Below are 57671 nucleotides of genomic sequence, written 5' to 3' on the forward strand. Positions count from 1 at the left end.
CACCTATGTGCTCGATCTGCTCAACCTGCGTCAGGCGGCAGGTATCATCGATATCAACAGCGTGCGTGACCTCAACGAGAGCCTCAAGGCAGATCGTCAGGTATCCCTGGTGCTGAATGATGAGAGCTCCGACGAGCTGGAAAACGCGACGCCCTGATCGTCCCGCGCTGGCTTACGCCACGTGCTGCATGCACCCCCGCAGGCCCTGCCTGCGGGGGTGCATGCGTTTTGGGGCATGCGTTTGAGGGCATCAGTGGGTCAGGTCACTGATCGTCAGGCATGTGTTCACCAGGCAAGTATTCACCAGGCAAGTGATGGTCAGACAGGAGGCGCCGAAAATGCAGCGCGCAAGGGCAGCGCGGCCTCGAGGCAGGCAGTTTCGTGGTGGTCTTGGTCGAAAATCCTGCATGTGTTTTAACAGGCAGTGGTTTCTGTCAGTGATTTGGGGAAAGTTTGGTGGTTTTCAGCGTGACCTGGCGGCGATGATGGAAAATAATTGAGGGGCTTGCTCTGCTGTCTGTCATTTTCACCGATCACCCTGGAGTCCCCTCATGTCCCGCCCACTGCGCGCTGATATTGATCTCGATGCACTGCGTCACAACTATCAGCTGGCCTGCGAGCTGGCGCCGCATTCGCGCGCCCTGGCCGTGATCAAGGCGGACGCCTACGGGCATGGTGCGGTGGCGTGCGCGCAGGCACTGGCGGACCTCGCCCCCGCCTTTGCGGTGGCCACGATAGAGGAGGCGCTGGCGCTGCGGGCGGGCGGCATCTCTCATCCGATCGTGCTGCTTGAGGGGGTGTTCGAGGCCGCGGAGTACGCCTTGGCGGCCGAGCATGACTTCTGGTGCGCCATCCACAGCGAATGGCAGTTGGCGGCCCTCGAACAGAGTGAGCTTGCGCAGCCCTTGTCCTGCTGGATCAAGTTCGACTCAGGCATGCATCGTCTCGGCTTCACGGCCGAGCAGGTGCTGGACGCCAAGGCGCGCCTCGAGGCGTGTGGCAAGGCGCGTGACCTGCACCTGATGACGCACTTCGCCAGCGCTGACAGCCTGACACCAGACTACTTCCAGCAGCAGATGGCTGCGGTGACAGCCCTGGCGGCCGAGGCGGAGCTGCCGCTGTGTCTGGCCAACTCACCGGCGACGCTTGCCTGGCCAGAGACACATGCGGCCTGGAACCGCCCGGGAATCATGCTCTACGGGGCAGACCCGCTGGAAGGCGCCAATGATGCCAGTCGGCGCCTGAAGCCGGTGATGACGCTGTCTTCGGCCATCATCGCCGTGCGTGAGATCGCCATCGGCGAGCCGGTAGGGTACTCGGGGCGCTTCGTGGCCACGCGTCCGACGCGTATCGGTGTCGTCGCCTGCGGTTATGGTGATGGCTATGATCGCCACGCCGTGGATGGTACGCCAGTGCTGGTGGATGGTCAGGAAACGGTGCTGGCCGGCAAGGTGTCGATGGACATGCTGACGGTGGATATCACGGACCTGCCCGAGGCGGGTGTCGGTTCTCGTGTGGTGCTGTGGGGCGAGGGGCTTGAGGTCAATCGCGTCGCCGCCAGCTGCGACACCATCAGCTATACACTGCTGACGGGGCTGCTGCCGCGCGTACCCAGACACTATCATGGCGGCGTTGGCAGTGTGGCGGACGACAAGGGTGTTGCGCAGTTGGCCAGCGCTCAGCCGCTGGATACGCACGCCTGACCTGACGGCAAGGCTCGCGCGGTCTACAATGGCCGCCGTTGCCCGTCGAACGAGAGAGTCATGGCCAAGAAGAGCTATCCCGAGAGTTTTACACACCCCCGCTACTGGCTGACCTGGCTGGGCATCGGTGCCATGAAGGCTTCGGCCTATCTGCCCTGGTACGCCAAGTTGTGGCTGGGGCGTGGCCTTGGTGAGCTGGCATGGCGCTTCGGCAAGCGTCGTCGTCACATCACCGACACCAATCTCAAGCTGTGCTTTCCCGAGTGGAGTGAGGCGGAGCGCGCGCGTCAGGTGCGCAAGACCTTCCACGCCAACGGCATCGGTATCTTCGAGACGGCCACCGGCTGGTGTCGTGATCCGGAGCATATGCGTGATCGCGTGACCTTCAAGGGGCAGGAACACATGGAGCGCGCCATGGCCCAGGGCAAGGGGGCGCTCATCGTGGGCATCCACTTCTCGACCCTGGATCTGGGCGGCGCACTGCACTCGCTGTTCTTCCCGGCCGATGTCGTCTATCGCCCCCACGACAACCCGCTGTTCGAGCGCTTCATGACCCGTGCGCGCAATGGCATCTTCGGCACCGCCATCGATCGTCACGACCTGCGGGGCGTGGTGCGTCGCATCAAGAGCGGCCATGGCGTGTGGTATTCACCGGATCAGGATTTCGGCCGCGAGGTCAGCGTATTCGCGCCGTTCTTCGGCATCGATGCCGCTTCCATCAAGCTGACGGCCAAGATCGCCCGCATGACGGGCGCGCCGGTGATGCCCTTGATGTTCCACCGCAATCCGGACAATCGTACCTATACGCTGGAGTATCTGCCGGCGCTGGACAACTTCCCGAGCGGCGATGACGTCGCCGATGCCACGCGCATCAACGCCTTCATCGAAGGGGCGATCCGCAAGCATCCCGAGCAGTATCTGTGGCTGCACCGTCGCTTCAAGACACGTCCCGAGAAAACCGATCCGTCCCTGTACTGAGGTGAACCATGAGCAACGACATCTCTACTCACGTCACCCTGGCCGAGGTGGAAGCGCGGCTGGCCGCTGGCGATACCTTCGTGCTCAATCAGGTCGCGGAATGGTGCCCGGATTGCACCGAGCGTCAGCGTCCGGCACTGCCTGCCTTCGAGGCGGCGCTTGCCCGTGGCGGTCTGCCACTGGTGACCCTGTGCGTGCAGCAGACCCGTGGGGTCTATCTCAGCGATGCTCATGCACAGCTGAGTGAGCGTATCGGCGGTGCGGGCTATCCACGCACCTTGCTGGTTCGCCACGGCCAGCCGGCGAGCCTCGACAGTGGATTGAACCGCGTCGAGGTGATGAGCGAGCCCGATCTCGTCGCCTACGCCGAGGCCTTGATCGCCGCGCTGTAGCGACCGATACCCCTGCATCGATCATTCGCCGCTGTCAGGGGGATGACGCGAGTGATGCACACAGCAAAGACCCCCGTTCGGCATCTCGCCGAACGGGGGTCTTTGCTGTGTAAAGCGGCACCCGACAAGCAACATCACCTGCCCGAGCTGCATGCGTGCGGTCAACCGAGTGCCGCCTATCGTGTGCCTATGACAAGACGTGCGGATGACGGAGCAGGCTTTCAACCCATCACAAGGGCTGAGGCAAATTCTTTTACTGAAGTGCGACATCATGTTGACAAAGCTTTAGTTTATTACCATCTTGGCAATAACGAGTCAGGTGGCTGACACGCCTCCTGATCGCCGCTTTCAGCACTCTGGAGTGCGCCTGAGGCGTCATCCGTCAGGGGCTGACTCCGCCGCGACAAATCTCACATGACATAAGGAATTGACATGCTCAACTACGCCATCATCTTTCTGATTGTTGCTGTCATTGCCGCCGTACTGGGCTTCGGCGGCATCGCCGGCACCGCAGCGACCATCGCCAAGGTCCTGTTCGTGATCTTCCTGGTGCTGTTCCTGGTGTCCTTCTTCAAGAGCCGCCGCAAGCCGTGAGGCTCTGATTTCCTGATACTGGTCAGACTGACTGCAACAGGCCGCAAGCCGTCATGTGATCGGATAGACGGCTTTGAGACAGTACGGCTCACAGACAGCAACGCCCGCGACGGTGGTCGACCGTCGCGGGCGTCTTGCGTTCAGGTGCTGGTTTTTTACCACTGAGGGCTGGGCAGGTTCAGGCGATGGTGACCGGCCTGCAAGCCGTGTTCGATGAAACGGCGATCCACCTCGAATTCGGCCTGGGCGAGAATCGCCTCCACCACCTTGTCGGCATGCTGTTGCAGCAGCACCAGATGGCCGTATTGCGCGCCCATCAGGGACAGGGTCTTCAACAGCTCCAGCAGGGCCAGACAGATCGAGAGGTCATCACGGCCATAATGCAGAATCGGCGTGATGGAGCGGTAGAGGAGGCTTGCGAAGGACTCCATCTGCCAGCTGACGCGAACGGCCTTGTGATCATCCACGCAACAATTGCACAGCGGCACCGACATGCGCTCGCTGAGCAGCTCCGTCAGCTGGTGCATGCACAGCCGTGCCGTACCGGGGTCATTGATGCCGGGTGACAGTGCCTTGATGGCGACTTCCATCAGCTGGGTCAGACCATGCTCGTGCAGGTCCTCGACGGACTCCCCATCCAGATAGCCAAGCGCGGCACGCAGGTTCTTGATCAACTCGGCCTGCTGCTCTTCGTCGAGTTCTTCCCCCGCCGTCGCGCCCTCTGGCAGGCCGTTGGGCCACTCGATGCGCATCAAGGGCATGCCGCTGACGATGAAGGCGCCCAGCGCGAAATCCAGATGCACCACCATGTCATGCTTGATGGCCAGCTGGCGCAGCGCCGAGAAATCGACCTGCTGGATGTAGCCACGCCGGCGTGCCCGCAACAGCTGGCACTGGTCGTCGTCACGGCCGACCTCGCGCTCACAGAAGCCATCGTCCCGATTGCGCTGACGCAGGCGCTCCAGCGAGAGGCGGGTGCGTCCGGACAGGCGCCGTGCGACGGCATTGATCTGCACCGACTGCGAGACCTGATGGATGAAGTAGACGAACATCCCCAGGCAATTGACCATCATCAGCACGCCGAGATAGACCGCCAGCGAGCGCCACAGAGTCGGGGAGTCGCCCGTATTGGGCACCATCAGGTTGACCAGCAGGAACAGCAGGCTGCCTAGGTAGTGGCCGAGTACCAGCTGGTGATGACGTTCGGTCACCAGGCCCAGCAGCAGCTTGTGGGAGAACTGCGCGCCGGCCTGGGTGAGCACGCTCATCACCATGGTGAAACTGAAGACCATCAGCGAGATCAGGCCGCCGACCAGCGCCGCCAGCAGGGTGCGCGGGGTGTCATGTTGCTTGAAGGTCAGTGCTTCGAAAAAGTCGCTGTTGGGCAGCGAGGAGGGATCCGGCAGCCCGGAGGGCATCACCGAGATCAGTCCCAGCAGGGTATAGACCATGGCCAGCATGCTGGGGAGATAGGCGATGCTGGTGGTCCAGGTTCGCAGCCACATGAGGGGTTGCTGTAGCCAGCGATTCATAGACGATTCCCGAACGGATGGATTGGCAAGCTCCTGTTATGACGGCTCGCGCCGAGCACTGCAAGTCAGCATGACGTGCTGGCAGGAGGGGAGCAGGAGGTGAGGAGGGGAGGAAAGAAGCAGAACAGGGCAGGCAGAGCGGGCAGAACCGAACAAGGCAGGCAGAGCGGGCAGAACCGAACAGGGCAGACAGAGCGGACGAACTGGAACGGACAGACTGGAACGAACAGCAGGGCCCGATGGCAAGACGCCCCCACCGGATGACCGGTGAGGGCGTCTTGCGGCTTGCGTCGATCAGCGTGGCTGACCCCGCCAGCTCATCAGGCGTCGATACGCTTGTACTTCATGCGCTTGGGTGCATCGTTGCCGACACGCGCGTGATAGTCCGCTTCGTACTCGGTATAGCTGCCTTCGAAGAACACCACGTTGGAGTCACCCTCGTAGGCGAGGATGTGGGTCGCGATGCGATCCAGGAACCAGCGGTCGTGCGAGATGACCATCGCGCAGCCCGGGAAGGCCAGCAGAGCCTCTTCCAGGGCACGCAGGGTCTCGATGTCCAGGTCGTTGGACGGCTCATCCAGCAGCAGCACGTTGGCAGCCTGCTTCAGGGTCTGGGCCAGCTGCAGACGGCCACGCTCACCACCGGACAGATCAGACAGACGCTTCTGCTGGTCAGTGCCCTTGAAGTTGAAGCGGCCGACATAGGCGCGCGACGAGACTTCATGGCCATTGATGTTGAGCATGTCCTGACCGCCGGAGACAGCTTCCCAGACGGTCTGATTGTCTTCCAGGCCATCACGCAGCTGCTCGACGTAGGCGACCTTGACGGTCTCGCCCAGCACGACTTCGCCGCTGTCCGGGGTGTCCTTGCCGGTCACCAGCTTGAACAGCGTGGACTTGCCCGCACCGTTGCCGCCGACGATACCGACGATGGCACCCTGGGGGATGGTGAAGGACAGATCATCGAACAGCAGCTTGTCGTCGAAACGCTTGGTGACGTTGTGCAGCTCGATGACCTTGTCGCCCAGGCGCGGTCCCGGCGGAATGTAGATCTCGTTGGTCTCGTTGCGCTTCTGGAAATCACCGGACTGCATTTCCTCGAAGCGGTTGAGACGCGCCTTGCTCTTGGCCTGACGGCCCTTGGGATTCTGACGAACCCACTCGAGCTCCTGCTGGATGGCCTTGTTGCGTGAGGCTTCCTGCTTGGCTTCCTGCTGCAGGCGAGCGTCCTTCTGCTCGAGCCACGAGGAATAGTTGCCTTCGAAGGGAATGCCCTGGCCACGGTCCAGCTCGAGAATCCAGCCGGCGACGTTGTCGAGGAAGTAGCGGTCGTGGGTGATGGCGACCACGGTGCCGGAGTAGTCGTGCAGGAAGCGTTCCAGCCAGGCGACGGATTCGGCGTCCAGGTGGTTGGTCGGCTCGTCCAGCAGCAGCATGTCCGGGCTCGAGAGCAGCAGACGGCACAGTGCGACACGGCGGCGCTCACCACCGGACAGCACGCCGACATTGGCATCCCACGGCGGCAGGCGCAGCGCTTCGGCGGCCACTTCCAGCTTGCGCTCGAGGTTGTGGGCGTCGGAGGCCTGGATCAGGTCTTCCAGCTTGGCCTGACGCGCGGCGAGGGCGTCGAAATCGGCGTCCGGCTCGGCGTAGGCGGCATAGACTTCATCAAGTTCGGTCTGGGCGTTCTTGATGTGGGCCAGGGATTCTTCCACGCACTCGCGCACGTTCTTGGAATCATCCAGTTCCGGCTCCTGGGGAAGGTAGCCGACATTCAGACCCGGCATGGGACGTGCTTCGCCGTTGTAGTCCTGATCGACGCCGGCCATGATGCGCAGCAGCGAGGACTTGCCCGAGCCGTTGAGACCGAGCACACCGATCTTGGCACCCGGGAAGAAGGACAGCGAGATGTCCTTGAGAATCTCGCGCTTCGGGGGAACGACCTTGCCCACCCGGTTCATGGTATAGACGTATTGCGCCATGGAATCCCAATTTGGTTGGAGAATGGAATGACGCGCAGATGATAGTGCCCGGCGTCACGCTTGGCCAGCCGGGCAGCCTGTGCCAGGCGAGCGCGGCGACTCACTGCATGACATTCCCTGTCCTGACGTCGACCCCTTCCATGGCCTGTCCGCTCCCTGGTATCCCTTCCCCTGCACGCCGCTGAAGGCGAGCTTACTCCTCTTCGCCCCAGTCGCTGGCGTCGATCAGATCATCATCATCGGCTTCATCGTCCCAGCCTTCGCGGATGGAGCGAGCCAGGGCGCGCTCCTCGAGCAGGGCTTCAAGACGTTGGCGGGAGTCATTGCGTTGTGGCTTGGCAGGTGCGCTGGAGGGCGACAGCTCGAAGTCCACATCGGTGGGGCTGTCTTCGGCGAGTGCCGTGGCATCGATATCATCGAGGAATTGTTCACGGGCCATGGGCGGACCTCACGATCTTGGAACGACCTGCCCGATATCCAGCGCCTGGACTGGCCTGTGATACCGGGCACCGCCAGCGGCGATGCGCCGAAGGCTCTCTGGCTATATACCGCCCGTTGACGAGGATGACAAGCCTTTCGCTCAGCTCGTCAGGGCTTTCGCCAACTGCCACTGGCGAGAGGCCCACAACGACAACGCCCACCGGTGGGGTGGGCGTTGATGGTGCCATGCGGCACCTGATCTTCAGTGACTGCTCTTCAGTGACCGTTCTTCACTCAGCGGCCTTGAGCGTCCGGCGCTCAGTTGGACTCGCTGGGATGCTCCGCGCGCAGGCGTTCCAGCTCTTCCTTGGCGGTCATCAGGCCGGTGACATCCTTCTGGACACCAACGAAATACTGCAGGTTGTCATGCTCATCGAAGACCGGTGTCATGGAAAGTTCATTCCAGAACAGGCTGCCATCCTTGCGATAGTTGCGCAGTATCTCGCGGCACGGGCGCTTGTCGCGCAGCGCGGCACGGATGTTGTCCAGTTGCGGCTGATCGCGGTCATCATTCTGCAGGAAGCGGCAATCGCGGTAGAGAATCTCGTCGGCGCTGTAACCGGTGAGGCGCTCGAAGCCCTGATTCACGTAGATCAGGATGTTCTCATCGCCTTCCTGTTCCGCCACCACGATGCCATCGTCCGAGGCATTCACGACTCTCTCGAGCAGCTCGGGGCTGATCATGTGGGGTCTTTTCATCTGACTCTGATCCTTGCGGCTTAAGAACCCGGCCCTGAAGACCGAGCCCGAGAGTACGGGTATAGGGTGCCTGTCCGTGTGCCCGGACATTCCAGCACCATGATCGGTTTCACTATGGCGGGGAGACGCGGCTTATGCAATCGCAGCCGCTAATGTGACAGGGCCCGACATCGTGGTCAGGCCCTGTCAGCGTGAGAGTCGATCAGATAGAGAAGGGGGAGAAAGGGGGGGGGGGAATGGGTAACAGGGGAGCCGTCATGCCTGCCCCGGATGTTCAGTCGTCCTCCACCTCCGGCAGGCGCTGCGCGCAGAGCGCGGCGCAGGCCGCGACGACCGCCAGAATCATCAGCAACCATTCACTGCCCAGCCACTGGGCGAGCCCGCCGATCAATAGCCCCAGTACCAGCATCAGCACGCCGGTCAGGGTGTTGGAGAGTGCGACGTAGAGGGCGCGATTGTCAGAGGTGGCGAGATCGACCACGTAGGTCTTGCGCCCCAGGCGGATACCGGCGTGGGCGATCACCAGCAGTCCGTAGACCAGCGCGTAGCTCCAGATATTGTCGGCCAGCGCCTGCGGCCACCAGGCCATGCTGCCGGCCAGGGCGCAGCAGACGGCAGCGCCGGCCCCTGCGTTGCGCATCACGCGGCGACTGGAGGTATCGGCCAGCCTGCCCCAGATGGGACTGGCCAGCATGCCGGCCAGTCCTGATACCACCACCAGCACGCCCAGTCCGCCCAGGCTTTCACCGCTCTGCTGCTGGCCGAGCAAGGCGATATACGGCAGTGCCAGCGCGCTTGAGAGCAGCAGGGCGCGTGCCAGATTGAAGTTGCGGAAGGCGGCGTCATGCTTGAGCTGGATGACCCCGTCGCGCACCGTTTCCCAGGCATTGGCGCCGCCGCTGGTGGCACCGCTGTCCTCGTGGATCATGGCGGCGCACAGGGCATTGAGTGTCCAGCCCAGCGCCGCGATGGCCATCAGTATCGCCAGCACCTGCTGCCCGGGCTGCTCGCCCAGCAGCATCAAGGCGACGCCGGCCAGCAGGGTCATCGCCCCCGCCACACTGCCGCTCCAGCCCATCAGGCGCCCGCGGCGTTTCTTGGCGATGGTCTTGCCCAGCACGTCCTTGGTGGCGATGGAGGCCACCCCGCGCCCGAGCGACAGCAGGATCAACAGGATCAGTACCAGACTGCCCGCGAGGGTGCCATCGAGTCCGTGACGCGCGGCGAAGTTGCCCTCGGCAAGCAGGCTGATCATCACCAGCCCCAGTGCCATCAAGGCCTGGATGGAGGCCCCGGCGACCCACACCCACTTGCGTTGCGGCAGTGGGCGAATGAAGCCTGCCACCAGCAGCTGAGGCAGCAGGGCGCCCGCCTCGCGAATCGGCACCAGCAGCCCCACCATCCACACCGGCGCCCCGATCAACCCCAATAGCCACGGCAGCACCAGCCGCGCACTGGCCATCTCGTCGGCCAGCTTGGTGCCCAGCGAGGCCAGCAGGTGACGCCAGAAATTGCCGGGTTGCTGGTGGCAGGCATCCTCGGAGATGTCCTTGCACATGCGCGAATCTTCATCGCCGGTCATGCGCTCGAAGAAGCGACTCTGACCGCTGCCCGACGGCCTCTCGTGGGCTTTGTCTGCAGACTCCCGCTCAGTCTCGCGGTCTTGAGCGTCTGACGGTGAGGAGGCCTCGGTAGAGGAAGACAGGGGTGACATGTGGCCAGGGCTCCGCTATCGGCGTCGTGTACGGGAAGTCGTGATGCAGATCACGCCCGTGCCGCCGGTTGAAGAAGGATCGATCGCAGTGCGACGTCAACTGAAGGAATGACTGCGCCGAGTATAGTTTATGTACAGTTTGTGTGTAGGTTTTTGGTGTTGACCATTGCGCGACAGTGCAGTGAAGTGATCATTACATCATTGATTGGAGTAGGCACCACCATGGATCAGGCATCCACGCTGAAAGTCCGGATTCACTACTGCACCGGCTGCAACTGGCTGTTGCGAGCGGCCTGGTATGCACAGGAACTGCTGTCCACCTTCGGAGAAGACCTCGGTGAGGTGGCCTTGGCGCCGAGTCACGGCGGCCATTTCGAGGTGCTGTGCCAGGCCACTCCTGATTCGGAGTGGCTGGTACTGTGGGAGCGCAAGCGCGATGGCGGCTTCCCCGACAGTCGTGACCTCAAGCAGCGCGTGCGTGATGTGCTCGATCCTGAGCGCGATCTGGGCCATATCGACCGCGCCAGTCGTGAGCAGGGCTCGTAAACAGCGCTTGTAAGTAGCGCTTGCAAGCAGCTCCGCTACGGCATGGGTTCGTTCACCACCACTTCTTGCGCTTGAGCAGCCACATCTGCATCGCCACCACGCCCAGCGTGATGCCGACGAAGGCAGCGAAGCCCCACTGGCTGTCGCTGCCCGGTATGCCGCCGACGTTGACCCCCAGCAGGCCGGTGAGAAAGCCCAGCGGCAGGAAGACGGCGGTGATGACCGACAGCAGATACATGCGCTGGTTGAGCTGCTCGTTGTGCTCGCTCATGCGCTGTTCATGGATGATCAGCGCGCGCTCCTGCATGGCCTGGAAATCCTCCACGTAGCGCGACAGCTGGTTGGCGATCTCGCGCAGGTCCAGACGCGCCTGCTCATCGATCCACAACGGCCCCTGGGAGAGTTGTGCCAGACAGTCGCGCTGCGGCCCCATGAAGCGTCGCAGGGTGATCAGGGGGCGCCGCAGGCGGGTAATGTCATCGGGGTCGATCTCGACATCATTGAGCTGGTCTTCCTCGATGATGGCGAGCTGCTCATCGAGACGATGGCTGAGCTCCGCCACGCGATCGACCAGCGCATCGCTGAGCATCGCCAGCAGCCAGGAGATGCTTTCCGCGCCCTGGCCGGCTTCCAGTTGCTCACGCACCTGAGTGATCGACTGGAACGGCCGGCGGCGCAGGGTGATCAGGCGGGTCGGGCTCATCCACAGGCGCAGTGACAGCAGGTCTTCCGGCGCGGCGCCGGGATTGAGGTTGATGCCGCGCAGCGTGGTGACCATGCCGCCGCCGAAGCGCGCCACGCGCGGGCGGGTATCCAGCTCGGTCAGGGCCTCGATGCTCGGCTCATCCAGCTGGGCAAGGTCGTCCAGGTAGTCATTGACGTCGCCGCGGGTGTAATCGAGGTGCATCCAGATCAGCGCTTCGGGGTCCTGCCATTGCTCGCGCAGGCTGTCGTCATCGAGCAGGCTGGCGCCGCCCTTGCCATCCAGGCGATAGGCGCTGACCAGTGCCGTGGTCGGGGCATCTCCCGCAGGAGGCGCAGGTGTCGGCGCGGCTTGCGGATCGGTGGCATCAGTCATTCACGAAATTCCTTTTTGGTGGCGCGGCTTGCAGCAGCGGGCAGGGCACGCGATGCTCGAATGTCAGGCCGTGGGCATTGTCGCTGCCATCGCCATGACACTCATCGCCAGGAAGGCGATACCCGAAATGCGAGGAAGGATGCCATGAGTCAGGATAGGGAAGCCATGCTCTACGGTCTGGGTGCCGTGGCCCTGTGGTCGACGGTGGCGACCGCCTTCAAGCTGGCGCTTGAGCAGATGTCGCCGCTGGAGCTGGTATGGCTGGCAGCACTGGTGTCGTGGCTGTTGATCGGCGTGCTGATGTGGCGTCAGGGCAAGCTGCGCGAAGCGCTCACCACCGGCTGGCGGGGTGGCTGGCGCACGGCACTCTGGGCCGGACTGATGAATCCGGTCGGCTACTATCTGGTGCTGTTCGGCGCCTACGCGCGGCTGCCGGGCCAGGAGGCGATGGCGCTCAATTACACCTGGGCACTGGCGATGGCCTTTCTCGCCGTACCGATCCTCGCGCAGCGCCTGACACGCATCGATGTCGCGGCGGGGCTGATCGCCTACGCCGGCGTCTGGACCATCGCCACGCGTGGCGAGATATTCGATGTCGCCTTCGCCGACCCGCTGGGCGTGGGGCTGGCGCTGGGCTCGACCCTGCTGTGGGCGCTCTACTGGTTGCTGAATGCACGTGACCCGCGCGCACCGCTGGTCGCCCAGTGGCAGAACTTCAGCATCGCCTTGCCGGTGCTGACGCTGCTGGTGGCCTTCGGGCCGGGCTTCGGCAACTTCATCGGCGCAAGCGCCAACCCCCAGGCGCTGATGGCGGGCATCTATGTCGGCCTGTGCGAGATGGGCATCGCCTTCGTGCTCTGGCAGCTGGCGGTGCACAAGGTGTCGCGCACCGCCAAGGTCTCCAACCTGATCTTCCTGTCGCCGCCCATCTCATTGACGCTTCTGCACTTCATCGTCGGCGAGCCGATCCTGACCTCGACACTGGCGGGGCTGGTACTGATTCTGGCCGGACTCGGCCTGCAGCAGCTGCAGAAGGCGCCGGCGGAGCTGTCACGGTCGACCTGAGCGAGCCGCGCCGTCGGCGCACAGCCCGCCAATCAGTCGTCGGGCAGGATGAGGCGATCGGCATCCACCACGATCAGCGGGTCCGGGGTGCCGATCATCTTCTTGTCCTTGCCGGGGTAGTCGAGCTGACTGAGCACATGGCGCAGCGCGCCGATACGGGCCCGGCGCTTGTCGTCGGAGCGGATCAGCGTCCAGGGCGCATGATCGCTGTGCGTGCGTGCGAACATCGCCTCGGCGGCATCGGTGTACTCATCCCATTTCTTCTGCGCCACGGCGTCCATCGGTGACAGCTTCCAGTGGGTCAGCGGGTCGGCGGCGCGCTTGGCGAAGCGGATCGATTGCTCCTCGCGGGACACCGAGAAGTACAGCTTGACCAGGAGCAGGCCATCCTCGACCCACAGGCGCTCCTGCTGGGGCACCTGCACCAGAAAGCGTTCGACTTCCTCCGGCGTGGCGAAGCCCATCACCGCCTCGACCCCCGCGCGGTTGTACCAGCTGCGATCGAACAGCACGATTTCGCCACTGGTGGGGAAGCGCGAGACATAGCGCTGGAAATACCACTGGCCCTTTTCCGTCTCGTTGGGCTTGTCGAGGGCGACGATGCGCGCGAAACGCGGATTGAGATACTCCATGAAGCGCTTGATGGTGCCGCCCTTGCCGGCGGCGTCACGCCCCTCGAACACGATGGCCAGGCGTCCGCCACTGTCGCGTAGCCAATGCTGCACCTTGAGCAGCTCGATCTGCAGCGCGCGCTTCTCGGCCTCATAGACCTTGCGCTTGAGGCGCTCGTCGTAGGGGTAGGCGTCACTGGAGACCGGCCCCAGCGTCATGCGCGGGGCATCGCCAGTGGCGTGCTTCTTGCTGGCCTTGCCCTTGGCGTCCTTGCGCTTGGCATCCCTGGCCTTCGAATGCGCCTTGCCGGCATCCGCCTTCCTGTTGTTGGATTTACTCATGGCAGTACTCCCTGTGAGGATGGGGCCTGGCCCCGACGGCCGGCGGCCTTGGCTGATGACGTCAGCGCTGCAAGGCCTCATGGCCCAGATGGCCTGCCTGACAGGCACTGATCAGGCAGGCGCGGGTTGTCATCTCGCGGCAAGGTAGGCGCATGCAAGCTGTCGTGACATGCGCCGCGCCTGATATTGATCACTCCGCTGACGTCGCGTGTTGCGCCAGTGGCGCGAGTGTCGGCCAGATGGTGTCGAGCAGCTGCGGTTGCGCCTTGGCGGTGGGGTGAATGCGGTCCTGCTGCATCAGCTTCTCGCTGGCCGGGGCCGTGGCGATGCCTTCGAGGATGAAGGGCACCAGCGGCACGGAATATTCGTCGGCCAGGTCCCGGTAGACCTGACGGAAGGCATCGGTGTAGGCCGGGCCGTAATTGGGCGGAATCTCGATGCCGAGCAGCACGGGCTGGGCGTCGGCGTCCTCCACGGCCTCGATCATGCTGGCCAGATTGGCCTGCATGCGGGCGGGTGGCAGGCCACGCAGGCCGTCGTTGCCGCCCAGTTCGATCATCACCAGTGAAGGGTCGTGTCGCTCGAGGAGTGCCGGCAGACGGTTGAGGCCGCCTTCGGTCGTGTCGCCGCTGATGCTGGCATTGATGACCTCTGGCGCATCGCTGCCCAGGCTGTCCTCGAGGCGCTCGTCGAGCAGCGCGACCCAGCCCTGGCTGCTGTCGATGCCGTAGCCGGCCGAGATGGAGTCACCGACCACCAGCCACGGGGCCGGCGCATCGGCCAGCGCCACCTGAGGCGTCAGCACGGCCACGAGGGCCAATGCCGAACTGGCGAGGGCATTGCGCAGCCGCTTGAGTCCCGGCGTGCCGTGGGCTTTGCCACCGCGCGCCAGGCACTGGGTGTCACGGCGATTCACTAGCCATTTCTGCATTCATCATCTCCATCATCTGCACACTATTCATACCCGTTTCGGGGTCTGGAGTTCGTGCCCACCCCGTTCTCTACCATAAGCGAGCAGACACGATGTCACATAACGCCTCCATTAACGACGTGACCCCTGCGTCGGATCAAACCTCGTCAGACGCGCAGGCCAGCGCAACGCCTGCGCCGGTGCTGGAAGTGAGCGGGCTGGCGCAGCGGGTGACCAGTGGCGAAGGGCGCCTGACCATCCTCGAGGACCTGGAGCTTGCCGTGCAGGCCGGGGAAAGCGTCGCCATCATCGGGGCCAGCGGTTCCGGCAAGTCGACGCTGCTGGGCCTGCTGGCGGGGCTGGACAGCCCGAGCGAGGGTGATATCCGCCTGTTCGGAAGCTCGCTTGCAGGGCTTGATGAGGATGGCCGTGCGGCGCTGCGCGCGGGACAGGTCGGCTTCGTGTTCCAGAACTTCCAGCTGCTGCCGACGCTGACGGCGCTTGAAAACGTGCTGATGCCGCTGGAGCTGGCCCCGCAGGGCGATATCGAGGCGCAGGCGCGTGACTGGCTGACGCGGGTCGGGCTGGGAGAGCGACTCGATCACCTGCCGCGTCATCTGTCCGGCGGCGAGCAGCAGCGCGTGGCCATCGCACGCGCCTTCGTCGCGGGGCCGGGACTGGTGTTCGCCGATGAGCCGACCGGCAATCTGGATACCGCCACCGGCGAGCGCATCGCGGAGCTGCTGTTCACCCTCAACCGCGAGCGGGGCACCACGCTGATTCTGGTCACCCATGATCTGACGCTGGCCAGGCGCTGTGATCGCTGCCTGAATCTCGAGGCCGGCAAGCTGGTGGAGTGGAAGGATGAAGCGAGTGCGCCGGCCGTGGCGACGCCACAGGGAGGCGACGATGTCTGAGTCCCGGGTGTCTGACCGCGCGGCGACATCTTCCGCCAACGCGCAGCGCCCGCGTGGGGCGCGCCTGCCGCTGGCGCTGCGTGGCCTGCTGCGTGACCTGCGCGCCAGCGATGTGCGCGCCCTCTTTCTGGCGCTGATGCTGGCGGTCGCCGCGACCACCATGATCGGCTTCTTCCTGGATCGTCTCGACCGTGGACTCAATCGCCAGGCGAGCCAGCTGCTCGGCGGAGACCTGGTGCTGGAGTCCAGCAACCCGCTCGACCCGCGCTTCGCCGAGGCCTTCCGCGCAGCGGGGCTTGAGATGTCGCCGCAGCTGGGCATGGTTTCGATGGCCTCGCACGGCGACAGCTTCGTGCTGTCGAGTCTCAAGGCGGTGTCGCCGGGCTATCCGCTCGCCGGCCGGGTGGAACTGGAGTCGGATGCCACGGGAGAGGAAGCTCAGGCGCCAGACACCAGCTCGCGCGCGGAGATTCCGCCGCCGGGTGAGGCGTGGATCGTGCCACGCCTGGCCATGGCGCTGTCGGCCGAGGTCGGCGATACCCTGACGGTCGGGCGCAAGCAGCTGACCATCAGTGGCCTGATCACGCGTGAGCCTGATCAGCAGGGCGGCTTTTCCGAGTTCAGTCCGCGCCTGATGTTCAACATGGAAGATCTCGATGCCACCGGTCTGATCCAGCCCGGCTCGCGGATGGAATATCGCCTGCTGGCGGCGGGCGATCCGGCGGCGGTGCAGCAGGCGCGTGATGCCATCGCGCCGCTGCTGGCGAGTGCCGACAACGCCGAGGTGCGCCTCAAGGACGTGCGCGAAGACCGGCCGCGTCTCGGGCGCTCACTGGAGCGTGCCGACAAGTACCTGAGTCTGGCCGGACTGGTGGCGGTGCTGCTGGCCGGGGTCGCGGTGGCGATGTCGACGCGCCGCTATGTGGAGCGTCATCTGGATAGCGCCGCACTGTGGCGCTGCTTCGGTGCCTCTCAGCGTCAACTGTCACGGCTGTTCGCGGCCCAGCTTGGCTGGTTGGCCCTGTTGGCGAGTACCGGGGGTGCGGTGCTGGGCCTGCTGGGGCAGATGGGGCTGGTGGCGCTGCTGGAGCGCTTCCTGCCGCTGGAGCTGCCTGCACCGGGGCCGCTGCCGCTGGCATTGGGAATCCTGACGGCGCTGGCGGTGCTGGTCGGTTTCGCCGGCCCGATGCTGCTGCGCCTGCGTCAGGTCAGCGCACTCAAGGTACTGCGGCGTGAACTGGCCCCGCTGCCTGCCTCGGCGTGGGTGGTGGTGGCGATCGCCAGTCTGGTGTTCGGCGCCCTGATGTGGCTCTACTCGGGTGACCTCATGCTGGCGGCCGGCCTGCTGGTCGGTGGCATCATCGCGCTGGGCCTGCTGATGGTGGTGGGGCAACTGCTGCTGTCGCTGATGCTCAAGGTGGTGGCACGCATGCGCAGTCAGGGCGGCTGGAGCCGGCCGATTCGCCTCGCCGGCGGCATGCTGGCCAGGCGGCGCGGTGCCAGCCTCGGCCAGCTGGTCGCCTTTGCCGTGACCTTCGCGGCGATGGCGTTGATCGCGCTGGTACGCGGTGACCTGATCACCCGCTGGCAGGCGCAGATTCCGACCAATGCGCCCAATCACTTCGCGATCAATATCCAGCCCGGAGAGCAGCAGGCCTTCGGCGAGCAGCTGACCGCGATGGTGGATGAGCAGGCCGGCGACAGCCAGAGCGAGCTCTACCCGATGGTGCGTGGACGCATCACGGCGCTCAAGGGCGAGTCCCTGCTGGGACGTACCCAGCAGCGTCTGCAGGCAGCCCAGTCGGATCAACCGGCGGCAGGCGGCATGCAGGAAGGACGCAGCGACGAGGGGGATGGCGAGCAGCAGGGCGTCCCGCAGCGTGAGCTGAACCTGACCTGGCATCGTGATCTGCCGGACCACAACCGTCTGTCGGCGGGCGAGTGGGCACCGATCAGTGATTTCGCCGATGCAGACAGCGAGGCGCGCAGCCGCCTCGCCGCCTCGCAGGGCGTGCCGGTGTCGATGGAGGAGGAGCTAGCCGAGCGCATGGGGCTGGTCATCGGTGACAGCCTGTCGTTCACCATCGGCAGCGAGACCGTCAAGGCCCAGGTGGTCAATCTGCGCCATGTCGACTGGGACAGCTTCCTGCCCAACTTCTACGTCATCTTCCCGCCCGGTGCGCTCGAGAGCTTCGCCCACAGCTACATGACGGCGTTTCATCTCGAGGATGAGCGCAAGCTGGCGCCGCTGGTGCGCGACTACCCGAGCGTGTCGTTGATCAATATCGACGCCATCCTGACCCGCGTGCAGGAGCTGATCGCCCAGGTGTCGCGCGCGGTGGAGCTGATTCTGGGGCTGGTGCTGATGGCGGGGGCCAGCGTGCTGTACGCGGCACTGGTGGCCAGTCGTCCGGCACGTGAGCATGAAGGCGCGCTGTACAAGGTGTTCGGCGCCGGTCAGGGGCTGCTGGCCCGCCTGCAGGCCGCTGAGTTCGTGCTGCTCGGCCTGCTCAGTGGGCTGCTGGCGGCGATGCTCGCCGAAGGCGCGGCGGTCGGACTCTATTCCGGCTGGCTGGGGCTGCCGGTGGTGCTGCATCCGTGGCTGTGGGTGCTGCTGCCGCTGGCGGGTGGCGTGCTGATCGGCGGGCTGGGCTTCTGGCTGTCGAGAGAAGTGAGGCGTCAGCCGCCGATGGCGGGGCTGCGCGCCCTGCAGTGAGCGCCATCAGGCCTCGTCATCGCAGCGCCGGATGATGGCACCTGACGACCTCAACCTGCGCCCTCATGATCGTTGTCTCGGTCATGGGGCCGTCTTGCGTTAACAATGATGCTGATTCATGTGAATCGGACCGCTGGCTGAGGTATCATGCTGGTCCTGATCTTACCCCCAGATGGCGAGCCGGCCGCGCCGGAATTCGCTGTCGTCATCACCCTTCAGGCGAGGACACCCGATGTTCACCCGTGACATGCAGATTGCCGGTTTTGATGATGCGCTCCTGAGCGCCATGGACGACGAAGTCGTTCGCCAGGAAGCTCACATCGAGCTGATCGCCTCCGAGAACTACGCCAGCCCCCGCGTCATCCAGGCGCAAGGCTCCCAGCTGACCAACAAGTACGCGGAAGGCTACCCGGGCAAGCGTTACTACGGCGGTTGCGAGTTCGTCGACAAGGTCGAGCAGCTGGCCATCGATCGTGCCTGCGAACTGTTCGGTGCTACCTACGCCAACGTTCAGCCGCATGCCGGTTCCCAGGCCAACAGTGCCGTCTTCCAGGCGCTGGTCTCGCCGGGCGACACCATTCTGGGCATGAGCCTGGACGCGGGGGGTCACCTGACTCACGGTGCACGTCCGAACTTCTCCGGCAAGCACTACAACGCCGTGCAGTACGGTCTGGGCGAGAACGGCCTGATCGACTACGCCGAAGTCGCGCGTCTGGCGCGTGAGCACAAGCCGAAGATGATCATCGCCGGCTTCTCCGCCTACTCCCAGATCATCGACTGGGCCGAGTTCCGCAAGATCGCCGACGAAGTGGGTGCCTACCTGCTGGTCGACATGGCCCACGTGGCCGGTCTGGTCGCCGCTGGCGTCTACCCGAGCCCGCTGCCCCACGCCCACGTCGTCACCACCACCACGCACAAGACCCTGCGCGGTCCGCGTGGCGGCCTGATCCTGTCCGCCGAAGGCGATGCCGACATCGAGAAGAAGCTGAACTCCGCTGTCTTCCCGGGTGGCCAGGGCGGCCCGCTGATGCACGTCATCGCGGCCAAGGCGGTCTGCTTCAAGGAAGCGATGGACCCGGCCTTCACCACTTACCAGAAGCAAGTGGTCAAGAACGCCAAGGCGATGGCGTCCGTGTTCCTGGAGCGCGGCTTCGAAGTCGTCTCCGGCGGCACCGAAGACCACCTGTTCCTGCTGTCTCTGGTCAAGCAGGGCCTGACCGGCAAGGACGCTGACGCTGCGCTGGGCCGTGCCCACATCACCGTCAACAAGAACGCCGTACCGGGTGACCCGCAGTCGCCGTTCGTCACCTCCGGTCTGCGTATCGGTACCCCTGCCGTCACCACGCGTGGCTTCCAGGAGCAGGAGTGTCTGGAACTGGCCGGCTGGATCTGCGATATCCTCGATGCGATGGTCGCCGGCGATTCCGCCGCTGCCGAAGCCGAGGTGCAGGCCAAGGTCTCCGCCGTCTGTGCACGCCTGCCGGTCTACGCCTGAGGCGTGACGAGGTGCCAGCCCGGCTGGCCCTCACTGCAGCAGTGCTGACAGTGGCGTAACGCTGTCATGCACCAGACAAGAAACGCCTGTCGCGCAAGCGGCAGGCGTTTTTTTGTGCCCGCACCACGGCCAGCCGAGGCCGAGTGGCGTGGTGCACAGCGGGGTGGGAGAGTGGTCAACCAGCGCTCAGAAAGATCAGCCTGTGCCCGGGAGCGGACGCGCTACGCTATTCTCGATGCCGGACACACTCTGCTCATCTTCGTGCAAGGAGGCTTTCATGGCCGTCATGCAGCACCATGCCTTTCTGATCCTGGTCGAGAACAGCGGCAATACCTCACTGAGCAGCCAGGGCAGCGGCGAGGTCCGCATTTCCGTCGCCACGCTGGGGACGCTGAGGGCGGCCGAGCGGCTGGTCAGTGAGCTGGTCGCCCAGGGCGTCAGCCAGATCGAGCTGTCGGCCAGCTTCGGCGCGGCAGGCGAGGAAGCGCTGAGAACGGTGGTCGCGGACAGCGGTGCCGAGCGTACGGTGTCGATCGGCCGCGTGCGATTCACGGCCTGACGCCAGCACACGGGGAAATTGCCAGTACCTGAATAGTCCTTTCGCAACATGGGGTTGCGTAAAGGTGTGACCAAAGTCGGGTCCCACCCTTGGTCTAGGGTGTCTTGTTGGCATGTCTGACATGGGCTATTCCTTGACGGACAAGAGCGCGCCGCGATGCATCCCATGAAGGATGTGCGCGAGCTACAAATGACGCGCCACGCCATCAAGGAACGTTCGATCATGACCACGCCTCCCACGAGTGCCGCTGGCGGCAGCCCGCGCACCAATGCCTCTTCTTCAACGCCCGTATCCACAGCGTCTGCCTCAGCTGGCGACACCTCGACCGCGCGTGTCGATGTCGCCGAATGGCTGGCGCAGGCCATCTTCGAGAATCGCTACCCGCCGGGCAGCCTGATTCCTCGTGAGCTGGACCTGTGCGATCAGCACGCCCAGAGCCGCGCCACCGTGCGCACCGCGATCCAGAGCCTGGTCAATGCCGGGATTCTCACCCGCACCACCGGCCAGGGCACCCGCGTCAATCCGCTCAGCGAATGGCATCTGCTCGATCCGCGCGTGACCGGCTGGATGACGCGCTACGCGATGCCGCATCCGCAGCTGGCACGGGACATCTACGCCTTCCGTATCTCCATCGAACCCTTCGTCGCCGCCCTGGCGGCCACCGAGGCCACCGCCCAGGACCTGTCCGCCATCGAGCAGGCCTATGACGGCATGGCCGCAGCGGTGCATGGCGGCAGCGCCATGGAGGAGTTCGACCGCGCCGATATCGCCTTCCACGACGCCATCTTCGCCGCGACCCACAACGTCATCTGGGCGCAGCTTGGCCATGTGCTCAAGCCATCGATCAGCCTGCTGGTGGCGACCTCCAATCACAATGCCTCGGAGCTGGGCGACAGCCTCGGCCGCCATCGCGCGGTGATGGAGGCGATTCGTCTGCGCCAGCCCGATGCCGCCCACGCCGCGACCCTGCATGTGCTGGACCGCACCGGTCAGGACCTCGGGCTTGCCATGCCTGCGGTTTCTGAAGGCAGCCATCCCGCCGGGCGCGCCCAGGAACCGCTGGAGCTGCTGCGCCGCTTCGGCCAGCTGCCCAGCCTGTCTGCACCGCTATCAAGCGAGTGAACGGCACCTCGCGGCGTTTCGCCACGCCGGGAAGTGCCTGCTCGTCTTCCACTGACCCTAGAACGTCATAACAACAAGCCAGGAGTTTCACCATGCCGCGTTCCACTACCTCGCCGCTCACCACTACCTCGCCGCTCACCACTGCCGCTCCCGCCCGTTGCACGCTCAAGGCGCTGGCCCTGTCCACCGCCGTGGCTGCCACGCTGATCGCCACACCGAGCTGGGCCGCCGAGTACGAATGGACCTTCCAGACCTCCGAGACGGCCGGGGAGCCGCAGTTCGAGGTCAAGAAGGCTTGGGCCGACAGCATCAAGACCATGTCGGATGGCCGCATCGCCATCGAGATCCTGCCGGTCAATGCCGTGGTGCAGGCCAACCAGACGCTGGATGCCGTCAGCGCCGGCATCCTGCAGGGCCACCTGACCGATCCATCCTACTTCTCGGGCCAGAATCCGGCCTTCGGCATGCTGGGCAACCTGGTGGGGGCCTGGGGTGACCCGCTGGAATATCTCGAGTACATGCAGCACGGCGGCGGTGAGGAGCTCTACAACGAGCTGGTCGAGCCCTACGGCGTGCACCTGATCGGCGCGGGCGCCACCGGGCTTGAGTCCTTCGTCTCCAAGAAGCCGGTACGCACCGTCGATGACCTCAAGGGCCTCAAGGTGCGTGCCCCGGAAGGCATGGTCTACAACATCTTCCAGAAGGCCGGCGCGGCGCCTGTCAACCTGCCGGGCTCCGAGGTCTACACCGGTCTGGAGAAGGGCGTGATCGACGCGGCGGATTACACCGTGTTCGCCACCAATGATGACCAGGGCCTGCACAGCTTCGCCAAGTACCCGTCCTACCCGGGCTTCCACTCGTTGCCGATGGTGGCGGTGTCGATGAACAAGGGCATCTGGGATGGCCTGCCCGCGGATCTCAAGGCGATCATGGAGACCGCCACCGACGCGATGGCCTACGACATGGTCTTCACCCTCAAGGCGCGTGACATCAAGGCGGTGAGCGCGGCGCGTGCCAATCCGGATATCGAGGTGATCGACATGGCGCCGGAAGAGCGCGCCAAGTTCCGTCGCATCGCGCAGCAGGAGTGGAAGGTGTGGGCCGAGAAGAATGAGCTGACCGGCAAGGTCTACGAGTCCGTGGTCAGCTTCCTGACCGACCGCAACCTGATGTGAGCCCGCTGGCGCGCGGGATGGGCGCCAGCCATCGTGTGGCAAGAGGCATCAGCTAGCCACGCTTTTGGCCGCACGATCGCAGAACGATAAAGACGCGGGAGATCAAGGTCGGCGTGCTCACTGGGCGCGCCGATTCTCCTTGAGGCAGCGAGTCAGCAAGGAATTCGATATGGCAGAACATGATGTGGCGTCGCCGGGGCTACCCGAGGCGTCGGATGACCACGACCCGAATCTGGGCACGCGGACGCCGCTGGACCGCCTGGTGGGCAAGGGCACGCGCGCCGCGGCGTGGCTGGTATTGCTGGCGATGGCGATCAGCGTGTTCGAGGTGGTGATGCGCTATGGCCTCGATTCGCCGACCTCCTGGGTGCACGAGACGGTGATCTTCCTGGTCGCGACCAGCTTCGCGCTGGGCGGCCCGGCGGCATTGGCCAACAATCGTCATATTCGCGTGCGTGTGCTCTACGACCTGGTCGGTACGCGCTTTCGCTACGTGCTGGACTGCTTCAACGACGTGATGACGTTCGTCTTCTGTCTGGCGATGAGCTATGCGGGCTGGGTGATGTTCTGGCGTGCCTCGCACAGTCCGCTGGGCGAGTGGCAGCTGGAGCGTTCCGGCACCTCATGGAATCCGCCGTTTCCGGCGTTGACCAAGGGCGTGATCCTGTTCGCGCTGGCGGTGATGACCCTGCAGGCGCTGTGGCATCTCTACCAGACCTTCTTCTCGCCCCGCCCGCCCGAGGGCGGCAGTGAGGGAAGTGGCGCATCCGACGCCACTTCCGATGCCGCTCCCGACGCCGCAGTTGACCACAAGGAGCCGCGCTGATGGATATCGCAACGGCTACGATGCTGCTGGTCGGCGGCATCTTCGCGCTGCTGGTCACCGGCCTGCCGCTGGCCTTCGTCACAGGTCTGGTCGCGCTGGCCTACACCTTCGGCTGGTTCGGCCCGATGGCGCTGCCGCTGGTCACCAGTCGTGTCTATGGCTTCGTCACCGAGTATTCGCTGGTGGCGGTGCCGATGTTCGTGTTGATGGCCTCGCTGCTCGATCGCTCGGGCATCGCCAAGGACCTGTTCAATGCCATGCGCGTGATGGCAGGGCGCCTGCCCGGCGGCGTGGCGATCCAGACCATCGTGGTGGCGTTCTTCCTCGCCGCGATGTCCGGCATCATCGGCGGCGAGATCGTGCTGCTGGGGATTCTGGCGCTGCCGCAGATGCTCAGGCTCGGCTATGACAAGCACATCGCCATCGGCGTGGTGTGTGCCGGCGGCTCGCTGGGCACCATGATGCCGCCCTCCATCGTGCTGATCATCTATGGCCTGATCGCCAACCAGTCGATCGCGGACCTGTTCACCGCGGCGATCACCCCGGCCATCGTGCTGATGGCAAGCTACATCATCTACGTGCTGATCCGCTGTCTGCGCAACCCTGCGCTGGGGCCGGTGATGCCCGAGGAGGAGCGCCGCGCCAGCTTCCAGAGCAAGCGTGAGCTGCTCAAGGCCATCGGTGTGCCGGCGGTCATCGCGGGACTGGTGCTGGGCTCCATCTACGGTGGCGTGGCCTCGGTGACCGAAGCCGCGGCGATGGGCAGCTTCGGCGTGCTGGTGGCGGTGATGCTGCGCGGCGAGTTCTCCATCACCCTGATGCAGCGTGCGCTGTCCCAGACCATGAACACCTGCGGCATGATCATCTGGATCGGTATCGGCGCGGCGGCGCTGGTCGGGGTCTACAACCTGATGGGCGGCAACCGCTTCGTGTCGAGCATGATTCTCGGCCTGGATATCCCGCCGCTGGCGATCATCATGGTGATGATGGCGATCCTGCTGCTGCTGGGGCTGTTCCTCGACTGGATCGGCATCGCGATGCTGACCCTGCCGATCTTCGTGCCGATCATCGTGCAGCTCGGCTACGACCCGGTATGGTTCGGTGTGCTGTTCGCGGTCAACATGCAGGTGTCCTTCCTGTCGCCCCCCTTCGGGCCTGCCGCCTTCTATCTGAAAGGCGTGGCACCGGAAGGCATCAGCCTCAAGGATATCTTCGTCTCGCTGCTGCCGTTCATCGCCATCCAGCTGTGCGTGCTGGCGATGTTGCTACTGTGGCCGCAACTGTCGCTGTGGCTGGTCTAGGCTCTACAGACGTTGCCCGCTTGCCCAAGACTCGACGCCCTCGCAGATGCGAGGGCGTCGTTGTTGGTGACGAAAGATTTGCGCCGTCGTGTGGCGAGGCATCATGCAAGGCAGGCTTTGTGCTCTTTTATGGTGCAAATGAGCGGGCGCACAAACACGGTCACGGTGAGAGGGGGCAGGCTGTCATGGCAGATGCACCATCTTGGCACATTCCCTGCAATGCTCTTGCAATGCCTGTCCGGTACCACGAGATCCTGTCGAGGTGACCCCCGACACGCTGCAGCACTTCACGAGGAGAGTTCACATGTCAGAGACTCAAGCACCGCTGTTGTTGCTGACCGATCTGGATGGCTCGCTGCTGGATCACCACGATTACTCGCCGGGGCCGGCGCGCAGCTGGCTGACCCGCCTGCGCGCGCGCGGTGCCTGGATCGTCCCCAACACTTCCAAGACGGCGGCCGAACTGGCGCCGCTGATGGACTCGCTGGGCTTGGCGGGCCAGCCGTGGATCGCCGAGAACGGCGGCGTGGTGGCGCTGCCGGCCGATTGGCTGAGCGCCTACCCGCTGGAAGAGGCCAGCGCCCCGGACGCACACGGCCTGTGTCGTATCGCGGTGGCGATGCCCCGCGACAGGATTCTCGCGGTGCTGGAAGAGCTGAGCGGGGAATTCGCCTTCGAGGGCTTCGCCTCGATGTCGGTAGCGAGAACCAGTGAGTTGACGGGGCTGGGGGAGGGCGACGCGGCCCTGGCGGGACAGCGTGATGCCAGTGAACCGCTGGTGTGGCGCGACGCGCCGGAGCGTCTCGAGGACTTTCGCATGCGCCTGGCCAGCCATGGCCTCAAGCTGACACGTGGTGGGCGCTTCCATCACGTGACCGGGGACAGCGACAAGGGCGTGGCAGCGCGCTATCTGATCGCCCGCTACCGGCTCTGCGAGCGGGTGCGTCCCTGGACGCTGGGCTTCGGCGATGGCGCCAATGACCTGCCACTGCTGGCCGCCGTCGACAACGCTGTGCTGATTCCCGGCGTCGGTGATACCACGCAGCGTGATCGGGAGCTTGCCGACTATCCGCAACTGGCGGATGAACGCCGCTGTTTTCGCGCCAATCTCCCCGGACCGCAGGGATGGGTCGAGGGATTGCGTCACTGGCTGGCCAATGGCCAGCCGGAAGAATGGACATCCAGAGGTCTGGGCGCCTGACGCCTGCCTGATGCGTGTCTTCGGCATGACAAGGAGCTGACATGAGCGATTTTTACCAGAATGGCATCATCACCAACTTCCATAACCTGACCGATCGTCCGGTGGAAGATCTCGAAGCGGACCTGATGCGCTTCTCCCGCAAGCGACCGATGAGCCTGATTCTGCCGTCGCTGTATTCCGAGCTGGAAGGCCCGGCGCTCAAGCATATCGTCGAGGAGCTGGCGCAGGTGCCCTACCTCAGCGAGATCGTGATCGGGCTGGACCGCGCCGACCGTGACCAGTTCGAGCATGCCAAGGAGTTCTTCTCACATCTGCCGCAGCATCACCGCATCCTGTGGAACGACGGCCCGCGTCTGCGGGCGCTGGATGAGGAGCTGACCGAGCATGGCCTGGCGCCGATGGAAGCCGGCAAGGGGCGCAATGTCTGGTACTGCTCAGGCTACGTCCAGGCCTCGGGCATCGCCGAGGCGGTGGCACTGCATGACTGCGATATCGTCACCTATGACCGCGGCCTGCTGGCGCGCCTGATCTACCCGGTGGCCCATCCGCAGTTCAACTACGAGTTCTGCAAGGGCTACTACTCGCGCATCGCCCAGGGCAAGCTGAACGGCCGCGTGGCGCGCCTGATGGTCACGCCGTTGATCCGTGCGCTCAAGAAGGTCTATGGCCCGCTGCCGTACCTGGATTATCTCGACAGCTATCGCTATCCGCTGTCCGGCGAGTTCTCGATGCGCACCGATGTGCTGGCGGACATCCGCATCCCCAGCGACTGGGGGCTGGAGATCGGCGTGCTGTCCGAGGTCCATCGCAACTATTCCACCAAGCGCCTGTGTCAGGTGGACATCGCCGATGCCTACGATCACAAGCACCAGCCGCTGTCCGAGGAAGATGCGCTGGGCGGCTTGAATCGCATGAGTCTGGACATCGCCAAGGCCATGTATCGCAAGCTGGCCACGCTGGGCGTCGAGATGCACGGCGAGACCTTCCGCACCATCAAGGCCACCTACTACCGTATCGCGCTGGACCTGATCGAGACCTACTACAACGATGCCGTCATGAATGGCCTGACGGTGGACCGCCACAGCGAGGAAGCGGCGGTGGAGCTGTTCGCCGCCAACATCATGGATGCCGGCAGCGCCTTCCTCGACAATCCGCGCGACAAGCCCTTCATCCCGAGCTGGAACCGGGTGCAGTCAGCCGTGCCGGACCTGCTCGAGCGCATGCACGAAGCGGTGGAGCTGGACAACCAGTAAGGCTCGCGGCGGGAAACAGCAAGACCAACGACAACGGGGCTGCCAGTGGCAGCCCCGTTGTCGTTGGAGGAAGGGAAAGCGCGGGCGTCAGACGACCTCGATGGCCGGCGGGCGCACGGTTTGCTCCATCAGCCAGGCCGCCTGGTAGGGACGGCGGGCCATGGTGGGGTCGTAGGCCTTGTCGTGGCACAGGTGGTCGGTCAGCGCGACGCCTTGCCAGCTTGCCGGCAGCGGCAGCACGCGCGGCTGATCGGTGACATTGAGGGCGAACAGCAGGCGACGCCCTTCATGGGTGACGCGCTCGAAGACGAAGAAGTCCGGGCCGACATCGAAGACATTCTGGTCGGCATCCGGGTGGAAGCAGGGTTCGTTGCGGCGCAGTGCCATGCGGCGCTTGAGGGCGTGGAATACCTCATGGGTCGCGGTGTTGGGGCTTGCCAGCAGCGCTTCCAGTTCATCGCGCTGCCATTTGCGGCGGTTGATGGCGCGCAGATGACCATCGCGCTCGACGCCTTCCTGGTGGTTGGGGGTCGCGGTCAGCGAGTGGATGTACAGCCCCGGGATGCCCTGCAGGCTCAGCATCAGGGTCTGACTGGCGATGAAACGCTCGATCTGCCACGGGTCCTGGCCGCGCCGCGTGCCCTTGAGCGCATCGAAGTAGCTGATGTTGAGCTCATAGGGGGTGTCGGCGCGCCCGGGGTTGGCGCGCATGCTGACGTAGCCACCGAAGTCATGCACCAGCCGCACCAGGGTGTCGCGCTCGTGGTCGGGCAGCAGGCCCTCAAGGGCACGAACGCCGATACCGTCGTGACTGGCGGTGAAGTTGAAGTAGCTGCAGCCGGAAGGCAGGGACGGCAGGCTGGTGGCCCACTGGGTCAGGGCGCTGGCATCGCCGGAGGTCAGGGTGTGCAGCGTCAGCGGCGGCAGCGTGAACTGATAGATCAGGTGCGCTTCATCGGCCTGGGCGCTGCCCTCGATGGCGGTGAGGTCGTGCTGTGACAGGCGATCGAGCCCGAAGTAGGACATGTTCTCGGCGTGGGGCACGTTGGTCTCGGTGATCAACAGGCTGCCCGGCGCTAGATGGTCGACGATGGCGCGCAGCAGGCGCACCACGGCGTGTGTCTCCGGCAGGTGGATGCAGGAGGTGCCCTGGCGTTTCCACAGGAAGGCCACCGCATCGAGGCGGATGATGCCCGCGCCCTGCTCGAGGTAGTAAAGCAGGATGCCGATGAATTCGAGCAGCACATCGGGATTGGCGAAGTTCAGGTCGATCTGGTCATCCGAGAAGGTTGCCCAAAGATGGCGCAGGCCACGACGGGTATGCACCGGCGTGAGCAGGGCAGATGGGCGCGGGCGCACGACCTCGGAGACATCGGTGTCGGGGTCCATCTCGATGAAGTAGTCGCGGCCGGGCTGCACGCCGGCCAGATAATCGGCGAACCACAGTGACTCGCGCGAGCAGTGATTGATGACCAGGTCTGCCATCAGGTCGCGCTGCTCGCTCAGGCGCCGGATGTCCTGCCAGTCGCCGAGGACCGGATTGACCTCGCGATAGTGGATGACGCTGAAGCCGTCATCGCTGCTCCACGGAAAGAAGGGCAGCACGTGGACACCGGACAGGCTGTCGTCCAGTCGGCTGGCGAGGAAGTCGTGCAGGGTCGCCAGTGGTGCCTCGCCTTCCTGCTGCAGGCTGTCGCCGTAGGTGATCAGCCACTGGTCGCGCTCGCTCCAGAGCGGCTCGCCTTCCGGTACGCGGGGGTTGAGGCGCGTGCGATGGAAATCCAGCACCGTCTCCAGGCGTCTGAGGACTTCCTCATGACGCTGTGGGTAGATCTCGGCGAGCAGGCGTGTGGCGTGCGCCTGGAAATCAGCCTGCGAGAGGCGTTTGGCGAGAGAGACTCTGGCGCGTGGCCTGGCGTTGCCCTCGCTCGGCGCAGGATCGGGTGCAGTGGATGTCGAGTGATCGGGAGATGACGTATCGGACATGGGCAATCCTCGTGGCAGCAAAAGCGGTCAGACTCTGCCTCGTGAGCCGCAATGGGCAGAGCGTGTCGCGGGTGATCTTCGGGAAGCCCGCCGGCGCAATCCTGCGGGGACCGGTGGCAAGACTGGAAATCACATATCAGATGAAGTCGGCTGGCCGTCGCTTGATGAAATCCCTGAATGGCGCATCGCTGAGCGGCGTCCGTGGGCGACGGCCTGGCGCCTTTACTTATGAGTCATGCACGCCTCGGGCCAGATTCGTCAAGCCTGCAAGGCAGGACGGCCAGCCTGCATGTGCCGGCTGGCCGTCCTGTCTGGCGTCATGTGGCCTGCGGCCAGCTGACGCCACTGCGCTTCATGACATGCTTTACTTGCGCAGCACGCGATACAGAATCAGCAGAATGACGGCGCCGAGCACGGCGATGACAAAGCTGGCCAGATTGAATCCCGTCACTTCACCGAAGCCCATCAGGGTGCCGACCCAGCCACCGACCACGGCACCCAGGATGCCGATGATGCTGGTGACGATGATGCCACCCGGGTCCTTGCCGGGCACGATCACCTTGGCGATGATGCCGGCAATAAGACCGAATATGATCCATGCAATGATTCCCATGTCGCAGCTCCTTGCGTCATCGTGATCAATCTCGCGGCAGAGATCATCCGCCGCCAGTCGTGAAAGGATTTCACGGCTCAGGCAAGCGTCCTTGTGAGGCGCTGCACCCTGATGTCATCTTTCGGTTATCGGGCGGGGATTTCAAGCCTGCCGGGCAGGTTGATTGACGCTTTCGCCGCGGTGTCCGCCACCCGAGGCGACAATGCAGGAAACTACTGTCGCCCCTTGGGCGCTCCCCAAGGCTAGTTCAGTCATGTCGAGGCTGACATAGGCTCCCGTGGCGGGGCCTTAACGGTTACAATACCCGCCATTCGCTGTCATTCGGCTGCGCTGCGCCACTTCCTCGCTGTGCTTCGCGCGGGGCCGCAGCCACCTCGCACCCAAGCAGGCTCTCCAACATGCACTGTCCCTTCTGTGGAACTCATGAAACCAAGGTCACGGATTCCCGACTGGTGGTCGAGGGTGACCAGGTGCGGCGGCGTCGCCAGTGCGCGGCCTGCGGTGAGCGTTTCACGACCTACGAAACGGCGGAGCTGGTCATGCCGCGCGTGGTCAAGGGTGACGGTTCGCGTGAGAGCTTCGATGAGCACAAGCTGCGTGCCGGCATGCTGCGCGCGCTGGAAAAGCGCCCGGTTTCCTCCGAGCTGATCGAGGCCGCGGTGGAGCGCATTCGTCAGCGTCTGCGTGCCACCGGCGAGCGTGAGATCGAGGCGCGGCGCATCGGGGATGAGGTCATGCAGCAGCTCAAGCGGCTGGATCAGGTCGCCTATATCCGCTTCGCTTCGGTCTATCGTCGCTTCCAGGATCTTGATGAGTTCCGCGCCGAGATCGACCGTCTCGCCCAGGAGCCCAGCTTCCTGCCGGGCGAGGAAGACGCGCGGCCCTGATGTCTCGCCACAGGCATCCTTGCAGATGCCCTCGAGGCCTGCGCCTGCTGGTCCTGTCGCGTCACGCTGAGTGGCTCAGGTCTTGGATCTTGAGCCCAGACCTCAGGCCTCGAAGTATTGACCACCGCCTGGGCTACGCCTGACCTTCTCTCGTTTCACGCCAAGGTATCGCATGTCTCTTTCTCCTCATGCTTCTCATGCTCCCCGTGACAGCCACTCTCACGACAGCCACTCTCACGACAGCCACTCTCACGACCGCAGTGCTCCCTCGGCGCGTGATGCGCGCCACATGGCCCACGCCCTGCGCCTGGCGCGCCTGGGCAGCTACACGACGCAGCCCAATCCGCGTGTCGGCTGTGTGCTGGTAGAGGCCGAGACCGATGAGGTGATCGCGAGCGGCTTTCACGTGCGTGCCGGGGAAGGGCATGCCGAGGTCAATGCGCTGGCAGAGGCGGGTGAGCGCGCGCTGGGCTGCGTGGCCTATGTGACGTTGGAGCCCTGCTCCCACACCGGGCGTACCGGCCCTTGCTCGCTGGCGCTGATCGCGGCGGGCGTCTCGCGGGTGGTGATCGCGATGCGTGATCCGAATCCGCAGGTTGCCGGGCGCGGCATCGCGCTGCTGCAGGGCGCGGGCATCGCGGTGACGGTCGGGGTGATGGAGCAGGAGGCGCGAGCGCTCAATCCCGGCTTCCTGTCACGCATGGAGCGCGGTCGGCCCTTCGTGCGCCTCAAGCAGGCCATGAGTCTGGACGGGCGCACGGCGATGGCTTCCGGCGAATCCCAGTGGATCACCGGCCCCGAAGCGCGCAGTGCCGTGCAGCGTCTGCGCGCGCGCTCCAGCGTGGTGATGAGCGGCATCGAGTCGGTCATCTTCGATGATTCGCGTCTCAATGTGCGCGCCGACCAGCTCGGGCTCGAAGACCATCCGCTGGGGCTCGAGGCGCTGGTGGCGCGTCAGCCATTGCGCGTGGTGGTGGACAGCCATCTGCGTCTGCCGCTGGCGGCGCGCATTCTGGCGCAATCCGGTCGTACGCTGCTGGTATGTGTCGCGGATGAGACAGCGGCGCAGGCTGAGCGACGTACCTTGTTGGAGGCGGCCGGTGCCGAGGTGTTGGCGCTGCCGGCCGGCGAAGATGGCCGCGTGGATCTCGAGGCCCTGCTGCGCTATCTGGCCGAGTACGAGCAGGCCAACGAGGTGCTGCTGGAAACCGGCGCGGTGCTGGCCGGGGCCATGATTAACGCGGGGCTGGTCGATGAGATGCAGCTCTTCATGGCCCCGACGCTGCTGGGGGGCGAGGCTCGCCCGCTGCTGGCACTGCCGGGGCTGGATCACATGGCGCAGCAGCGCCGGGTCGAGATTCGCGATATCCGGGCGGTGGGGCGTGATTGGCGCATCACCGCAGTGCCGTTGGCATCGCCAGACCCGCAGGAGAGCGGCGACTGATTTCTTCTTGTCACGCAAGCACTTGCCGCCGTCTGGCGACAGCGGCGTCGCTGGGTGCTGGCGCAAAACGGGGTGGCGGGGTACCCTGACGCCCGACTTTTTGATAATACGCGTGGGTCCGGCATGGGCCGGCGCAGCCCGTAAAGTGGAGCAAGCATGGCGCTATCAGGCATCGCAGCACTCGTCGAGGATATCCGGCAAGGCAAGATGGTCATCCTCATGGATGACGAGGATCGTGAGAATGAAGGCGACATCATCATCGCCGCGGAAGCCGTGACAGCCGAGCACATCAACTTCATGGCACGCCACGCGCGTGGCTTGATCTGCATGCCGATGTCGCGTGAGCATTGCGAACAGCTCCAGCTGCCACTGATGGTTCAGGCCAACGGTTCCGGCTTCGGCACCAAGTTCACGCTCTCCATCGAGGCCACCGAAGGCGTCACTACCGGCATCTCGGCGGCTGACCGCGCCCGTACCGTGCAGGCTGCCGCCGCGCGCAATGCGCGCCCGCAGGACATCGTCCAGCCGGGGCACATCTTCCCGCTGATGGCGGAGCCGGGTGGCGTGCTGCGTCGTGCCGGCCATACCGAGGCAGCCTGTGACCTGGCGTCCATGGCGGGCTTTGGCGCGACCGGCGTGATCTGTGAGGTCATGAACGACGACGGCAGCATGGCGCGTCGTGAAGAGCTCGAGCGCTTCGCCGCCGAGCACGACCTCAAGGTCGGTACCATTGCGGATCTGATCGAATATCGCATCCACAATGAGCAGACCGTGGAAGTGCTGGACAGCGAGCAGGTCGAGACTGCCTTCGGCGAGCTGACGCTGCACTGCTTCAGCGATCGCATCCAGGGCCGTCACCACCTGGCGCTGGTCAAGGGCACGCCGGACGCCGAGTCTCTGACCACCGTGCGCGTGCACGTGCAGGACCCGATGCGCGACCTGCTGACCCTGCGTCAGCCGGGCAGCAGCAGCTGGGCGCTCAATGATGCGCTCGCCGAAGTCGCCGCCGCCGATGCCGGCGTGCTGGTACTGCTGGACACCGGCAGTGACGCGATGGATTACAAGGATCGTCTCGATGTCTTCCTCGGACGACGTCGTACGCCGCGCACCAACGAATCCGATGGTGCGGGCAATTATCTGACCACCGGTACCGGTGCCCAGATCCTTCGGGATCTCGGTGTCGGCCGGATGCGTCTGCTCAGCTCGCCGTGGAAGTTCTCTGCCCTGTCCGGGTTTGGCCTCGAAGTGGTCGAACTGGTCGGCAGTGATGACACGGCAGGCGAGACAGGCGCAGACGCCGCGGGCGCGTAAGCGCTTCGGCACCCCAAATGGCGGGGGAGGTCGCGCACTTCTGGCGGCCTTCCCCGGTATGATTGATATCCCCGCCCCGGTTCTCCGGGGCGCTAGCATTGTGGACTGACCATGCAACCGATTGCTCAACTCGAAGGCACTTTCACCAATGTCGATGGCCGTTACGTCATCGTCGTCGGGCGTTTCAACCACCATGTCGTCGACAGCCTGGTGGAAGGCGCGGTCGATTCTCTCGTACGCCACGGCGTCGATGAGGAAAACATCGACCTGATCCACGTGCCGGGTGCCTGGGAAATTCCGCTGGCCGTCAAGGCCGTGCTGGCCAAGGTCAAGCCGCACGCCGTCATCACGCTGGGCGCGGTGATCCGCGGTGGTACGCCGCACTTCGAATACGTCGCCGGTGAGTGCAACTCCGCGCTGTCACGTCTGCAGCTCGAATTCGACACCCCGGTCGCCAATGGCGTGCTGACGGTGAATTCCATCGAGCAGGCCATAGAGCGTGCCGGCACCAAGGCTGGCAACAAGGGGACCGAAGCGGCCATGGCGGCGATGGAAATGGTCTCCCTGCTCAAGGCCATGGGAGGTGACGCGTGAGCGAACGCAAGGAACGTACCGAGCGCGAGCCATCCAAGCAGCAGCAGGCGCGTCGCGCCGCTCGCGAGCTGGCCGTGCAGGGCATCTACCAGTGGCAGATGACCGGCAAGAACATGACCACCATCGAAGCCGAGTTCCGTGGTCAACAGGTCGACGATGACGTTGAGCTGCACGAGAACTGGGTCGAGGTGATGCGCATCGCCGACCAGGCCCTGTTCCACGAGCTGCTGCACAACGTGCCGCGCTTCCAGAAAGAACTGGATGCCAGCATCAGCCCGCTGCTCGACCGTCGCCTGCAGGATCTCGACGAGATCGAGCTGGCCATCCTGCGTCTGGGCGCCTATGAGCTGTCCAAGCGCATGGAAGTGCCGTATCGCGTGGCGATCAACGAAGGGGTCGAGCTGGCCAAGACCTTCGGTGCCACCGACGGGCACAAGTACGTCAACGGGATCCTCGACAAGCTGGCAGTCAAGCTGCGCAGTGCCGAGGTGACCCAGGCCCGCCTGCGCTGACATGCCAGGTGAATTCGAGCTGATTGCCCGCTACTTCCAGCGCGATCTGTCCGGGGCACCGGGCGTGTTGCTGGGGCCGGGTGACGACTGTGCACTTCTTGCCGCCAGTGATGGCATGCAGATGGCGGTCAGTGTCGATACCTCGGTGGCGGGGGTGCACTTCCCGCCGGATGCGCCTGCGGCGTCCATTGGCCATCGCGCCCTGGCCGTCAATCTGTCTGATCTGGCGGCGATGGGCGCGACCCCGCGCTGGGCGTTGCTGGCCCTGACGTTGCCGGACGTGGATGAAGACTGGCTGCATGGTTTTGCAGCCGGTTTCCACGCGCTGGCGGATCGCTACGGCATCGCGCTGGTAGGCGGCGACGTCACGCGCGGCCCGCTCTCCATCACGATCACCGTGCATGGCGAGCTGCCGTGCGTGCTCGAGCCTGCCCAGCAGGCCGATAGCGTGACCCGCCCGATTCTTCGGCGTGACGGCGCCCGTGAGGGGGATCTCATCGCGGTCACCGGCCTGCCGGGGTTGGCGCATGCTGGCCTCAAGGCCTGGCAGGAAGGCGTACGCGATGTGCTGAATCCTTGCCTGGCGGCCTACCTGCGACCAGAACCGCGGGTCGATGCGGGGCTGGCGCTGCGTGAGCTGGCCAGTGCGGGCCTGGATGTCTCCGATGGCGTGATGGGCGACCTGGCACACATCTGTCATGCCAGTCAGCTGTCGGCGGCGCTGGAGCTTGGCGAACTGCCGCTGGCGCCGGAGCTGATCACGGCGCTGGGCGAGCAGGGCGCCCGCGAGGCGGTCCTCAATGGCGGCGACGATTACGAGCTGTTGCTCACGCTGCCCCAAGAGAATCTCGAGGCGGCCAGGCTTGCCCTGCGCTCGCTCAATCTGTCCTTGAATGTCATCGGTCGCATGCAGGCGGCGGGCAGCGATGCGCCGCGCGTGATGCTGATGGACAAGGGCGTTGAACAGGCAGCGACGGGCCAGAGCTGGCAGCATTTCTCTGCCTCGCAGGCTTCTGTCACACAGGGCTCTGACATACAGGTCTCTGCCACGCAGGCTTCTAGGGCAGACGGCTCCTGCGGCGATGCGTCGTCAAGCAACGCGAACGGGGTGGCACCATGAATCGCGCTCCCGCCAGTGTCTGGCGGCGCCCCGTCCACTTCCTGGCCTTCGGGCTGGGCAGTGGTACCGCGCCCTTTGCACCGGGCACCTTCGGTACTCTCGCGGCAATCCCGTTCTACTGGCTGATGACCAACCTCACGCTGTGGCCGTATCTGGCCATCGTGCTGGTCGCGTCGCTGGTCGGGATCTGGATCTGTGATCGCACCTCGCGCGATCTCGGTGTGCATGATCACTCCGGGATCGTCTGGGACGAATTCGTCGGCTATTGGATCACGATGGCCGCCGTGCCATTCTCTTGGCAGGCAGCGCTATGGGGCTTCGTGGTCTTCCGGGTCTTCGATATTCTCAAGCCATGGCCGATTCGCTGGGCCGACCGCCGGGTTGCCGGTGGCTTCGGCATCATGCTGGATGACGTCTTCGCCGGTATCTATGCCTGGTCGACGATGCATCTGTGGCTGTGGTTGCACTGACGCTTCGCTGCCTTGGCGGCGAGGCTCACGCACATGTTTCACTGATGGAAGCAGATGCGACAAGAGGCACCGCGCAGACGGTGTGATGCTCCAATAACGGACAAGGGTTAATGCGATGGGCAAGGGACTGGTAACCGCGACGGCAGTGGTCGTCATCGGGGCAGCCGGCTATGTCGGCGGCGTGGCTTACTCAAGCCAGCGCTTTGAAGATGAGATGGCCCGCATGGTGGCAGAGCTCGACAGGAGCTCCGACATCAAGGCGACCCGTGAGGATGTCGACAGCGGCTGGTTCGGCTCCACGGGCCGGGTAGAGATGGAACTCGCCACTGGGGACGGTGAAGGTCCCATGCGCATCGTATTGCCCTATGAAGCCGGCCACGGCCTGCTGTCGACCACCATGCAGGGCAACGTCAAGGTGCTGTACGGTACGCCGTCACGCGACGTCTTCGCCGAAGTGCTCGGCGATGGCAAGGCGATCGCCTTCGATGGCAGCGTCGACAACTTCAGCGGCGCCAGCGACACCACCCTGACCTTGCCGGCCTTCGACTGGCAGGACCCGGAGAGCGGCTCGCGCATCGACTTCCAGGGCGGCGAGCTGCTGGCCTCCCACGATGGCGGTGACACGCCGGAAATCACCGTGGATGGCGAGATCACGCCGTTCGATATCACCAATGGCGCCGAGAAGGTCAGCGTCGGCACCCTGAGCCTCAACGGCATCTATCGTGGGGCGGACAATGACTTCCGCCAGGACGACAAGATCGTGCTGGACACCCTGACCATCGACAACGGCACCGGTCAGCCGCCGGTGGTCGCCAGCGATATCCGTTACAGCGGCGAAACGCGTCTGGACCCGACCGAGCTGCGCTATCTGATGAAGCTGTCGGTGCAGGATGTCAGCGCGGGTGATCAGCAGATGGCCAGCGGCGACGTGTCCATCTCGATCGACCGTCTGCAGGGCGCGGCCGTCTATGACTTCATCACCCAGCTGCAGGGCTTGCTGGAAGAAGCGGGCAAGCCGTTCGAGGAGCTGAGCGAAGAGCAGCAGGTCGCCATCCTCGAGAAGGTCGAAGCGCCGCTGTTCACCATGCTGAGCACCTCTCCGCGTATGACGCTGGAATCGCTGAATGCCAAGAGCGATGCCTTCGGTGTCGACATGCAGGGTGATGGCCAGATGATTCTCGATGGTGCCGATATCACCGACCTGACCATCCAGGAGCTGCAGACCGTACCGGGTCAGCAGGCCTTCCTGAATCGTCTGAGCGGGCGCTTCGAGTTCCGCAACGTGCCGCCGATGATGGCCATGATGGCGGGTGTCTCTCCGCAGGCCGCCGACCGCAACCTCGTGGTCGAGATCGATGGTGACAGCGTGAAGATCAACGGCACCCCGATCTACTGAGCGCCGCGCAGTATGCTGGAAACGACAATGCCCGCCTCATGGCGGGCATTGTCGTTTCCAGGGGGCGCATCAGGTGCCACCCTGAACACGCAGTGTTGCGCCCCCGGTGCGGCAAACCTGCCTTGATAAAGTGGCTCACTGGCCGCATTGGTGGAGATGATCGCCTCAACCGAGGCCTGGTTTCATGAGGGTTGCATGCCACGTCACGAAGAGATTTCCGATAACGACGATATTCTTGCCGGCTTCGAGGATGACAGCCAGTCACAAGAGCCTTCTTCTTCCGCTTCGGGTGGGCTGGTGCCGAGTGGCGACCAGCTGCCGGAGCGCATCTACCTGCTGCCGATTCACAATCGCCCGTTCTTCCCGGCCCAGGTCCAGCCGCTGGTGATCAACAAGCAGCGTTGGGCTGAGACCATGCAGCTGGTCGGCAATACGCCGCACCATGCTGTCGGTCTGGCCTTCGTCGGCGATGTCGAGGTCGATGAGCTGGGGGTCGAGCACTTCCCCGAGATAGGCTCTGCCGTGCGCGTCCACAAGCCCGAAGATGGCGATGACCAGGTGCAGTTCATCGCCCAGGGACTGCGCCGCTTCCGCATCACGCGCTGGCTGTCGCGCAAGCCTCCCTATCTGGTCGAGGTCACCTATCCGCGCGAGCCGGTTGATGCCGAGAGCGATGAGGCGCGCGCCTACGCGATGGCGATGATCAACGGCATCAAGGAACTGCTGCCGATCAACCCGCTGTACGGCGAGGAGCTCAAGCAGTACCTCAACCGCTTCAGCCCGCATGAGCCCGGCCCGCTGACCGATTTCGCCGCCGCCATCACCTCGGCCAAGGGCGCTGAGCTGCAGGAGGTGCTGGAGTCGCTGCCGGTGATGGAGCGCATGCAGAAGGTGCTGCCCTTGCTGCGCAAGGAAATCGAGGTCGCACAGCTGCAGACCGAGATCTCCCAGCAGGTCAACGCGCAGATGGAGAAGCATCAGCGTGAATTCTTCCTGCGCGAACAGCTCAAGGTCATCCAGCGTGAACTGGGCATCTCCAAGGATGATCGCGAGAACGACGTCGATACCTTCCGCGCGCGTCTCGACGAGCTCAAGGTGCCGGAGCGCGTCCAGTCGCGCATCGATGATGAGCTCGACAAGCTGTCGGTGCTGGAGACCGGCTCGCCGGAATACGGCACCACGCGCAACTATCTTGACTGGCTGACCTCGCTGCCGTGGGGCATCACCTCCACCGATCAGCTCAATCTGGCGCATGCGCGTACCGTGCTCAATCGCGATCACGATGGGCTGGATGATGTGAAGTCACGCATCGTCGAGTTTCTGGCCGAGGGTACCTTCAAGGGCGATGTCGGTGGCTCGATCCTGCTGCTGGTCGGCCCGCCCGGCGTGGGCAAGACCTCCATCGGGCGCTCCATCGCCCAGGCGCTGGGTCGTGAGTTCTATCGCTTCTCGATCGGCGGCATGCGCGATGAGTCCGAGATCAAGGGCCATCGCCGCACCTACGTGGGCGCCATGCCCGGCAAGCTGGTGCAGGCGCTCAAGGAGGTCAAGGTCGAGAACCCGGTGATCATGCTCGATGAGATCGACAAGCTGGGGCAGTCCTTCCAGGGCGACCCGGCCTCGGCGCTGCTCGAGGTGCTGGACCCGGAGCAGAACGTCGACTTCCTCGATCACTACCTCGATGTGCGCCTCGATCTCTCCAAGGTGCTGTTCGTATGTACTGCCAATACGCTGGACAGCATCCCCGGCCCACTGCTGGACCGCATGGAGCAGATTCGCCTCTCCGGCTACATCGCCGAGGAGAAGATGGCGATCGCCAAGCACCACCTGTGGCCGAAGCTGCTGACCCGCGACAACATCCCCAAGAAGCGCATCAATCTGAGTGACGCCGCGCTGCGTCAGGTCATCGAGGGCTATGCCCGTGAGGCCGGCGTGCGCCAGCTGGAGAAACAGCTGCACCGTATCGTGCGCAAGGCGGCGGTGAAGTTGCTGGAAGAGGAGCTGCCGACCGTGAAGGTCTCGGTCAAGAATCTCGAGGAATTCCTCGGTGCGCCGATCTTCCGTCGCGAGAAGGTCCTGGCCGGCGAAGGCGTGGTGACCGGGCTTGCCTGGACCAGCATGGGCGGTGCGACCCTGCCCATTGAAGCCACCCGGGTGCATGGCCTGACGCGTGGCTTGAAGTTGACCGGCAAGCTGGGCGACGTGATGCAGGAGTCGGCCAACATCGCCTACTCCTACACTTTGGCCAATCTCGAGGCCTATGATGCCGAGGCGGACTTCTTCAACGAGTCCTTCATTCACCTGCACGTACCTGAAGGCGCGACGCCCAAGGATGGCCCCAGCGCCGGCGTGACCATGACCACGGCGTTGATGTCGTTGGCCAAGCATCAGGCGCCGCGCAAGGGACTGGCGATGACCGGTGAGCTGACCTTGACCGGTCAGGTGCTGCCGGTGGGCGGTATCCGCGAGAAGGTGATTGCGGCACGGCGCAGTGATATCTACGAGCTGATTCTGCCGCAGGCCAACCAGCGCGATTACGATGAGCTGCCGGAATACCTGAAGGAAGGCATGATCGTGCACTTCGCGGCGCGCTACGCGGATGTCTCGCGTGTGGTCTTCGACAGTGACAGCGCCCAGCGTCATTGAGTGGTGTGTGATCAGCGGCGAGGCGTGAGTGACAAGCGCTGAGCGCAGCCAGCCCCCAAGCCGGTTGCAAGACGACAGAGGCCCCGCCAATTGGCGGGGCCTCTGTCGTTGCTGTGCTTTCTTCTTCCTTGGCTTGGGTCTGTCGATTCCGGGAGAGTCTGGAAGGGCGATTGGAAGGGCGATTGGAAGAGCGATCGGGAGGGTGATCGTGAAAGGGGCTGGGCTAGCTCGTGCTCAGGCGGTGTCGAGTTGCTCGAGGACGGCCGCCTCAGCGGCATTGCGACCGACGCTGGCGATGCCGTTGTCGCGCCCGGATTCCGACTTGTACATCTGACTGCGACCGATCTGCTGGCTGTTGGCGGCCAGCAAGGTGAAATAGAAACGTCCGTCCTTGGCGACTTCCCGAGTGAAGCGTTTTTCCTCGACGGCATTCTTGCGTACGGATTCCACGCCGTTCAGGCAGCCGCGTTTGTCGGCATAGCCCTGACTCTGCAGGATCTTCTCGCCGTTGCCTGCCTTCAGCGCAAAGTAGAACTTGCTGTCCTTGCCCCGAGTGATGACGAATTTTCCGGCCATGGGTGACTCCTGTTCCTTGTGGGGTGTCTGGCATTGCCTGATGTGTCGTCCTTCAGTGTAATCAGCGCCTCCCGCCGCAGGCCCACGCTAGAGGCCGCTTCATTCAACGCTTTCGGCGCTTGTCGGCATCTTTCGGGGCTGCTGGTGGCGTGGACGGCGCTATCTGGTAGGCAAGCGGGGCCGGTACATGACAGAATTGACCCTAGGCAGACAGCGTTGACCCATGAGGCGCGCGTCTCCTCTGGACACCAGGTGTGCGTACCCCGAGCGGGGAGCCGCCTGACCAAAACAGAAGCCGCTCCCGTGCGGAGTGATTCTGCAGCGGATTGCGCAGAAGGGCGGCGTCAGTTTCCTGACCCTGCCAGGCGCAATTCCATGAATCAGTCCCTCTTCGCACAGGAGAGCGGCCAAGCATTGAATGAGGTTTACCATGCCAGAGTATCGCTCCCGTACGACCACCGCAGGTCGTAACATGGCCGGCGCTCGCGCCCTGTGGCGCGCCACCGGCATGAAAGATGGCGACTTCCAGAAGCCGATCATCGCCGTTGCCAACTCCTTCACCCAGTTCGTGCCGGGCCACGTCCACCTCAAGGACATGGGGCAGCTGGTCGCGCGCGAGATCGAGAAGGCCGGCGGCGTCGCCAAGGAATTCAACACCATCGCGGTCGATGATGGCATCGCCATGGGCCACGACGGCATGCTGTATTCGCTGCCGTCGCGTGACCTGATCGCCGACAGCGTCGAATACATGGTGAATGCCCACTGTGCGGATGCGCTGGTGTGCATCTCCAACTGTGACAAGATCACCCCGGGGATGTTGATGGCCGCCATGCGCCTCAATATCCCGGTCATCTTCGTCTCCGGCGGCCCGATGGAAGCCGGCAAGACCAAGCTGCTGGATCACGGCCTCGATCTGGTCGATGCCATGGTCATCGCCGCCGATGACAGCGTCGATGACGAGACGGTCGCCGAGATCGAGCGCAGTGCCTGCCCGACCTGTGGCAGCTGCTCGGGCATGTTCACGGCCAACTCCATGAACTGCCTGATGGAAGCGCTGGGTCTGGCATTGCCGGGCAACGGCACCGTACTGGCCACGCACTCCGATCGTCGTCGCCTGTTCGAGAACGCCGGGCATCGCATCGTCGAGCTGGCGCGCCGTTACTACGAAGGCAACGAAGAGCATCTGTTGCCGCGTGCCATCGGCTCCCGCGCCGCCTTCGCCAACGCGATGACGCTGGATATCGCCATGGGTGGCTCGACCAACACCATCCTGCACCTGCTGGCCGCCGCTCAGGAAGCCGGTGTCGACTTCACCATGTCCGACATCGACAAGCTGTCCCACAGCGTGCCGCAGATGTGCAAGGTGGCGCCGAATACCCAGAAATATCACATCGAGGATGTCCATCGTGCCGGCGGAATCATGGGGATCCTGGGCGAGCTGGATCGTGTCGGCGTGCTGGATACCTCCGTGCCGACCGTCTATGGCGACTCGCTGTCTGCGGCGCTGGAAGAGTGGGACATCATGCGTTCGCCTACTGATGAAGTCGTCGAGTTCTATCGCGCCGGCCCGGGCGGTATCCCGACCCAGACCGCCTTCTCGCAGAGCGCGCGCTGGCCGAGCCTAGATGGTGATCGCGCCCAGGGCTGTATCCGCGATTACGACCATTGCTTCTCCACCCAGGGCGGCCTGGCCGTGCTGTACGGCAACATCGCACTGGATGGTTGCGTGGTGAAGACCGCTGGCGTCGATGACTCCATCCTGGTCTTCGAAGGCCGTGCCTACGTCTGTGAGTCCCAGGATCAGGCGGTGGAAGACATCCTGGCCGACAAGGTCAAGGAAGGCGACGTCGTGATCATCCGCTACGAAGGGCCGAAGGGCGGTCCGGGCATGCAGGAAATGCTCTACCCGACGTCCTATCTCAAGTCCAAGGGGCTGGGCAAGGCGTGTGCGCTGCTCACCGACGGTCGTTTCTCCGGCGGTACCTCGGGCCTGTCCATCGGCCACGCGTCTCCGGAAGCGGCGGCGGGCGGTGCCATCGGTCTGGTCGAGCATGGCGACACCATCCTGATCGACATCCCGAATCGCACCATCAACGTCAAGCTGAGCGACAGCGAGCTGCATGAGCGCCGTGAAGCGATGGATGCCCGCGGCAAGGATGCCTGGAAGCCAAGCATCCAGCGCAACCGTCGTGTCTCCGCCGCGCTCAAGGCCTATGCCTTGCTGGCGACTTCCGCTGACAAGGGCGCCGTGCGCGACCTGAGCAAGCTGGACTGAGAATCGGCTTCAGATATCTGACCCGGTCTCTGAGCAGGCCTCTGCGCTGAGACACCGCGCAAGCCTGTGTGACTCCTGTATGTCTCCTTTGTGAGTACTGAGTGAGTCAAACGACAACGGCCACCCTTCGGGGTGGCCGTTGTCGTTGATGGGGATGTGCCTGAAGGGCATCCGCGGCAGGTCGCACACACGAAAGGCCGCACTCAGGGCAGATCGGGCGAGGGGAAGCCGCTCGGGGACTGGGGGCTTGCGAAGGTGTCCGTCGGAATGACCGGCTCAAGCTCCAGGAAGCGCACGCGATTGCGTCCCTGGCGTTTGGCCTTCTTGAGTGCGTGCTGGGCGCGCTCGCAGAGCTCGAGACGGTTGGCCAGCGTGAGCGTATCGGGTGCCGGGTGATAGCAGGTCAGCCCGATGCTGCAGGTGACCGGCCCGTCGAGACCATGCAGTTCTGCCGTGGCATGGCGGACGCGCTCGGCGAGGATGATGGCGCCGCTGGAATCTGTCTGGCCCAGCACCGCAATCAGCGAGCCATCGTCGCGCTGACTGAGCAGGTCGCTCTTGCGTGTCGCGTTGCGCAGAATGGTGGAGACCTGCTGCAGTGCGCGGTCTCCTGCGGCGCGGCCGTACTGGCGATTGAAGTCGGTAAAGGCATCCACGTTGAGCAGCAGGATCGACAGTGGCTGCCCATGGCGTGCACTGCGCGCTATCTCGCCATCCAGCTGTTGCTCGAAGATCTCGGCGGGCAACAGCTTGTCCAGCACCGACGGCACGGCCGGACCCGGGGGCGCCATGCTGGCCAGCTTGTGCCGCATGCGGGCCAGGCTCTCCTCGTGGGAGCGTCGCTCGCTGAGGTCCTGGTGCTGGCTGAGAATGACGCCGGAGTGGCTGTCGATCACATCCAGATGCAGCATGACTTCGATGATCTGCCCCTGTCTGCCCAGATAGCGATGCGGCTGCTCGAAGTGGGTGATCTCGCCGGCCTGCATGGCCAGAAGCGCCTCCTGACAGGCCTGCATGTCAGCAGGGTGGGAGACATCCTCCAGCGCGCCACGCTGCAGTTCACTCCTCTCCGTCCCCAGCAGTTGGGCCAGCGCTGGATTGAGACGTGTCCAATGGCCATGGAAGTCCATGATCGCCATCGGGAGCTGGCAGCGCGAGAATAGCAGCTCCATCTCCTGGTAGGCGAGGCGCAGGTTGCTCAGTTCACTGGTCAGCCGCTTGCGCGCATTCTCGCGATCGATCAAGCCTCCCAGCAGGCTGGCCAGTGTCTCGACCAGTGCACGATCGCTGGCGCTGAAATCTGCCGCGCGCGGTGAGTTGTCGCCGAAGCAGACGGTGCCGGTCAGACGGCCTTCGGTCCATACCGGGGCGGCGATATAGCTCTGGAAGGGCATCGACTTGAGGGCCGGATGAGCCTCGAGTGCTGGCGTGGTCGCGATATTGGCGTAGGCGATGCAGCCTGCCTGCTCAACGACTTCATTGCAGTAGGTCTCGTTCAGCGGTGCGATCGCGCCCTCGACCTTGCCGAGCGGCGGATTGACCGCCGCCATGATTTCATAGCGATTGGCCTCAGCGTGGCCAAGGATGCCGGTGGTCATCCCCAGCAGGCGGCAAGCGGTCACCAGGTACTCTCTGAGCTGTTCGCTGAAGGTTCCCGCAGGCGCGAGTGTCAGGGCAAACAGCGCTTGCAGCTGGGCGGGTCCGAGATTTTCATTGAGGAAGACAGTCGCGGCGGCGGCTTGTGGCGAGAGCTCTGAGGTATCAACGGGACTCGAGTGCCCCGAGGAGGGTGGTCGCGCGGGCGGAGTAGGCAGCATGTGACATCCTTATCTTGCATGTTGCGGGGAGAGGGAATGACCAAAAAAAGAGTATGGCGGTTGGGAGCGATGAACGGGCGTTTTGCCGGGGCAGGAAATCAACTGTTCATACACGTAAGACTGGCGGGGCTTTTCGAGGTGCGACTGGATTGGAGACGCGCCAGGCCGTGACTCTGGTGGTGGTACAAAAGAAACGGGGAGGCCGGTCGATGGCTGATCGACGGCCTCCCCGACAAGTTCTTTCTCTGCCCACCATGATGCGTCGTCATGCGTGGCAGAGTCTGTGTGCCGCTTGTCCTGTCATCCGTGTCCTGTGCCGTTTCACACCTGATGTCACCGGTGGGGCAGGCAGGATCCCGCTGTTGTCATGCGTATCGTTGTTGGCTCAGGCGGCTTCTGCCAGCTGAGGTTCCGCTGTCGCTTCCATATCGATGGCTTCCAACGCTAGTTCGATCGAGAACCAGTTGTCGTTCAGCCACAATTCCAATGCTTCATTGCTCATGCACATCGTCAAGTCTCCCCGAGAGTAGTGGCAAGCGCGTGTGTGTCATGTTGTGCTGCCGGTAAGCAGCAATCATCAGTATGGCGTCTCCTTGCCGAGAGCGAATGAAGTTTGCGCGACGATATGATGTCAGCAGCCTTGGATAGCGAAAGCAGGACATCACCCATGGTCATTTGACCATGGGTGATGTCCTGCTTTTCGTGAAGGATGAGTCTCTCAGTCTCGAGAGCTTGCTTGCCGGGGGAAGCTTCTATTTGCCAAGGAGCGCTTCAGGCTGTTGGCGAGGCGTCACGCTGTTGGCGTGGTATCAGACTGAAAGGTGCGAGCCTCAGCGGCGAGTGAAGGAGCGCAGCAGGCTGCGAATCAGCGTCCGTCCCAGCTGCGACCCCAGGGCGCGCATCACGGACTTGAGCAGGGTCTCCATGACACCCTGACGCTGCCTGCCACCGGAGCGTGGGGCGCTTTCGGCCACCGGACTTGTTTGCTCGGAGTCGCGGCTGGCAGCGCTGGCAGCGGCTTGAGCGCTTCCATCCCGTTCTGTGGCAGGCGGCGTGGTGTCAGGCGTTGCCGCTGGCGTCTCCTGCGGCCGAACCTGGGCCGTCGCCGAGCTCGTCAGTTGCGCCTCGAGACGCTCGTGAGCCGATTCACGATCTATCACCTCATCATAGCGACCGGCCAGTGATGAGCTTGCCAGCAGCGCTGTGCGCTCGCTGTCACTCAACGGTCCGATCCGTCCACGCGGCGGCGCGATCAAGGTGCGCTCCACCTGGGTGGGCGTGCCCTTGCTGTCGAGCACCGAGACCAGTGCCTCGCCCACGCCCAGCTCCGTGATCACCTTAGCCGTATCGAGGGCCGGGTTGGGGCGGAAGGTCTCGGCAGCGGTCTTGACGGCCTTCTGGTCGCGTGGAGTGAAGGCGCGCAGGGCATGCTGGATCCGGTTGCCCAGCTGGCCGAGCACGTCATCGGGGATGTCGGCGGGGGATTGGGTCACGAAGTAGACGCCGACCCCCTTGGAGCGAATCAGGCGCACCGTCTGCTCGAGGCGCTCAAGCAATGCCTTGGGAGCGGCATCGAACAGCAGGTGGGCCTCGTCGAAGAAGAACACCAGCACCGGGCGGTCGGCATCGCCGCGTTCTGGGAGGGTGCGAAAGAGCGTCGACAGGAACCACAGCAGGAAGGTGGTATAGAGGCGTGGACTCTGCATCAACTCACGCCCATCGAGCAGATTGATGAAGCCGCGTGTCTGGTCTCCCTCGTCCGTGGTCGCCAGCATGTCATTGATGTCGAGCGCCGGTTCGGCGAAGAAGCGCTCGCCGCCCTGGGTGGCCAGCACATGCACCCGGCGCAGCATGGCACCGAGGCTCTGGGGGCTGACACTGCCATAGCGCTCCTCGAAGCCTTCGCGCTCACGCTCGATATGCTTGAGCAGGCTGATCAGGTCCTTGAGGTCGATCAGCTCCAGCCCTTCACGCTCGGCATGATCGAAGGCCAGGTGCATCAGGCCACTCTGGGTGTCGTTCAATTCCAGCAGGGTCGACATCAGCTCAGGCCCCATGGAAGCCACGCTGGCGCGCACCGCATGTCCGCTCTTGCCGAACAGATCCCACAGCCTGACGGGCGCGGCCTGAGGCTGCCAGTCATTGATGCCGAGGCTGGCGAGGCGTTCATCGACGCGCGGATGCGGGTTACCCGCCGCGGCGATACCGGAGAGGTCACCCTTGACGTCGGCGGTGAACACCGGCACTCCCATGCGCGAAAACTCTTCAGCCAGCACCTGCAGCGTGACGGTCTTGCCGGTACCTGTCGCACCGGCGACCAGGCCGTGACGATTGGCCAGTGCCCCGGCTAGCGTGATGTGGCCCTTGGGTCCCTGTCCTGCGAGTCCCCCGATCAGCACGTCTGGCATGTGAGTCTCCTGTCATTCAGGTGATGGCGGTGCTTGCAGAGGGAGGTGTGGCGACCACTGCCGATGACCGCAGAGATGGGCGATGTCGTGGAGTCATAGGGTTACAAAATGTTTCGTTGAGTAAAATACTGCAAGTCATCTTGCGCCACTTGACGCATGGCGTCAGGCAATCGATGCGCGACAAGCCGCCTGATGAGCGGCCAGCAGCCCATATGGGCGCTAATTAAACGCGAGCCGATATCTCACTCTTGTATAGGAAATCTGGAAGAAAGATATTTTTCTTTCCCTTCTCTGCTTGAAAGTCTGGCCCTGTAGTTCCATATCTTTAGGCATCAGGGCGCATGTGACGCAACACGTCTCGGCAGATTGGCGCTTTCGTCAAGAATGACATCAGCAGGTTCGGGTACAACTCTGGTGACGTTTTTTGAAGAATGCTCCGACAAGTAGCCGACGCGCTAGAGGGTGTTCGATACATGCGCCGCAAAGATTTGACGCAGTACCACAAGACGTCGTTGAGATAGTTAGGAGCGTCTTGTGGAGCCTGGAACTCGAGACATCCAGTCTCGGGGTTCTTGAAGGCTTACCGGCAACGGCCGAGCGAATCATCTGCTCGTCTCTTGCAACAGACCGCTACTGGAGGATGGATCATGAAGAAGCTGACTGCTGCACTTTTCGCGACTGCCCTGGCACTGCCGACCACCGCTGCCTTTGCCGAGCACCACGAATCCAGCAACACCGGTTCCGCCAACACTGGCGCCCACTCCACCAAGGTAGAGGGCGGTACTGCTGCGGGTCATGAAGATGGCAAGGTGCATGACGACGCCGAACGCAACACCGAGAGTGGTTCTGCCAACACCAAGAAGGATTCCATGATGGTGGAAGGTGGTACGGCTCAGTCCGAGTCCGCCAAGCATGGCAAGGTCATGGACAAGGGCGAAGACCACATGGGCGTCAGCCCGGAATCCGGTTCGTCCAACACCGCTGATGGCAGCATGAAGACCGAATAAGCGTGTCTTGACGGTCTGGTCTCAGGCCAGACCCGCAATGGATCTTGCGGTGCCTGAACGAGTCGCCAGCACGACCCGCTTGAGCGCATCGCGAGTGAAACGACAAGCCCCCGCCATTGGCGGGGGCTTGTCGTCGTATGGGGGCACGTAAAGCAGGGGGTGAGGGGCAGGGAAGAGGTGGCTGGCCCCTCAGGTGCTTGTCATCGTTGCTTGCCACCAAGCCCCTACCACCAGCGAGGGCTGTAGGTATCTTCCCCGGCCAGCAGGCGTTCGCGGGCCATGAACAGCGCCGCGATCGCGCGCGCCTCGTGGAAGTCCTCACGCGCCAGCAGCGCCGGCAGTTCATCGAGGCGGTGGCGCTCGACGACCAGCGGTTCCGGTTCATCGCCCGGCAGGCGCTTTTCGAACAGATCGCGCGCCAGCATCACGTTCATGCGGTGATCCATGTAGTTGGGCGCCAGGCTCAGTTCGGCCAGTGGCTCGATGTTGTGCGCGCCATAACCGCATTCTTCCATCAATTCGCGATTGGCGGCGGTCACCGGGTCCTCGCCCGGGTCGATCAGTCCCTTGGGCAGGGTCAGCACATATTGCTCAGGACCAGCGGCATATTCGCGGATCAGCAGCACGTGGTCGGGGTCGGGCATGGCGACGATCATCACCGCGCCGTGACCGCCGCTCTTGAGGCGCTCGAAGCTGCGGGTGGCGCCATTGGAGAAGGTCAATTCCAGCGCTTCGACGGCGAACAGGCGCGAGCGTGCGACCTCGCGGCGTGAGTCGATCCGCGGCGGCGTCAGCGTGTGGCTGGCGTCTGAATGACTCATGGTCGGGCGAACGGTATCTGGCGCATCATCCATCGCAAGTCCTCGCGAGGCAGTATGAGAAGAGAGAACACTGTCGCTCATCGTGGCAGGCCGCCGCGAGCGGGGCAATCACAAGCCGCCATCACCCCTCGTTGCACATGCGCGCCCGTGGGCCATGCTTTACACTATGAGGCCAAATTTCCCTCTGGCTGACAGAATCCGATGCTTGACTGGAACACTATCGACACCGTGCTGTTGGACATGGACGGCACTCTGCTTGACCTTCACTTCGACAGCCACTTCTGGCTCGAACACCTGCCCAGGCGCTATTGCGAGCTGCACCGCCTCGATGAGGCGCTGCAGGCCGATCTCAAGGCGCGCATCATCAGCGAGTCCGGCACGCTCAACTGGTACAGCCTCGATTACTGGAGCCGTGAGCTCGAGCTCGACGTCGTCGCCTTGAAGCGTGAAGTGCAGCATCTGATCGGCTATCGCCATGAGGCTGAGGACTTCCTCGCCTGGCTGCGCGATCAGCCGCAACGCGTGGTGCTGGCGACCAACGCCGACCGCCATGGCATCGATCTCAAGTTCGCGCTGACCGGCATGGGCGACTACTTCGACGCCGTGGTGTCGTCCGCGGATCTGGGCCACGCCAAGGAAGAGCAGGCCTTCTGGCACAAGCTCAACGAGATCGAGCCTTTCGATCCGGCGCGTACCCTGTTCATCGATGACAATCCCCAGGTGCTGGAAAGTGCCCACACCTATGGCATTGCCCATCTGCTGGGCGTGCGTCAGCCGGACTCGAAGCGCCCTGCGCGTGATTTCGAGCGTGTGCACGGCCTGGACGGCTTTGCAGTGCTGACCGAGGGCGCGGGCCCCGAGGTGGCCAATGCCGGAGTCTCGAGCGACGGGGAGGGCAAGGAGGCGTCATGAGCGATCAGGTACGTATCGACAAGTGGTTGTGGGCGGCGCGCTTCTTCAAGACGCGTGGCATGGCCAAGAAGGCCATCGAAGGCGGCAAGATCCAGTACAACGGCGGCAAGGTGAAAACCTCCAAGACCGTCGAGGTCGGCGCCCTGATCGAGGTGCCGCAGGGCTGGGATCGCCTCGTCGTCGAGGTGCTGGCCCTCAGCGACCAGCGCCGTGGCGCCCCCGAGGCCCAGAAGCTCTATCAGGAGACGCAGGAGTCCCGCGAGCGCCGTGAGCGTGAGGCCGAGACGCGTCGCCTCGGCAATCAGGGCATGACGCCGCCTCCCGGCCGTCCTGATAAGAAACAGCGTCGCAACATCCATCGCTTCCAGCGCCAGGATGCCGATAGCTGAGCCAGCGCGAGTCACCGCCGGGTGCCTTGGCACCGACCGGCACAATTTCCATACCGATGTGTGTCAGCACATCGTTGTTGGCGGCCTGACATGGGAGCGCTCGTGCTCTCCCTTCACGCCTGCCTTGAGGTCCCTCAATGAGCGAACACGACATGCAAGATTCCCATTCCACTGACGATGCGGCCGCGCCGAGCTTCGATCAGATCCAGCGCTTCCTGTTCGATGCCACCAACGTGCGTGGCGAGATCGTCACACTCGACAAGGCCTACGCCGAGGTGCTCGATCGTCACTCCTACCCGCAGGCCATCTCGCGCCAGCTGGGCGAGATGCTGGCGGCCGTGGCGCTGCTGACCGAGACCATCAAGCTCGATGGCACCATGACCCTGGAAGTGCGCGGTACCGGTATCGTGCGCCAGCTGATGGCCGAGTCGAACCCCGGCGGCGAGCTGCGCGCCATCGCACGTCTCAGCGATGAAGCGGTGTTGCCGACGGAAGAGTCCAGCCTTCAGGAGCTGGTCGGCCAGGGGCAGATCGTGATCACCCTCGACCCGCGTGAAGGCAAGCGCTATCAGGGCATCGTGGCCATCGATCAGGACAGCCTCGCCGGCTGTCTGGAGAGCTACTTCAGCCAGTCAGAGCAGCTGCCGACCCGTCTGTGGCTGATGGCCGATGGCAAGCGCACCGGCGGCGTGATGCTGCAGCAGCTGCCCAACGATGAGGCCAACAAGGACCCGGATGCCTGGGAGCGCGTCGTACACCTGGCCGAGACCCTCAAGGCCGAGGAGCTGCTGACGCTGGACCAGCAGGAAGTGCTGCATCGTCTCTATCACGAAGAAACCGTGCGCATCTATGAACCCAAGGCGCTGCGTTTCGGCTGCACCTGTTCGCGCGAGCGTCTGGGCGCTGCCCTGCACAGCATCGCCGCCGACGAGCTGCGTCAGATCGTCGCCGAGCAGGGCGAGCTGGCCACCCAGTGTCACTTCTGCCATACCCGCTATTCCTTCAGTGCCGCGGAAGTGGAAGCGATCATCGAAGATCCTGACGCCGAAAGCCCCGTCGTGCATTGAGCATTTCCCGACGCGCCGGCGGCTGGCCACGAGGATGATGATTGTCTGACATATCATCGTCCGTCAGGCGACGGCGACTGCGCCAAAGTGTTGCAACAATGGGCGTTTCCGCCCGCCACCCTTTTTGCCATAATGCCTTGCCAGCACAGGGCCGGATGCCCTGTGCTGGTGGTATCGACGGTGTCATGGCATGCCGTCATGCGCGATCGGGCAGAAACGATCGATCACAAAATAAGCCTGTGGCATGTACCTCGGGCATCTGGCTTCAGCCATCAAGAGAGAGGGCGGCCCTGAGCCGCGGAGACGCGAATGAGCAAGCATCAAGACAGTGCGGTGACCACTCACACCAATCTCAGCAGCGCAGAGCTGATCGAGCTGGCAGTGGCTCGCGGCGAAGGACGTCTGGCCGACAACGGCGCGCTGGTCGTGGAGACGGGCGCCCGTAGCGGACGCTCCCCGAACGACCGCTTCATCGTCGACGAGCCGTCCACCTCGGACGCCATCGACTGGGGCAGCGTCAATCGCCCGTTCAGCCCGGAGCGTTTCGACGCCCTGTGGGAGCGCGTCGAGGACTACCTCGGCGAGCGCGACAGCTTCGTCTCCGAGCTGCATGTCGGCGCTGACCTCGAGCACTACCTGCCGATCCGCGTGACCACCGAGACGGCCTGGCACAACCTGTTCGCGCGTACCATGTTCGTGCGTCCGGACAGCTTCAATGCCAAGGACAAGAGCGAGTGGACCATCCTCAACGCGCCGCACTTCACCTGCGAGCCACAGCGTGATGGCACCAACTCCGACGGCGTCGTGCTGATCAACTTCGCGCGTCGCCGCGTCCTGCTGGCGGGCATGCGTTACGCCGGTGAGATGAAGAAGGCCATGTTCTCGGTGCAGAACTTCCTGCTGCCGGAAAAGGACGTGCTGCCGATGCACTGCTCCGCCAACGTCGGTGACGACGGCGAGACCACGCTGTTCTTCGGCCTGTCCGGCACCGGCAAGACCACCCTGTCCGCTGACCCGGCGCGTTACCTGATCGGTGATGACGAGCATGGCTGGGGCGAAGGCACCGTCTTCAACATCGAAGGCGGCTGCTACGCCAAGTGCATCGACCTGTCCCAGAAGAACGAGCCGGTGATCTGGAACGCGATCAAGTTCGGTGCCGTGCTGGAAAACGTGGTGCTGGATGACCGTCGTGGCGCGGATTACGGCGATGATCGTCTGAGCCAGAACTCGCGTGCCGCCTACCCGCTGGAGCACATCGAGAAGCGCGTGCCGGAAAACCGTGCCGGCGAGCCGAATGCCATCGTCTTCCTGACCTGCGACATGTCCGGCGTGTTGCCGCCGGTGTCCGTGCTCAGCAAGCAGGCCGCTGCCTATCACTTCCTGTCCGGCTACACCGCCAAGGTCGGCTCCACCGAGATGGGCTCCACCGCCGGTCTCGAAGCCACCTTCTCCACCTGCTTCGGCGCGCCGTTCTTCCCGCGTCCGGCACGTGAATACGCCGACCTGCTGATCAAGCGCATCGATGCCTTCGGCTCACGCGTCTACCTGGTCAACACCGGCTGGACCGGTGGCTCCTACGGTGAGGGCGGCTCACGCTTCTCCATCCCGACCACGCGCGGCATCATCAGCGCGATCCAGAACGGTGCGCTGGTGGACATCGAGACGCGTCACATCGACGTGCTCAACCTGGATGTGCCGGTGCGCGTGCCGGGCGTCGATTCCAGTCTGCTCGACCCGCGTGAGACCTGGGAAGACCGCGCCGCCTACGACAGCAAGGCGCGTGACCTGTCAGCCAAGTTCGTCGAGAACTTCAAGAAGTTCGCCGGCGTGGATGAGGCGATCATCGCGGCAGGCCCGACCCTGGTCTGACGATCAGCGGGATTGATCGCAAGCGGTAAGCAGAAAGCCTCGCCCGGTGTTCCGGGCGAGGCTTTTTCGTGTCTGCTGCTTTTCTCGTCGACAGCTGCTGTCATCACCTGCTGTCGGGTCTGTCAGGCGCTGCCGGGCCTGTCAGGGACTGCCGCCGGCGGCCAGCGAGCGGTTGGCAGGGCCATCGAATGTGTCCTCGGCGGCGAGCGCGTGCTGGCCTTGCGCAGCGTCAGTATGTTGCTCGATGCCCTCACCTTGCTCAACACCACCACTTTGCTCGAGGCCGTGGCGTGACCCGGACTGGCCTGACTCAGTGGTGCTGGTCTCGGCGCGTCGTGACGCATCTTCGTCGGCGGTGTCGGCAAGGCCTTCGGGCGTGCGTTCGGCGACGAAGGGCGCCGGCGCCTGATACCACCAGCGGGTGGTCCAGGCGCGCATCACCCGCTCCGGGTACCAGGTCTTGCCGAGGCTGCCGTTGTAGCGCGCCAGCGCATCGGTGATGTCGCCTTTCTCGCGTTTGAGGTAGTGGGCAAGGATGGTCGCGCCGTAACGCAGGCTGGTGTCCTGATCGAGCAGGTTGTCGTCGGGCTCGCCGATCTCACGCTTCCAGAACGGCATGACCTGCATCAGGCCGCGGGCACCTGCGTGGGAGACCGCGGTGGGTTTGAAGGCGCTCTCGACCTGGATGACGGACAGGATCAGCTCCGGTGCCAGGCCTGTGCGCGTCGCTTCGCGGCGCACCTTGCGCAGCAGGTCGATGCGCGCGGCGCGGTCGGGCATGTAGCGTTCCAGGCGCTGCTGCATGCTCAATACCCAGTGCAGGGCATCGATGGGGTCCTCGAAGGCCTCGGGCTCGGCCAAGGCCTCGCGCAGGCTGTCACGCAGCCCCGGCGACAGCCCATGCTCGGGGATCGCGGCGGCGGCCTGCACCGGGGGGCTTGTCAGTCCGGTAGACGCGGCGCTCAACGTCAGCAGGACAGCGGCCAGCCACGGGCGCAGGCGGCGGTGTGGGGTGTCGCCTGCAGCGCCTTTTACGGGCGGCGCTGAAGGGGAAATCGATGAGATGGTCATGCGCAGTCCCTGCGTATCAGTCATGGCGCCATTATGCCGTTACCGCGGCGTTGACGGTAATGGGATGTTCAAGGAAGGCAGATAACGAGACAGCCCGCCCCTCGAGAAGAGGAGCGGGCTGTCTTGAGTGCTGCGATAGCGTCAGCCATGAGCGAGTGGCTCAGGCTGCTCAAGTTCAGCTCGCGCTGCGCTCGGCCAGGAAGTCCAGCAGGCTGTCGACGGCGATCATGGTCGCTTCGCCATCGGTGCGACCCTTGTACTCGTACTCGCCATTGTCGAGACCGCGATCACCGATCACCAGGCGATGCGGAATGCCCAGCAGCTCGCCGTCGGCGAACTTGTTGCCCGGGCGCAGATCACGATCATCCAGCAGCACGTCGTAACCGGCGGCGGTCAGCTCCTGATAGACGCGCTCGGCGGTCTCGCTGACGCGCACGGACTTGTGGGCGTTCATCGGCACGATGGCGACCTGGAAGGGCGCGATGGCTTCCGGCAGCACGATGCCGCCCTTGTCGTTGCCCTGCTCGATGGCAGCGGCGACCACGCGGGTCACGCCGATGCCGTAGCAGCCCATGGACAGCGGCTGCGCCTTGCCGTTCTCGTCGAGCACGGTGGCGTTCATGGCTTCGGAGTACTTGGTGCCGAGCTGGAAGATGTGACCCACCTCGATACCGCGTGCGATGTCGATCACGCCCTGGCCGTCCGGTGACGGATCACCGGCGACGACGTTGCGGATATCGGCGATTTCCGGCAGCGGCAGATCGCGCTCCCAGTTGAGGCCGAAGTGGTGCTTGCCTTCGATGTTGGCACCGGCACCGAAATCGCTCATCAGCGCGACGCTGCGATCGATGATGATCGGCATCTCGAGGCCGACCGGACCGAGGGAGCCGAAACCGGCACCGACGGCGGCGCGCACTTCCTCGTCGCTGGCCATGGTCAGCGGCTCGGCGACCTGCGGCAGGTGCTCGGCCTTGATCTCGTTCAGCTCGTGGTCGCCACGCACCATCAAAGCGATCAGACCACCTTCGACGCCTTCGGCCGCCTTGACGATCAGCGTCTTGACGGTCTTCTCGATGTCCAGACCGTGCTGCTCGACCAGCGCGGCGATGGTCTTGGCGTTCGGCGTGTCGACCAGCTGCATCTCCTGGGTCGGTGCCGCGCGCTCAGGCGTCTCGCCCAGCGGTGCCGGCAGCGCTTCACACTTCTCGATGTTGGCGGCGAAATCGGAGCCGGTGGAGAAGGCGATGGCGTCTTCACCGGAGGCGGCCAGCACGTGGAATTCGTGGGACCCGGTGCCACCGATGGAGCCGTTGTCGGCGATGACGGGACGGAAGTCGAGACCCAGGCGCGTGAAGATGCGCACGTAGGTGTCGTACATCACCTGATAGGTCTCTTTCAGGGATTCTTCGCCCAGGTGGAAGGAGTAACCATCCTTCATCACGAACTCGCGTGAGCGCATCACACCGAAGCGCGGACGAATCTCGTCGCGGAACTTGGTCTGGACCTGGTAGAAGTTGGCCGGCAGCTGCTTGTAGCTGTTCAGCTCACGACGCGCGAGGTCGGTGATGACTTCCTCGTGGGTCGGGCCGACACAGTAGTCGCGCTGGTGACGGTCAACGACGCGCAGCAGCTCGGGGCCGTACTGCTCCCAGCGACCGGACTCCTGCCACAGCTCGGCTGGCTGCACGGCTGGCATCAGCAGTTCCTGGGCACCGGAGCGGTCCATCTCTTCACGCACGATGCGCTCGACCTTGCGCAGCGTGCGCAGGCCCAGTGGCATCCAGGTGTAGAGGCCGGAGGTCAGGCGACGGATGAAACCGGCCCGCAGCATCAGCTGGTGGCTGACGACTTCGGCGTCGGACGGGGTTTCCTTGAGAGTGGAAATCAGCAGTTGACTGGCACGCATGGGCTCAGCGATCCCTCGACTTGTCGCTTTGATCGGTACGCTTCGCAGTCGCGAAGCATGAACAGGCAGGTCTTCGGCACGCCTTTTACAGGCGTATCAGCGAAGCAGACTGAGCGCATTGTACTGCCGCGAGCCTTGGAGGGGCAAAGTGCATGGCCAGACTGGAAAAATCCGCGTCGGCCTGCCGATACTGGTGACACGGGATTTCCCTTTGAAGAGGGCCGTGAACGGCTTTCTCAGGGAGATCTGACAAGGAGACAAGGATATGTCGTCACTCGATCAGCGCATGGGATACGCGCGCGCCAGACATCGCTGGCCCTTGAAGGTGGGGCTTGTGTTGCTCGCACTGGGGGCGTGCCTGAGCGTTTCCCTGTGGCTGGTGAGTCTTTTCCTGCCGATCCCTTTCGTCGATGAGGGAGTGCATTTCGCGCAGATTCGCCAGTTTCTCGCCGGCGACTGGAGTCAGCATCCCAAGCTGACCACCCTGACGCTATATCACGCCAGCATGGCGGTGACGCTGATGGCACTCCAGACGTTGGGGGAGTGGCTCAATCTTCCTCTGGCGGCTGACACCCTGGCCGGGCGCTGGCCTGAAATGCCCTCGGTGAACTGGGTGCGGGGCCTGTCGCTGCTCGGCTTCAGTGTCATGGCGTGCATGGTCTGGCGGGCGCTGCCGAGCGTCTATCGGCGCCTGGACCCCATGCTCGATGAGAGCGGCGCCCAGCAACAGGCGAATCGTCAGAGCTGGCAGTGGTTATGGCTGCCGATCATCTTTCCCTATCTGGCGCTGGTGTATACCGACCCGTGGATCATCGTGCTGGTCGCGCTGCAGCTCGTCGCGCTGGTGCGTGAGCGGCGTCTGCTGTTGCTGGTGCTGATCCTGGCCGGCCTCGGCTTGCGACAGGACAGCATCGTGCTGCTCGGGCTGTGGGGTGGTCTGTTGCTGTTCATGACGCATGCGCAGACGGGGGTTCGGTCGCAGGCTGTCGGCATGGCGCCACCGCTGCGCTCGCCGCTATCCCAGCTTTCCGTCTGGTGGGGCCTGATCGTGCGCTGGTGGTGGGTGGCCGTGATTCCGGTGGCCGCCTTCATCGGGTTTGTTCTCTGGAACGACGGCATTGCCATGGGCGATACCACGCGTCATCAGGCCGGTTGGCACACCGGCAATCTCGGCTATTACCTGGGCGTGATCGGCATGGTGTTTCTGCCGTTGTGGTTGGCCGACTTGCCGAGGCAGTGGCATCTGCTGTGGCGTCTGTGCACCCGGGGTACCTGGCCATGGCGGGGCATTCTGCTGCTGGGGGCGCTGGCGGGTGTGTGGGTCATGCTGGTGATGAGCTTTGAGGTGGCGCATGACTACAATTTCCAGCGCTGGACGATCCG

General features: G+C 64.1%; 49 protein-coding genes (2 of these 49 running past the window's edge). 33 read left to right on the top strand and 16 right to left on the bottom strand.

From position 1 onward, the window contains the following. The 5 genes from MSG32_RS00885 to MSG32_RS00905 all read left to right on the top strand — a co-directional run. Positions 1-157, top strand: the 3' end of a protein-coding gene (locus tag MSG32_RS00885) for a TolC family outer membrane protein (RefSeq protein ID WP_248377016.1). 1214 nt of this gene lie to the left of the window's left edge; the window shows 157 of its 1371 coding nt (coding positions 1215-1371); its start codon lies off the left edge, out of view; the stop codon is at positions 155-157. 394 nt (positions 158-551) lie between these two features. Then, positions 552-1703: an alanine racemase gene (alr, locus tag MSG32_RS00890; RefSeq protein ID WP_248377019.1), complete on the top strand. Its 1152-nt coding sequence runs from the start codon at positions 552-554 to the stop codon at positions 1701-1703. Positions 1704-1763: 60 nt separating this feature from the next. Further along, positions 1764-2681: an LpxL/LpxP family Kdo(2)-lipid IV(A) lauroyl/palmitoleoyl acyltransferase gene (gene lpxL / locus MSG32_RS00895; protein WP_248377022.1), complete on the top strand. Its 918-nt coding sequence runs from the start codon at positions 1764-1766 to the stop codon at positions 2679-2681. An 8-nt stretch (positions 2682-2689) separates the two neighbouring features. Then, entirely contained in the window at positions 2690-3073 is a 384-nt protein-coding gene (locus MSG32_RS00900; protein WP_248377025.1) for a hypothetical protein, read from the top strand. Between the two features lie 432 nt (positions 3074-3505). Next, entirely contained in the window at positions 3506-3667 is a 162-nt protein-coding gene (locus tag MSG32_RS00905) for a DUF1328 domain-containing protein (protein WP_043331394.1), read from the top strand. A 155-nt stretch (positions 3668-3822) separates the two neighbouring features. Here MSG32_RS00905 and MSG32_RS00910 read toward each other — a convergent pair whose 3' ends face one another. From MSG32_RS00910 to MSG32_RS00930, 5 genes are all read right to left on the bottom strand, one after another. After that, positions 3823-5172 carry a DUF2254 domain-containing protein gene (locus MSG32_RS00910; RefSeq protein WP_160317851.1) on the bottom strand — a complete coding sequence of 450 codons (1350 nt, stop codon included), beginning with the start codon at positions 5170-5172 and terminating at the stop codon, positions 3823-3825. A gap of 347 nt (positions 5173-5519) precedes the next feature. Further along, complete coding sequence (gene ettA, locus MSG32_RS00915; protein ID WP_043331392.1) at positions 5520-7181, bottom strand: energy-dependent translational throttle protein EttA; 1662 nt, start codon at positions 7179-7181, stop codon at positions 5520-5522. A gap of 193 nt (positions 7182-7374) precedes the next feature. Beyond that, on the bottom strand, positions 7375-7620 hold the full coding sequence (locus tag MSG32_RS00920; RefSeq protein ID WP_043331391.1) for a hypothetical protein: 246 nt from the start codon (positions 7618-7620) through the stop codon (positions 7375-7377). 299 nt (positions 7621-7919) lie between these two features. Beyond that, positions 7920-8360 (bottom strand): PAS sensor domain-containing protein, encoded by a 441-nt coding sequence (locus MSG32_RS00925; RefSeq protein WP_043331389.1) that lies wholly within the window; start codon positions 8358-8360, stop codon positions 7920-7922. Positions 8361-8634: 274 nt separating this feature from the next. Next, positions 8635-9942 carry an MFS transporter gene (locus MSG32_RS00930; RefSeq protein ID WP_248378390.1) on the bottom strand — a complete coding sequence of 436 codons (1308 nt, stop codon included), beginning with the start codon at positions 9940-9942 and terminating at the stop codon, positions 8635-8637. A gap of 354 nt (positions 9943-10296) precedes the next feature. On the opposite strand from MSG32_RS00930, the gene MSG32_RS00935 reads away from it, so the two are divergent. Beyond that, the gene (locus MSG32_RS00935; RefSeq protein WP_054555551.1) at positions 10297-10620 is read left to right on the top strand and encodes a SelT/SelW/SelH family protein; all 324 of its coding nucleotides are present in this window, start codon (positions 10297-10299) and stop codon (positions 10618-10620) included. Positions 10621-10672: 52 nt separating this feature from the next. On the opposite strand, the gene MSG32_RS00940 is transcribed toward MSG32_RS00935, so the two are convergent. Further along, positions 10673-11698 carry a zinc transporter ZntB gene (locus MSG32_RS00940; protein ID WP_054555550.1) on the bottom strand — a complete coding sequence of 342 codons (1026 nt, stop codon included), beginning with the start codon at positions 11696-11698 and terminating at the stop codon, positions 10673-10675. A 144-nt stretch (positions 11699-11842) separates the two neighbouring features. Between MSG32_RS00940 and MSG32_RS00945 the strand changes: the two genes are divergently transcribed. After that, complete coding sequence (locus MSG32_RS00945) at positions 11843-12763, top strand: DMT family transporter (protein ID WP_248377035.1); 921 nt, start codon at positions 11843-11845, stop codon at positions 12761-12763. 32 nt (positions 12764-12795) lie between these two features. On the opposite strand, the gene ppk2 is transcribed toward MSG32_RS00945, so the two are convergent. Further along, complete coding sequence (gene ppk2, locus MSG32_RS00950; RefSeq protein ID WP_248377038.1) at positions 12796-13716, bottom strand: polyphosphate kinase 2; 921 nt, start codon at positions 13714-13716, stop codon at positions 12796-12798. Positions 13717-13906: 190 nt separating this feature from the next. After that, positions 13907-14647 carry an arylesterase gene (locus MSG32_RS00955; protein WP_248377041.1) on the bottom strand — a complete coding sequence of 247 codons (741 nt, stop codon included), beginning with the start codon at positions 14645-14647 and terminating at the stop codon, positions 13907-13909. 92 nt (positions 14648-14739) lie between these two features. On the opposite strand from MSG32_RS00955, the gene MSG32_RS00960 reads away from it, so the two are divergent. The 10 genes from MSG32_RS00960 to MSG32_RS01005 all read left to right on the top strand — a co-directional run bounded on the left by MSG32_RS00960 (position 14740) and on the right by MSG32_RS01005 (position 27191). Next, a complete protein-coding gene (locus tag MSG32_RS00960; RefSeq protein ID WP_248377044.1) occupies positions 14740-15543 on the top strand; it encodes an ABC transporter ATP-binding protein in 804 nt (267 codons plus the stop codon). Further along, positions 15536-18259: an FtsX-like permease family protein gene (locus tag MSG32_RS00965; RefSeq protein ID WP_248377047.1), complete on the top strand. Its 2724-nt coding sequence runs from the start codon at positions 15536-15538 to the stop codon at positions 18257-18259. The genes MSG32_RS00960 and MSG32_RS00965 overlap by 8 nt, the downstream gene beginning before the upstream one ends. Positions 18260-18491: 232 nt before the next feature. Beyond that, positions 18492-19754: a serine hydroxymethyltransferase gene (glyA, locus tag MSG32_RS00970; RefSeq protein WP_153636359.1), complete on the top strand. Its 1263-nt coding sequence runs from the start codon at positions 18492-18494 to the stop codon at positions 19752-19754. A 277-nt stretch (positions 19755-20031) separates the two neighbouring features. Continuing rightward, entirely contained in the window at positions 20032-20313 is a 282-nt protein-coding gene (locus tag MSG32_RS00975) for a hypothetical protein (protein WP_107336213.1), read from the top strand. Between the two features lie 222 nt (positions 20314-20535). Further along, on the top strand, positions 20536-21435 hold the full coding sequence (locus MSG32_RS00980; protein WP_248377049.1) for an FCD domain-containing protein: 900 nt from the start codon (positions 20536-20538) through the stop codon (positions 21433-21435). Positions 21436-21527: 92 nt separating this feature from the next. After that, a complete protein-coding gene (locus MSG32_RS00985; protein ID WP_248377052.1) occupies positions 21528-22610 on the top strand; it encodes a TRAP transporter substrate-binding protein in 1083 nt (360 codons plus the stop codon). A 169-nt stretch (positions 22611-22779) separates the two neighbouring features. Further along, on the top strand, positions 22780-23436 hold the full coding sequence (locus MSG32_RS00990; protein WP_213114221.1) for a TRAP transporter small permease: 657 nt from the start codon (positions 22780-22782) through the stop codon (positions 23434-23436). Continuing rightward, positions 23436-24737 (top strand): TRAP transporter large permease subunit, encoded by a 1302-nt coding sequence (locus MSG32_RS00995; RefSeq protein ID WP_248377054.1) that lies wholly within the window; start codon positions 23436-23438, stop codon positions 24735-24737. Before MSG32_RS00990 ends, MSG32_RS00995 begins: the two co-directional genes overlap by 1 nt. 304 nt (positions 24738-25041) lie before the next feature. After that, positions 25042-25938 carry an HAD-IIB family hydrolase gene (locus tag MSG32_RS01000; RefSeq protein WP_248377055.1) on the top strand — a complete coding sequence of 299 codons (897 nt, stop codon included), beginning with the start codon at positions 25042-25044 and terminating at the stop codon, positions 25936-25938. 41 nt (positions 25939-25979) lie between these two features. Next, a complete protein-coding gene (locus MSG32_RS01005; protein ID WP_054555542.1) occupies positions 25980-27191 on the top strand; it encodes a hypothetical protein in 1212 nt (403 codons plus the stop codon). An 87-nt stretch (positions 27192-27278) separates the two neighbouring features. Here the strand turns inward: MSG32_RS01005 and MSG32_RS01010 are convergent, their stop codons facing one another. Next, positions 27279-29177, bottom strand: a complete 1899-nt coding sequence (locus MSG32_RS01010) for a sugar phosphorylase (RefSeq protein WP_248377056.1) — start codon at positions 29175-29177, stop codon at positions 27279-27281. 364 nt (positions 29178-29541) lie between these two features. Continuing rightward, positions 29542-29790 carry a GlsB/YeaQ/YmgE family stress response membrane protein gene (locus MSG32_RS01015; RefSeq protein WP_043331379.1) on the bottom strand — a complete coding sequence of 83 codons (249 nt, stop codon included), beginning with the start codon at positions 29788-29790 and terminating at the stop codon, positions 29542-29544. A 398-nt stretch (positions 29791-30188) separates the two neighbouring features. On the opposite strand from MSG32_RS01015, the gene nrdR reads away from it, so the two are divergent. From nrdR to lon, 9 genes are all read left to right on the top strand, one after another. Further along, positions 30189-30677, top strand: coding sequence for a transcriptional regulator NrdR (gene nrdR, locus MSG32_RS01020; protein ID WP_043331377.1), 489 nt, complete (start codon positions 30189-30191; stop codon positions 30675-30677). A 289-nt stretch (positions 30678-30966) separates the two neighbouring features. Then, positions 30967-32121, top strand: coding sequence for a bifunctional diaminohydroxyphosphoribosylaminopyrimidine deaminase/5-amino-6-(5-phosphoribosylamino)uracil reductase RibD (ribD, locus tag MSG32_RS01025; protein ID WP_248378393.1), 1155 nt, complete (start codon positions 30967-30969; stop codon positions 32119-32121). Between the two features lie 156 nt (positions 32122-32277). Beyond that, on the top strand, positions 32278-33432 hold the full coding sequence (gene ribBA / locus MSG32_RS01030; RefSeq protein WP_054555540.1) for a bifunctional 3,4-dihydroxy-2-butanone-4-phosphate synthase/GTP cyclohydrolase II: 1155 nt from the start codon (positions 32278-32280) through the stop codon (positions 33430-33432). A 111-nt stretch (positions 33433-33543) separates the two neighbouring features. After that, positions 33544-34026 (top strand): 6,7-dimethyl-8-ribityllumazine synthase, encoded by a 483-nt coding sequence (gene ribE / locus MSG32_RS01035; protein ID WP_043331374.1) that lies wholly within the window; start codon positions 33544-33546, stop codon positions 34024-34026. Then, the gene (gene nusB, locus MSG32_RS01040; protein ID WP_043331373.1) at positions 34023-34538 is read left to right on the top strand and encodes a transcription antitermination factor NusB; all 516 of its coding nucleotides are present in this window, start codon (positions 34023-34025) and stop codon (positions 34536-34538) included. The genes ribE and nusB overlap by 4 nt, the downstream gene beginning before the upstream one ends. 1 nt (position 34539) lies before the next feature. Next, a complete protein-coding gene (gene thiL / locus MSG32_RS01045) occupies positions 34540-35658 on the top strand; it encodes a thiamine-phosphate kinase (RefSeq protein ID WP_248377057.1) in 1119 nt (372 codons plus the stop codon). Beyond that, positions 35655-36128 (top strand): phosphatidylglycerophosphatase A, encoded by a 474-nt coding sequence (locus tag MSG32_RS01050; RefSeq protein ID WP_043331372.1) that lies wholly within the window; start codon positions 35655-35657, stop codon positions 36126-36128. Before thiL ends, MSG32_RS01050 begins: the two co-directional genes overlap by 4 nt. A 115-nt stretch (positions 36129-36243) precedes the next feature. Beyond that, on the top strand, positions 36244-37524 hold the full coding sequence (locus MSG32_RS01055) for a DUF945 family protein (protein ID WP_248377058.1): 1281 nt from the start codon (positions 36244-36246) through the stop codon (positions 37522-37524). A 195-nt stretch (positions 37525-37719) separates the two neighbouring features. Continuing rightward, entirely contained in the window at positions 37720-40170 is a 2451-nt protein-coding gene (lon, locus tag MSG32_RS01060; protein ID WP_082388290.1) for an endopeptidase La, read from the top strand. Positions 40171-40404: 234 nt separating this feature from the next. Here lon and MSG32_RS01065 read toward each other — a convergent pair whose 3' ends face one another. Continuing rightward, positions 40405-40746, bottom strand: a complete 342-nt coding sequence (locus MSG32_RS01065) for a YegP family protein (protein ID WP_043331370.1) — start codon at positions 40744-40746, stop codon at positions 40405-40407. Between the two features lie 430 nt (positions 40747-41176). Between MSG32_RS01065 and ilvD the strand changes: the two genes are divergently transcribed. Continuing rightward, a complete protein-coding gene (gene ilvD / locus MSG32_RS01070) occupies positions 41177-43021 on the top strand; it encodes a dihydroxy-acid dehydratase (RefSeq protein ID WP_248377059.1) in 1845 nt (614 codons plus the stop codon). Between the two features lie 203 nt (positions 43022-43224). On the opposite strand, the gene MSG32_RS01075 is transcribed toward ilvD, so the two are convergent. Together MSG32_RS01075 and MSG32_RS01080 are read right to left on the bottom strand one after the other, a co-directional pair. Then, the gene (locus tag MSG32_RS01075; protein ID WP_248377076.1) at positions 43225-44838 is read right to left on the bottom strand and encodes a sensor domain-containing diguanylate cyclase; all 1614 of its coding nucleotides are present in this window, start codon (positions 44836-44838) and stop codon (positions 43225-43227) included. 830 nt (positions 44839-45668) lie between these two features. Beyond that, a complete protein-coding gene (locus MSG32_RS01080) occupies positions 45669-47246 on the bottom strand; it encodes a helicase HerA-like domain-containing protein (RefSeq protein WP_248377079.1) in 1578 nt (525 codons plus the stop codon). A 647-nt stretch (positions 47247-47893) separates the two neighbouring features. On the opposite strand from MSG32_RS01080, the gene MSG32_RS01085 reads away from it, so the two are divergent. Beyond that, positions 47894-48253 (top strand): hypothetical protein, encoded by a 360-nt coding sequence (locus MSG32_RS01085; protein WP_054555534.1) that lies wholly within the window; start codon positions 47894-47896, stop codon positions 48251-48253. Between the two features lie 224 nt (positions 48254-48477). Here the strand turns inward: MSG32_RS01085 and nudE are convergent, their stop codons facing one another. Then, on the bottom strand, positions 48478-49074 hold the full coding sequence (gene nudE, locus MSG32_RS01090) for an ADP compounds hydrolase NudE (protein WP_054555726.1): 597 nt from the start codon (positions 49072-49074) through the stop codon (positions 48478-48480). 201 nt (positions 49075-49275) lie between these two features. Between nudE and yrfG the strand changes: the two genes are divergently transcribed. From yrfG to MSG32_RS01110, 4 genes are all read left to right on the top strand, one after another. After that, positions 49276-49986, top strand: coding sequence for a GMP/IMP nucleotidase (yrfG, locus tag MSG32_RS01095; RefSeq protein WP_082388286.1), 711 nt, complete (start codon positions 49276-49278; stop codon positions 49984-49986). Beyond that, positions 49983-50375, top strand: coding sequence for a S4 domain-containing protein (locus MSG32_RS01100; protein WP_192837546.1), 393 nt, complete (start codon positions 49983-49985; stop codon positions 50373-50375). The genes yrfG and MSG32_RS01100 overlap by 4 nt, the downstream gene beginning before the upstream one ends. 152 nt (positions 50376-50527) lie before the next feature. Beyond that, a complete protein-coding gene (gene hslO / locus MSG32_RS01105) occupies positions 50528-51442 on the top strand; it encodes an Hsp33 family molecular chaperone HslO (RefSeq protein WP_248377082.1) in 915 nt (304 codons plus the stop codon). 309 nt (positions 51443-51751) lie between these two features. Continuing rightward, on the top strand, positions 51752-53311 hold the full coding sequence (locus MSG32_RS01110) for a phosphoenolpyruvate carboxykinase (RefSeq protein WP_248377085.1): 1560 nt from the start codon (positions 51752-51754) through the stop codon (positions 53309-53311). A 141-nt stretch (positions 53312-53452) separates the two neighbouring features. Here the strand turns inward: MSG32_RS01110 and MSG32_RS18050 are convergent, their stop codons facing one another. Beyond that, positions 53453-54382 carry a lytic transglycosylase domain-containing protein gene (locus MSG32_RS18050; RefSeq protein ID WP_348983947.1) on the bottom strand — a complete coding sequence of 310 codons (930 nt, stop codon included), beginning with the start codon at positions 54380-54382 and terminating at the stop codon, positions 53453-53455. Between the two features lie 175 nt (positions 54383-54557). Beyond that, positions 54558-56288 carry a proline--tRNA ligase gene (locus MSG32_RS01120; protein WP_131432536.1) on the bottom strand — a complete coding sequence of 577 codons (1731 nt, stop codon included), beginning with the start codon at positions 56286-56288 and terminating at the stop codon, positions 54558-54560. A 265-nt stretch (positions 56289-56553) separates the two neighbouring features. Here MSG32_RS01120 and MSG32_RS01125 point away from each other — a divergent pair, with 265 nt between their 5' ends. Next, on the top strand, positions 56554-57671 hold the 5' portion of the coding sequence (locus MSG32_RS01125; RefSeq protein WP_248377088.1) for a Dol-P-Glc:Glc(2)Man(9)GlcNAc(2)-PP-Dol alpha-1,2-glucosyltransferase. Its footprint extends 316 nt past the window's final position; only the first 1118 of its 1434 coding nucleotides appear in the window; it begins with the start codon at positions 56554-56556; its stop codon lies beyond the right edge, outside the window.

It is taken from the genome of Cobetia sp. 1CM21F (genome assembly GCF_023161745.1).
GTDB classification, from domain to species: Bacteria; Pseudomonadota; Gammaproteobacteria; order Pseudomonadales; family Halomonadaceae; genus Cobetia; species Cobetia amphilecti.

Bases quoted from the DNA above. Each gene is read 5' to 3' on its own strand.
- ribE (WP_043331374.1), top strand. From the start codon at position 33,544: ATGCAACCGATTGCTCAACTCGAAGGCACTTTCACCAATGTCGATGGC.
- MSG32_RS00985 (WP_248377052.1), top strand. From the start codon at position 21,528: ATGCCGCGTTCCACTACCTCGCCGCTCACCACTACCTCGCCGCTCACC.
- MSG32_RS00905 (WP_043331394.1), top strand. From the start codon at position 3,506: ATGCTCAACTACGCCATCATCTTTCTGATTGTTGCTGTCATTGCCGCC.
- MSG32_RS00925 (WP_043331389.1), bottom strand. From the start codon at position 8,360: ATGAAAAGACCCCACATGATCAGCCCCGAGCTGCTCGAGAGAGTCGTG.
- ettA (WP_043331392.1), bottom strand. From the start codon at position 7,181: ATGGCGCAATACGTCTATACCATGAACCGGGTGGGCAAGGTCGTTCCC.
- ribD (WP_248378393.1), top strand. From the start codon at position 30,967: ATGGCCCACGCCCTGCGCCTGGCGCGCCTGGGCAGCTACACGACGCAG.
- MSG32_RS00995 (WP_248377054.1), top strand. From the start codon at position 23,436: ATGGATATCGCAACGGCTACGATGCTGCTGGTCGGCGGCATCTTCGCG.
- MSG32_RS00945 (WP_248377035.1), top strand. From the start codon at position 11,843: ATGAGTCAGGATAGGGAAGCCATGCTCTACGGTCTGGGTGCCGTGGCC.
- MSG32_RS01065 (WP_043331370.1), bottom strand. From the start codon at position 40,746: ATGGCCGGAAAATTCGTCATCACTCGGGGCAAGGACAGCAAGTTCTAC.
- MSG32_RS01120 (WP_131432536.1), bottom strand. From the start codon at position 56,288: ATGCGTGCCAGTCAACTGCTGATTTCCACTCTCAAGGAAACCCCGTCC.
- MSG32_RS00975 (WP_107336213.1), top strand. From the start codon at position 20,032: ATGGCCGTCATGCAGCACCATGCCTTTCTGATCCTGGTCGAGAACAGC.
- MSG32_RS01015 (WP_043331379.1), bottom strand. From the start codon at position 29,790: ATGGGAATCATTGCATGGATCATATTCGGTCTTATTGCCGGCATCATC.
- MSG32_RS01000 (WP_248377055.1), top strand. From the start codon at position 25,042: ATGTCAGAGACTCAAGCACCGCTGTTGTTGCTGACCGATCTGGATGGC.
- MSG32_RS01110 (WP_248377085.1), top strand. From the start codon at position 51,752: ATGAGCAAGCATCAAGACAGTGCGGTGACCACTCACACCAATCTCAGC.
- MSG32_RS01100 (WP_192837546.1), top strand. From the start codon at position 49,983: ATGAGCGATCAGGTACGTATCGACAAGTGGTTGTGGGCGGCGCGCTTC.
- thiL (WP_248377057.1), top strand. From the start codon at position 34,540: ATGCCAGGTGAATTCGAGCTGATTGCCCGCTACTTCCAGCGCGATCTG.
- MSG32_RS01005 (WP_054555542.1), top strand. From the start codon at position 25,980: ATGAGCGATTTTTACCAGAATGGCATCATCACCAACTTCCATAACCTG.
- MSG32_RS00980 (WP_248377049.1), top strand. From the start codon at position 20,536: ATGACCACGCCTCCCACGAGTGCCGCTGGCGGCAGCCCGCGCACCAAT.
- nudE (WP_054555726.1), bottom strand. From the start codon at position 49,074: ATGAGTCATTCAGACGCCAGCCACACGCTGACGCCGCCGCGGATCGAC.
- ilvD (WP_248377059.1), top strand. From the start codon at position 41,177: ATGCCAGAGTATCGCTCCCGTACGACCACCGCAGGTCGTAACATGGCC.
- glyA (WP_153636359.1), top strand. From the start codon at position 18,492: ATGTTCACCCGTGACATGCAGATTGCCGGTTTTGATGATGCGCTCCTG.
- MSG32_RS00900 (WP_248377025.1), top strand. From the start codon at position 2,690: ATGAGCAACGACATCTCTACTCACGTCACCCTGGCCGAGGTGGAAGCG.
- lpxL (WP_248377022.1), top strand. From the start codon at position 1,764: ATGGCCAAGAAGAGCTATCCCGAGAGTTTTACACACCCCCGCTACTGG.
- MSG32_RS18050 (WP_348983947.1), bottom strand. From the start codon at position 54,382: ATGACCATCTCATCGATTTCCCCTTCAGCGCCGCCCGTAAAAGGCGCT.
- yrfG (WP_082388286.1), top strand. From the start codon at position 49,276: ATGCTTGACTGGAACACTATCGACACCGTGCTGTTGGACATGGACGGC.
- MSG32_RS00935 (WP_054555551.1), top strand. From the start codon at position 10,297: ATGGATCAGGCATCCACGCTGAAAGTCCGGATTCACTACTGCACCGGC.
- alr (WP_248377019.1), top strand. From the start codon at position 552: ATGTCCCGCCCACTGCGCGCTGATATTGATCTCGATGCACTGCGTCAC.
- MSG32_RS01055 (WP_248377058.1), top strand. From the start codon at position 36,244: ATGGGCAAGGGACTGGTAACCGCGACGGCAGTGGTCGTCATCGGGGCA.
- MSG32_RS00965 (WP_248377047.1), top strand. From the start codon at position 15,536: ATGTCTGAGTCCCGGGTGTCTGACCGCGCGGCGACATCTTCCGCCAAC.
- MSG32_RS01080 (WP_248377079.1), bottom strand. From the start codon at position 47,246: ATGCCAGACGTGCTGATCGGGGGACTCGCAGGACAGGGACCCAAGGGC.
- MSG32_RS00930 (WP_248378390.1), bottom strand. From the start codon at position 9,942: ATGACCGGCGATGAAGATTCGCGCATGTGCAAGGACATCTCCGAGGAT.
- MSG32_RS00920 (WP_043331391.1), bottom strand. From the start codon at position 7,620: ATGGCCCGTGAACAATTCCTCGATGATATCGATGCCACGGCACTCGCC.
- MSG32_RS00940 (WP_054555550.1), bottom strand. From the start codon at position 11,698: ATGACTGATGCCACCGATCCGCAAGCCGCGCCGACACCTGCGCCTCCT.
- MSG32_RS00955 (WP_248377041.1), bottom strand. From the start codon at position 14,647: ATGCAGAAATGGCTAGTGAATCGCCGTGACACCCAGTGCCTGGCGCGC.
- MSG32_RS01010 (WP_248377056.1), bottom strand. From the start codon at position 29,177: ATGTCCGATACGTCATCTCCCGATCACTCGACATCCACTGCACCCGAT.
- nrdR (WP_043331377.1), top strand. From the start codon at position 30,189: ATGCACTGTCCCTTCTGTGGAACTCATGAAACCAAGGTCACGGATTCC.
- MSG32_RS01050 (WP_043331372.1), top strand. From the start codon at position 35,655: ATGAATCGCGCTCCCGCCAGTGTCTGGCGGCGCCCCGTCCACTTCCTG.
- MSG32_RS01075 (WP_248377076.1), bottom strand. From the start codon at position 44,838: ATGCTGCCTACTCCGCCCGCGCGACCACCCTCCTCGGGGCACTCGAGT.
- MSG32_RS00990 (WP_213114221.1), top strand. From the start codon at position 22,780: ATGGCAGAACATGATGTGGCGTCGCCGGGGCTACCCGAGGCGTCGGAT.
- ribBA (WP_054555540.1), top strand. From the start codon at position 32,278: ATGGCGCTATCAGGCATCGCAGCACTCGTCGAGGATATCCGGCAAGGC.
- lon (WP_082388290.1), top strand. From the start codon at position 37,720: ATGCCACGTCACGAAGAGATTTCCGATAACGACGATATTCTTGCCGGC.
- hslO (WP_248377082.1), top strand. From the start codon at position 50,528: ATGCAAGATTCCCATTCCACTGACGATGCGGCCGCGCCGAGCTTCGAT.
- MSG32_RS00910 (WP_160317851.1), bottom strand. From the start codon at position 5,172: ATGTGGCTGCGAACCTGGACCACCAGCATCGCCTATCTCCCCAGCATG.
- ppk2 (WP_248377038.1), bottom strand. From the start codon at position 13,716: ATGAGTAAATCCAACAACAGGAAGGCGGATGCCGGCAAGGCGCATTCG.
- MSG32_RS01085 (WP_054555534.1), top strand. From the start codon at position 47,894: ATGAAGAAGCTGACTGCTGCACTTTTCGCGACTGCCCTGGCACTGCCG.
- MSG32_RS00960 (WP_248377044.1), top strand. From the start codon at position 14,740: ATGTCACATAACGCCTCCATTAACGACGTGACCCCTGCGTCGGATCAA.